General features: G+C 41.7%; 48 protein-coding genes, 3 tRNA genes and 1 pseudogene (1 of these 52 running past the window's edge). 23 read left to right on the top strand and 29 right to left on the bottom strand.

Annotated elements, in window-relative coordinates; all coding sequences use genetic code 11:
• Both C7475_RS30960 and C7475_RS30955 read left to right on the top strand, forming a co-directional pair.
• Window positions 1-137, top strand: the final stretch of a protein-coding gene (locus C7475_RS30960; protein ID WP_110057315.1) for a cellulase family glycosylhydrolase. 922 nt of this gene lie to the left of the window's left edge; the window shows 137 of its 1,059 coding nt (coding positions 923-1,059); the start codon falls outside the window, past its left edge; the stop codon is at window positions 135-137.
• 58 nt (window positions 138-195) lie between these two features.
• On the top strand, window positions 196-4,203 hold the full coding sequence (locus C7475_RS30955; protein ID WP_110057314.1) for a hybrid sensor histidine kinase/response regulator transcription factor: 4,008 nt from the start codon (window positions 196-198) through the stop codon (window positions 4,201-4,203).
• Between the two features lie 159 nt (window positions 4,204-4,362).
• Here the strand turns inward: C7475_RS30955 and C7475_RS30950 are convergent, their stop codons facing one another.
• On the bottom strand, window positions 4,363-6,378 hold the full coding sequence (locus C7475_RS30950; RefSeq protein ID WP_110057313.1) for a M13 family metallopeptidase: 2,016 nt from the start codon (window positions 6,376-6,378) through the stop codon (window positions 4,363-4,365).
• A 189-nt stretch (window positions 6,379-6,567) separates the two neighbouring features.
• Here C7475_RS30950 and C7475_RS30945 point away from each other — a divergent pair, with 189 nt between their 5' ends.
• Window positions 6,568-7,113 carry a hypothetical protein gene (locus tag C7475_RS30945; RefSeq protein WP_146217718.1) on the top strand — a complete coding sequence of 182 codons (546 nt, stop codon included), beginning with the start codon at window positions 6,568-6,570 and terminating at the stop codon, window positions 7,111-7,113.
• 38 nt (window positions 7,114-7,151) lie between these two features.
• On the opposite strand, the gene C7475_RS30940 is transcribed toward C7475_RS30945, so the two are convergent.
• The 4 genes from C7475_RS30940 to C7475_RS30925 all read right to left on the bottom strand — a co-directional run bounded on the left by C7475_RS30940 (window position 7,152) and on the right by C7475_RS30925 (window position 10,034).
• Entirely contained in the window at window positions 7,152-7,814 is a 663-nt protein-coding gene (locus C7475_RS30940) for a response regulator transcription factor (RefSeq protein WP_110057311.1), read from the bottom strand.
• A 10-nt stretch (window positions 7,815-7,824) separates the two neighbouring features.
• Window positions 7,825-8,622, bottom strand: a complete 798-nt coding sequence (locus C7475_RS30935) for a sensor histidine kinase (RefSeq protein WP_158286661.1) — start codon at window positions 8,620-8,622, stop codon at window positions 7,825-7,827.
• Entirely contained in the window at window positions 8,601-9,239 is a 639-nt protein-coding gene (locus C7475_RS30930) for a hypothetical protein (protein WP_233260027.1), read from the bottom strand. Before C7475_RS30930 ends, C7475_RS30935 begins: the two co-directional genes overlap by 22 nt.
• Window positions 9,240-9,308: 69 nt before the next feature.
• Entirely contained in the window at window positions 9,309-10,034 is a 726-nt protein-coding gene (locus C7475_RS30925) for a hypothetical protein (protein WP_110057308.1), read from the bottom strand.
• A gap of 512 nt (window positions 10,035-10,546) precedes the next feature.
• Between C7475_RS30925 and C7475_RS30920 the strand changes: the two genes are divergently transcribed.
• From C7475_RS30920 to C7475_RS30910, 3 genes are all read left to right on the top strand, one after another.
• Window positions 10,547-10,909: a hypothetical protein gene (locus C7475_RS30920; RefSeq protein WP_110057307.1), complete on the top strand. Its 363-nt coding sequence runs from the start codon at window positions 10,547-10,549 to the stop codon at window positions 10,907-10,909.
• 81 nt (window positions 10,910-10,990) lie between these two features.
• On the top strand, window positions 10,991-13,900 hold the full coding sequence (locus C7475_RS30915; RefSeq protein ID WP_110057306.1) for a type 2 lanthipeptide synthetase LanM family protein: 2,910 nt from the start codon (window positions 10,991-10,993) through the stop codon (window positions 13,898-13,900).
• A 413-nt stretch (window positions 13,901-14,313) separates the two neighbouring features.
• On the top strand, window positions 14,314-15,090 hold the full coding sequence (locus tag C7475_RS30910) for a class I SAM-dependent methyltransferase (protein ID WP_110057305.1): 777 nt from the start codon (window positions 14,314-14,316) through the stop codon (window positions 15,088-15,090).
• Between the two features lie 350 nt (window positions 15,091-15,440).
• Here the strand turns inward: C7475_RS30910 and C7475_RS30905 are convergent, their stop codons facing one another.
• The 3 genes from C7475_RS30905 to C7475_RS30895 all read right to left on the bottom strand — a co-directional run bounded on the left by C7475_RS30905 (window position 15,441) and on the right by C7475_RS30895 (window position 18,916).
• Complete coding sequence (locus C7475_RS30905; RefSeq protein ID WP_110057304.1) at window positions 15,441-16,175, bottom strand: hypothetical protein; 735 nt, start codon at window positions 16,173-16,175, stop codon at window positions 15,441-15,443.
• A 261-nt stretch (window positions 16,176-16,436) separates the two neighbouring features.
• Window positions 16,437-17,276, bottom strand: coding sequence for an SGNH/GDSL hydrolase family protein (locus C7475_RS30900; RefSeq protein ID WP_110057303.1), 840 nt, complete (start codon window positions 17,274-17,276; stop codon window positions 16,437-16,439).
• Window positions 17,277-17,326: 50 nt separating this feature from the next.
• Window positions 17,327-18,916, bottom strand: coding sequence for a hypothetical protein (locus C7475_RS30895; RefSeq protein WP_146217717.1), 1,590 nt, complete (start codon window positions 18,914-18,916; stop codon window positions 17,327-17,329).
• Window positions 18,917-19,183: 267 nt separating this feature from the next.
• Between C7475_RS30895 and C7475_RS30890 the strand changes: the two genes are divergently transcribed.
• Window positions 19,184-20,203: an SDR family oxidoreductase gene (locus C7475_RS30890; RefSeq protein WP_199236315.1), complete on the top strand. Its 1,020-nt coding sequence runs from the start codon at window positions 19,184-19,186 to the stop codon at window positions 20,201-20,203.
• Between the two features lie 159 nt (window positions 20,204-20,362).
• Here C7475_RS30890 and C7475_RS30885 read toward each other — a convergent pair whose 3' ends face one another.
• Window positions 20,363-21,838, bottom strand: a complete 1,476-nt coding sequence (locus C7475_RS30885; protein WP_110057301.1) for a PLP-dependent aminotransferase family protein — start codon at window positions 21,836-21,838, stop codon at window positions 20,363-20,365.
• Between the two features lie 240 nt (window positions 21,839-22,078).
• Window positions 22,079-22,163 (bottom strand) — tRNA-Ser (locus tag C7475_RS30875).
• A gap of 146 nt (window positions 22,164-22,309) precedes the next feature.
• Here C7475_RS30875 and C7475_RS30870 point away from each other — a divergent pair.
• Window positions 22,310-24,346 carry a gliding motility-associated C-terminal domain-containing protein gene (locus C7475_RS30870; protein WP_110057299.1) on the top strand — a complete coding sequence of 679 codons (2,037 nt, stop codon included), beginning with the start codon at window positions 22,310-22,312 and terminating at the stop codon, window positions 24,344-24,346.
• Between the two features lie 16 nt (window positions 24,347-24,362).
• On the opposite strand, the gene C7475_RS30865 is transcribed toward C7475_RS30870, so the two are convergent.
• Window positions 24,363-24,788: a MerC domain-containing protein gene (locus C7475_RS30865; protein ID WP_110057298.1), complete on the bottom strand. Its 426-nt coding sequence runs from the start codon at window positions 24,786-24,788 to the stop codon at window positions 24,363-24,365.
• 348 nt (window positions 24,789-25,136) lie between these two features.
• Between C7475_RS30865 and C7475_RS30860 the strand changes: the two genes are divergently transcribed.
• The 4 genes from C7475_RS30860 to C7475_RS30845 all read left to right on the top strand — a co-directional run bounded on the left by C7475_RS30860 (window position 25,137) and on the right by C7475_RS30845 (window position 29,939).
• Complete coding sequence (locus C7475_RS30860; protein ID WP_110057297.1) at window positions 25,137-25,628, top strand: lysozyme; 492 nt, start codon at window positions 25,137-25,139, stop codon at window positions 25,626-25,628.
• 176 nt (window positions 25,629-25,804) lie between these two features.
• On the top strand, window positions 25,805-28,183 hold the full coding sequence (locus C7475_RS30855; RefSeq protein ID WP_110057296.1) for an ABC transporter permease: 2,379 nt from the start codon (window positions 25,805-25,807) through the stop codon (window positions 28,181-28,183).
• A gap of 114 nt (window positions 28,184-28,297) precedes the next feature.
• Window positions 28,298-29,170 (top strand): AraC family transcriptional regulator, encoded by an 873-nt coding sequence (locus C7475_RS30850; protein WP_110057295.1) that lies wholly within the window; start codon window positions 28,298-28,300, stop codon window positions 29,168-29,170.
• Window positions 29,171-29,459: 289 nt separating this feature from the next.
• Entirely contained in the window at window positions 29,460-29,939 is a 480-nt protein-coding gene (locus C7475_RS30845; protein WP_110057294.1) for a hypothetical protein, read from the top strand.
• 40 nt (window positions 29,940-29,979) lie between these two features.
• On the opposite strand, the gene C7475_RS30840 is transcribed toward C7475_RS30845, so the two are convergent.
• From C7475_RS30840 to C7475_RS30830, 3 genes are read right to left on the bottom strand one after another with little or no spacing between them, the layout of a single operon-like run.
• Entirely contained in the window at window positions 29,980-30,546 is a 567-nt protein-coding gene (locus C7475_RS30840) for an adenylyl-sulfate kinase (protein WP_110057293.1), read from the bottom strand.
• A gap of 9 nt (window positions 30,547-30,555) precedes the next feature.
• Complete coding sequence (locus C7475_RS30835; RefSeq protein WP_110057292.1) at window positions 30,556-31,521, bottom strand: hypothetical protein; 966 nt, start codon at window positions 31,519-31,521, stop codon at window positions 30,556-30,558.
• On the bottom strand, window positions 31,521-32,201 hold the full coding sequence (locus tag C7475_RS30830) for an aspartyl/asparaginyl beta-hydroxylase domain-containing protein (protein WP_110057291.1): 681 nt from the start codon (window positions 32,199-32,201) through the stop codon (window positions 31,521-31,523). The genes C7475_RS30835 and C7475_RS30830 overlap by 1 nt, the downstream gene beginning before the upstream one ends.
• Before the next feature lie 151 nt (window positions 32,202-32,352).
• On the opposite strand from C7475_RS30830, the gene C7475_RS30825 reads away from it, so the two are divergent.
• Together C7475_RS30825 and C7475_RS30820 are read left to right on the top strand one after the other, a co-directional pair.
• Window positions 32,353-33,279 (top strand): AraC family transcriptional regulator, encoded by a 927-nt coding sequence (locus tag C7475_RS30825; RefSeq protein ID WP_110057290.1) that lies wholly within the window; start codon window positions 32,353-32,355, stop codon window positions 33,277-33,279.
• Window positions 33,280-33,369: 90 nt separating this feature from the next.
• The gene (locus tag C7475_RS30820) at window positions 33,370-34,581 is read left to right on the top strand and encodes an MFS transporter (RefSeq protein WP_110057289.1); all 1,212 of its coding nucleotides are present in this window, start codon (window positions 33,370-33,372) and stop codon (window positions 34,579-34,581) included.
• Between the two features lie 118 nt (window positions 34,582-34,699).
• On the opposite strand, the gene C7475_RS30815 is transcribed toward C7475_RS30820, so the two are convergent.
• The 11 genes from C7475_RS30815 to C7475_RS30765 all read right to left on the bottom strand — a co-directional run bounded on the left by C7475_RS30815 (window position 34,700) and on the right by C7475_RS30765 (window position 43,216).
• Window positions 34,700-36,265 (bottom strand): glycoside hydrolase family 28 protein, encoded by a 1,566-nt coding sequence (locus C7475_RS30815; RefSeq protein ID WP_110057288.1) that lies wholly within the window; start codon window positions 36,263-36,265, stop codon window positions 34,700-34,702.
• A 124-nt stretch (window positions 36,266-36,389) separates the two neighbouring features.
• A complete protein-coding gene (locus tag C7475_RS30810; protein ID WP_158286660.1) occupies window positions 36,390-36,605 on the bottom strand; it encodes a DUF2158 domain-containing protein in 216 nt (71 codons plus the stop codon).
• A 19-nt stretch (window positions 36,606-36,624) separates the two neighbouring features.
• Window positions 36,625-37,053, bottom strand: a complete 429-nt coding sequence (locus tag C7475_RS30805; RefSeq protein ID WP_110057286.1) for an FxLYD domain-containing protein — start codon at window positions 37,051-37,053, stop codon at window positions 36,625-36,627.
• 231 nt (window positions 37,054-37,284) lie between these two features.
• Window positions 37,285-37,839 (bottom strand): hypothetical protein, encoded by a 555-nt coding sequence (locus C7475_RS30800; RefSeq protein ID WP_110057285.1) that lies wholly within the window; start codon window positions 37,837-37,839, stop codon window positions 37,285-37,287.
• 99 nt (window positions 37,840-37,938) lie between these two features.
• Window positions 37,939-38,556, bottom strand: coding sequence for a hypothetical protein (locus C7475_RS30795; protein WP_110057284.1), 618 nt, complete (start codon window positions 38,554-38,556; stop codon window positions 37,939-37,941).
• The gene (locus C7475_RS30790) at window positions 38,553-39,635 is read right to left on the bottom strand and encodes an AAA family ATPase (protein WP_110057283.1); all 1,083 of its coding nucleotides are present in this window, start codon (window positions 39,633-39,635) and stop codon (window positions 38,553-38,555) included. The genes C7475_RS30795 and C7475_RS30790 overlap by 4 nt, the downstream gene beginning before the upstream one ends.
• A gap of 149 nt (window positions 39,636-39,784) precedes the next feature.
• Window positions 39,785-39,857: transfer RNA gene (locus tag C7475_RS30785), tRNA-Gly, on the bottom strand.
• Window positions 39,858-40,086: 229 nt separating this feature from the next.
• Window positions 40,087-40,593: a hypothetical protein gene (locus C7475_RS30780; RefSeq protein ID WP_110057282.1), complete on the bottom strand. Its 507-nt coding sequence runs from the start codon at window positions 40,591-40,593 to the stop codon at window positions 40,087-40,089.
• 78 nt (window positions 40,594-40,671) lie between these two features.
• The gene (locus C7475_RS30775; protein ID WP_110057281.1) at window positions 40,672-41,094 is read right to left on the bottom strand and encodes a 4-fold beta flower protein; all 423 of its coding nucleotides are present in this window, start codon (window positions 41,092-41,094) and stop codon (window positions 40,672-40,674) included.
• Window positions 41,091-41,870, bottom strand: a complete 780-nt coding sequence (locus tag C7475_RS30770) for a (Fe-S)-binding protein (protein ID WP_110057280.1) — start codon at window positions 41,868-41,870, stop codon at window positions 41,091-41,093. The genes C7475_RS30775 and C7475_RS30770 overlap by 4 nt, the downstream gene beginning before the upstream one ends.
• A gap of 26 nt (window positions 41,871-41,896) precedes the next feature.
• Window positions 41,897-43,216 carry a (Fe-S)-binding protein gene (locus tag C7475_RS30765; protein WP_110057279.1) on the bottom strand — a complete coding sequence of 440 codons (1,320 nt, stop codon included), beginning with the start codon at window positions 43,214-43,216 and terminating at the stop codon, window positions 41,897-41,899.
• A gap of 118 nt (window positions 43,217-43,334) precedes the next feature.
• Here C7475_RS30765 and C7475_RS30760 point away from each other — a divergent pair, with 118 nt between their 5' ends.
• Window positions 43,335-43,832, top strand: a complete 498-nt coding sequence (locus C7475_RS30760) for a phosphoribosyltransferase family protein (protein WP_110057278.1) — start codon at window positions 43,335-43,337, stop codon at window positions 43,830-43,832.
• Between the two features lie 226 nt (window positions 43,833-44,058).
• Here the strand turns inward: C7475_RS30760 and C7475_RS30755 are convergent, their stop codons facing one another.
• Window positions 44,059-45,783, bottom strand: coding sequence for a phospho-sugar mutase (locus C7475_RS30755; RefSeq protein ID WP_110057277.1), 1,725 nt, complete (start codon window positions 45,781-45,783; stop codon window positions 44,059-44,061).
• Window positions 45,784-45,981: 198 nt separating this feature from the next.
• Here C7475_RS30755 and C7475_RS30750 point away from each other — a divergent pair, with 198 nt between their 5' ends.
• Entirely contained in the window at window positions 45,982-46,638 is a 657-nt protein-coding gene (locus C7475_RS30750; RefSeq protein WP_110057276.1) for a protein-L-isoaspartate(D-aspartate) O-methyltransferase, read from the top strand.
• Here C7475_RS30750 and C7475_RS30745 read toward each other — a convergent pair.
• On the bottom strand, window positions 46,633-49,113 hold the full coding sequence (locus C7475_RS30745; protein WP_110057275.1) for a TonB-dependent receptor domain-containing protein: 2,481 nt from the start codon (window positions 49,111-49,113) through the stop codon (window positions 46,633-46,635). The two genes, C7475_RS30750 and C7475_RS30745, sit on opposite strands and share 6 nt — an antisense overlap.
• A gap of 89 nt (window positions 49,114-49,202) precedes the next feature.
• Complete coding sequence (locus tag C7475_RS30740) at window positions 49,203-49,763, bottom strand: DUF445 domain-containing protein (RefSeq protein ID WP_146217716.1); 561 nt, start codon at window positions 49,761-49,763, stop codon at window positions 49,203-49,205.
• Between the two features lie 95 nt (window positions 49,764-49,858).
• On the opposite strand from C7475_RS30740, the gene C7475_RS30735 reads away from it, so the two are divergent.
• The 7 genes from C7475_RS30735 (at window position 49,859) to C7475_RS30705 (ending at window position 56,904) form a co-directional block, all read left to right on the top strand.
• A tRNA-His gene (locus C7475_RS30735) sits at window positions 49,859-49,932 on the top strand.
• Window positions 49,933-50,099: 167 nt separating this feature from the next.
• Window positions 50,100-51,305, top strand: coding sequence for a site-specific integrase (locus C7475_RS30730; RefSeq protein WP_110057273.1), 1,206 nt, complete (start codon window positions 50,100-50,102; stop codon window positions 51,303-51,305).
• A gap of 282 nt (window positions 51,306-51,587) precedes the next feature.
• On the top strand, window positions 51,588-53,945 hold the full coding sequence (locus tag C7475_RS30725) for a DEAD/DEAH box helicase (protein WP_110057272.1): 2,358 nt from the start codon (window positions 51,588-51,590) through the stop codon (window positions 53,943-53,945).
• Window positions 53,946-54,034: 89 nt separating this feature from the next.
• Window positions 54,035-54,613 carry a hypothetical protein gene (locus tag C7475_RS30720; RefSeq protein WP_110057271.1) on the top strand — a complete coding sequence of 193 codons (579 nt, stop codon included), beginning with the start codon at window positions 54,035-54,037 and terminating at the stop codon, window positions 54,611-54,613.
• A gap of 478 nt (window positions 54,614-55,091) precedes the next feature.
• A complete protein-coding gene (locus tag C7475_RS30715) occupies window positions 55,092-55,682 on the top strand; it encodes a class I SAM-dependent methyltransferase (RefSeq protein ID WP_146217715.1) in 591 nt (196 codons plus the stop codon).
• A gap of 21 nt (window positions 55,683-55,703) precedes the next feature.
• Complete coding sequence (locus tag C7475_RS30710) at window positions 55,704-56,327, top strand: hypothetical protein (protein ID WP_110057269.1); 624 nt, start codon at window positions 55,704-55,706, stop codon at window positions 56,325-56,327.
• Entirely contained in the window at window positions 56,311-56,904 is a 594-nt protein-coding gene (locus C7475_RS30705) for a hypothetical protein (RefSeq protein ID WP_110057268.1), read from the top strand. Before C7475_RS30710 ends, C7475_RS30705 begins: the two co-directional genes overlap by 17 nt.
• Before the next feature lie 17 nt (window positions 56,905-56,921).
• Here the strand turns inward: C7475_RS30705 and C7475_RS30700 are convergent.
• Window positions 56,922-57,671, bottom strand: a pseudogene (locus tag C7475_RS30700) (hypothetical protein); the annotation flags it as partial.

Here is a 57,671-nt window from a genome sequence, read left to right as displayed (position 1 = left end):
CTAATACTATTTATGCCTGGGATACGCCGATGCCAGATGGTAAAGAACCGCAGCTATGGTTTCATGACATTTACAGAAAGGACGGAACTCCCTTCAGCAAAGATGAAGAAGCCTTTATAAAAAAGCTGTGTAAATAATATGTGAATGTTATGTTAGGGTTTGTCCGCCGTAATTGAAGGGACACATTATTAGCCGATGAAGCAAATTCTTTTTTATTGCCTGATTTTTCTTTGCTATCGAACCAACGGACAGCAGATACGTTTCCGGAACTATTCGGTAGCTGAAGGCCTGCCATCCAGCACCGTTCGCACTATTGCACAGGACGACCAGGGCTATCTGTGGTTTGGTACAAAAAATGGGATCAGTCGATTTGATGGATATCAGTTCAGAAACTTTCAGTATAAAAAGAATGACTCCACTTCCCTCGGTAACAACTTTTTACATTGCATCACCCGCATAGACAGTACTCACCTGTGGATAGGAACAGAAAGCGGGATCTATATACTTGACCTGGAAAAAGAACAGTTTTCTCATTTCGGTCCGCCGGAAGAGAAAACTGTTTTTGACATCATGCGCGATAAGGATGGCATGATATGGTTTACATCACGACTGAACGGTTTATACCGGTATGACCCGGTGAAAAAAGCGCTTCACAATTTTAAGGCAGGCAATTCACGGCTATCAAGCGACCAGGTAACAAGGGTCGCACAGGATGATGATGGTAATATCTGGATCGGAACATATGGAAATGGTATAGACATTTATAATCCTTCAACAGGATCATTTACCAACATGCGTGCCGGTTCCAATGGGCTGAGTAATGATTTTATCAATACCCTATACAAGGGGCGCGATGGTATTATGTGGGTAGGTACGATGAATGGCGGTCTTTGTAAATGGCAACCGGCACAACGAAGCTTTTATGTCTACCGCAACAATGACAGTCCTTATTCCATCAATGATGATATTATACGGGCAATATGCCAGGTTTCTCCGGATAAAATATATGTGGGTACAGAGAAAGGATTGAATGTGCTGGATGTAGCGACGGATCGGTTTACGGCGTATATGAATAAAGGCAACGATCCGTTTAGCATTAGTGACAATGCTATTTATTCTTTATTTCCCGACAGGGCAGGCACGATGTGGATCGGTACTTTCTTCGGAGGCGCCAGTTATTTTAATGAGAAGGGACCAGTTTTTGAGCTGTATTATCCAACAGGAGAACAACAATCCCTATCCGGCCGTGCTGTGAGCAGTTTCCTGGAAGATGGCCCGGGAAAGCTGTGGATAGGAACAGAAGATGGCGGACTACAATATTTCAATACATCCACACGCACGTTTCAGCAATATCCGTTTTTACCTAATCAACAAAAGCTCTCGTATCATAACATCCACACGTTACTGAGAGATAAGGCCGGCAACATCTGGATCGGGCTCTTTGCGGGTGGTCTGAATGTGCTTGATCCCGGGACTGGCAAGATAGTGTATTACCGCCATCGCACCTCGGATATTCATTCCCTGAATAGCGACAATATTTTCTGTATCTACCAGGATAAAGATGGAGGTATGTGGATCGGCACAGATAAAGGGCTGGATCTCTATGACAGCACACGTCGTAATTTTACAAGAGTATTGCAGGATGGTGTAGACAATACGATCGTCTATGATATTTATGAAGACGACAATAAAACGGTCTGGTTTGCTACCTACAACAACGGCCTGATATTTTATAACAAAAAAACTGAACAGTGGGGTAAAGTGCCGGCAGACGGTATGAGCAAGCTGACCTGTCTGTATGACGATCATCAGGGGAACCTGTGGATAGGTTCAGATGGTGGCGGATTACATCAATATAATTTCCGCACAAAACAGGTTGCATCTTACAATGATAAAGCGGGCATTAATGCAAATGTGGTGTATGGTATCAGACAGGATGATGCGGGACTTATATGGATAACTACGAATAATGGTATTTACAGTATAGATCCCGCAAAGCAGAAAGCGAGGCACTTTACGCCGCAGGATAATCTTCAGAGCCGCCAGTTTAATTACAAGGCTTTCTATAAAATGTCTGACGGTAAGCTCTTTGCCGGTGGTATCAAAGGCTTCAATGCGTTTTATCCCGAAAAGGTATCCACAGCTACAGATAAGATCCGTGTATCTTTTACAAACTTCCAATTGTTCAACAGAAATGTGCCGGTGCAAGAGGATGGCCCATTGTCAAAACAGATCAATTACACCGATAAATTGATCTTACAGCATAACCAGTCGGTGATCAGCTTCGAATTTGCAGCTCTTAATTTCAGCGCGCCAGAGAAGCTGAGTTATGCTTATAAGATGGAAGGATTTGACGCAGACTGGAACTATGTTGGCGATCAGCGCAAGGCAACTTATACTAACTTGTCTTCGGGCACCTACACGTTCCGCGTCAAAGCTACGGAAGAGAAAAGCAACTGGGATGTAACGGAATCCAGGATGCAGGTGATCATAAAACCACCATTCTACAGAACGACAGTAGCGTACATCATTTTCGTATTGCTGGCACTGGCGCTGGCGTATGGCATTTATCGTTATTCATCCGCTTATATCAGGAGAAAGAACCAGATCCGGCTGGAGCGCCTTAAGAATAAGGAAGAGCAGGAATTCTATGCAAGGAAAATAGAATTCTTTACCGTAATGGCGCATGAAATAAGAACGCCATTATCGCTGATCATTGCACCATTGGAGAAGCTGTTGTCTATGGATAAATGGCAGCAGGAAGAAAAGCAGCAGTTGGTAGTGATGGATGAGAATGCAGAAAGGTTGATGGATCTTGTGAACCAGTTACTTGACTTCCGGAGGATAGAGAGCGATGCTTACGAGATCAGGAAAGAAGAGGTAGAAGTGGTATCACTTGTACAGTCCATTTACTCCCGGTTTTCTTCGCTGCCCTACCAGAAGGAGCTTGAGTTCACATTAAGCCTCCGGGTAAGCAGTTTATTATTGCGTGCAGATCCTGAAGTATTGAATAAAATACTAAGCAATCTCCTCATTAACGCATTCAGATATGCAAAGAAGAAGGTGAGTATCACCGTTTATGAAGCGGTAGCTGCTGAAGATGGAGCGTCAATTCTTTGCATCAGTGTGGAAGATGATGGTATTGGTATTCCGGCAGCTGACCTGAAGAATATCTTTAAACAGTTCTTTACAACTGTCAGAAAGAGCCAGGAAGACCGTAATCCGGGAGGTACAGGTATAGGCCTGGCCCTGGCCAGCTCTCTCGCCCATAAGCATGGCGGGAAGTTGCTTGTTGAAAGCAGGGAAGGGGAGAAGGCTATTTTTACACTGGAACTGCCGGTTACCGGGCAACACTCGCCCAAACAGGAGTTTAAACAGGAAGATGATACTATTGGGGATGAAAGGCCGGTGATCCTCGTAGTGGAGGATGACGTAGCTATACAAACCTTCCTGGCAGGAAGCTTTCGCAGTGCCGGCTACAATGTATTGAGGGCTGCCAACGGCAAAGCTGCCATGCAGCTCATCGAAGAGCATTCCATCGACCTGGTGATCTCTGATATCATGATGCCGGAAGTGGACGGGCTTGAATTATGTCTACAGGTGAAAACCAATATCGAGTACAGCCATATTCCGTTTATGCTACTCTCCGCGAGGGGAAATAGCGAGTCAGAGCTCAAAGGCATAGAAGCAGGTGCAGATGCCTATATTATGAAACCGTTTAAATGGAAACACATTGTGGCGGTGGCAAAGAACCTGATCGCTTCCCGTGAAAATTTGCGTAAGAAATTCTCAGAACAACCGAACAGCGATGTCAGTGTGCTGACCACCAACAGCCGGGATAAAGTATTCATGGAAACGGTCGTGCGTATTATTGAGGAACGTATTATTGACCCGCAGCTTTCAGTAGAGGAATTAAGCCGGAATATGTCAATGAGCCGCTCTAATCTTCACAAAAAGCTAAAATCCCTTTCGGGATATGTACCTAACGAACTAATTAAACTTGTAAGGCTGAAACATGCCGCTAAACTCCTTGTGGACGGGGAACATACAGTCGCTGAAGTGGCTTATATGACAGGCTTCAGTTCTCCTTCTTATTTCTCAAAGTGTTTTCTACAGCAGTTTAAAGTTAGCCCTAAAGAGTATGCTGATAGTAAGGCAAAATCAGGTACGCAGCATCTGGATGATCTGATGAAGGGTGATTAGAGGCCCATTCTCCTTCAAATGATCTACAGCCAGCCGTTTTTTTTGAAGATTTGTTCAATACTTCAATCTAAGACAGTCTGTCAATCATCCCATAAGAAAAGCCTTGATCATCTCACAAGGCTTTTAAATTTTCCGCTGCGTATTTAATTCTCTTGTCCCTTACCAGATCTTGATCTGCTTATCTTTTTCCAGATACATCTTCTCTCCGGGTTGTACATTAAAAGCTGAGTAGAAAGCCTGCATGTTCATCAGCGGACCATTTACACGCCATATAGGAGGAGAATGAGGGTCGTTATTGATCCAATAACGCAGGTATTCGTCTTTCATTTTCACCCGCCAGATCCTGGCTATTGAAAAGAAAAATCGCTGATCGGGAGTAAAGCCGCCGATCCTCGTTGTATCCTGGCCTTGTTTGGTCATTTTAAAAGCATCGTATGCTACGGCAACCCCACTGATATCCGCTGTATTTTCTCCTACCGTGAGCGCACCTTTTATATGAATACTATCCAGTACCGTGAACTTACTATACAGGTCAATAACCTGTTGTGTTTTAGCCTTAAATTTCTCATAGTCCTGAGGGGTCCACCAGCTTTTTACATTGCCGTTTTTATCAAACTGCGCGCCTTGGTCATCGAATGTATGCGTCATTTCATGCCCGATCACCATACCAATTCCACCATAGTTAAGTGCGTCATCAGCATTATTGTCAAAGTAAGGAGGTTGCAGAATTCCGGCAGGGAATACGATCTCGTTAGCGTAAGGATTGTTATAAGCAGTAACTGTAGATGGTGTTGTGAACCACTCGGTCTTGTCAACCGGCTTTCCAAGTTTGGCCAGGTTATATTGGAAATTATTCGCGGCTGCTGATACCACATTTTCAAAATATTTATTCCTCACCACGGTTACATTATTGTATTCGCGCCACTTATCGGGGTATCCGATCTTTTTGGTAATAGCAAATAGTTTCTCCTTGGCTTTTTGTTTAGTGCTGTCGCTCATCCAGTCCAGCTGGTCCACCCTATTGGAGAAGGCCTTTTGCAGATTATTTACCATCTCCAGCATCCGTGTTTTGGCAGACTCCGGGAAATAGAGCTTTGTATATAACTGTCCCAATGCCTGGCCAAGATAGGCATCTACTGCGCCTGACATAATTTCGCCGCGCATTTTTTGTACGGCCTGCCCTGTAAGCGCTTTATTATATTCAAAGAGCGAATTTACAAAGGGAGTACTGAGATAATCTGCATAGTTGCTTATATAATTCGCTGTCAGATATATCTTCCAATCCTCTAGAGGGATTGATTTTAAGAGTGTGTTCAATTTATCATAATAACCTGGTTGGGCTATATCCAGTGAATCCATAGTGGCTCCCAGATGTTGAAAGAAAGTCACCCATCCTATATTGGATTGTTGCTTATTGAGATCGGCCAGCGCGACTTTATGGAAATTACCTTTTACGTCCCTCAATTCAACATTGCTTTTATGTGACGTCGCCAATTGCGTTTGGATATTGTAAACAAGTAGCGCATTTTTTTTGGCTAACGCAGCATCGCTTCCTGTCAGCATAAAAAGATCTGCTAGATATTTTTTATAGGCTTGTTGTATAGCAACGGTGGCTGTGTCGGTCTTGAAGTAATAATCCCTGTCAGGCATACCGATACCGGTTTGATAAATATGCCCCATATTCATACTACTGTTCTCCTGATCAGGCAAAATCTGCAGATCAATAAGAGATACGTTTGACAATTTGGTTTCCTCTGCTACGAATGCAAGCATATCAGGAATACTGGAAATGGCGTTGACCCGCTGTAACCCGGATTTGAGTGGCTCAAATCCTCGTTTATTTATGGTGTTGGTATCCATTCCGGCTGCAAAGAAATCACCGATCTTTTGTTCAAGGCTCCCGGGAGAATTATCACTTTTTGATACACTATCAAGGATGCCCTGCAACTTGAGACGTTGTTGATAGTTCATGAATCTGTACGCACCTACGCCTGACTGACTGGGCGGTATTTGTGCGGTATCATACCATTTTAAATTTACAAAATTATAAAAATTGTCACCCGGCCGGATGGTCGAGTCGAGTCCTTCAATAGCAATAAAGGATTTTTCGTTCGTCCGTTGTTGGCATGCAACAACAAAAACCAGGAAAACAGATAGTAAGAGCCAGTGTTTCATATCGATTAGATTGATGGCAAAATGATGTTGGATGATAAATAAAGATATCGTTTCTATCTAATACTTTGTCAAATATAGAGTTGTATTTGCGCTATCCGCGTTTTTTGCTAAATAGGAAAAAAATAATATATTTCTGATAAAGTAGCCTATGCTACTAGGAATATAATGTTTGGCATCATTTAGAAAAACATGAAAACTATAGCATTTTACATTATTATTTGCAGCTTATCAATCTGCGCATGTAAAACAAAGCGTAATGATTATCAAATCACTATGACCGGTAAATGTCTGGAAACAAATTTTTCCCTGATAAATGGAATTAAAATTGATGAATTAGAGGTAAAGAGTTTTTCCCGAGAGAATATCCCTTACGAGTTTTATTTAAAAGAAAGTCTTACTTTGAAGAAAAGTTCTGATAGACCAGGTTTTATTAAGAATCTCATTTTTTTTGATCGGCCTAATGCAAATTATTACTGGGAGAACGACTCAACCTGGGGAATATTTGATATCAGTGTGGTAAATTATAAGTACAGGGGAAGCATATCGAAGAAAAGCAGGTCGGACTACTCATATCAAAAACAATATGATATATATCCTTTGGCATTCAAACCTAATTCATGGTACCTGATCGATTTTATTCGGACAGATCTGGGTGAAAACCATCGTGAGTTCTTGCACGTAGATGATAAGAACAATTTTATCTTTCATAAATTGAAAAACGTTTCTGAGGATTAGAAAATAGCTGTGATTTCATGATGCTATTTATCAAAGTATCATCCAATTTCTTCCGCGCTCACAATCCCTGATTTAATAGCAAAAACAGCAAGGCTCACTGAATTCGTAGTGCCCATCTTTTCTAAAAGATGTTGCCTGTGGCCTTCTACCGTGCGGGTACTTATAAATAGATTCGCAGCAATTTCACTGTTAGTAAATCCTTTACAAATTAAGACGAGCACTTCCTTCTCTCGTGGAGTGAGTACATTCCCATTTAGATAAGGCTTTTGTGGAGATTTCGTCTTTATTCCCCTCAACATTGCTTCCGCAATATTCTCCGTAAAATGAAATCCCTTTGATGCAACTTCTTCGATGGCATATTTCAGGCTCTCCTGATCGATATCTTTATTAAGATAGCTTCGGGCACCCAATTTCATCATATGGAAGATGAAATGATGGGAAGAGTGCATAGACAATGCAATAATCTTCATTTGTGGGTATTGTTGTAATATCAGTTTGCAGCTTTCCATGCCGTCGGTATCAGGCATTTCAATATCCATGAGTATGATATCCGGTTGCTGGACAGCAATCTTATTTAAAAGCTCTTTACAGCTCTCCGCTTCAATGATTATGTGAAATTGAGGATAAGTCTTCAAAATAGTAATAATACCCTGTCTGAAGAGTTTATGGTCGTCCAGGATGGCTATTCTGATAGCTGTCATAGGTATTTATTTATAATGTCTTTAATAGTGGTAGTCTAACCACAATACAAGTGCCATTCCCCGCAGATGAATCTATCCGCATTTCTGCCTTTAACATTTCTTTACGTGCTTCTATACTTTTGAGACCAATGCCGTTCTGCCCGTTTCCTTTCAGCTCCGGATAGTTAAATCCTTGTCCATTGTCACTAACTGATAATTCTATAAATGTTGTTGACTGTGAGAGCTTAATGCTGACGTTTGTAGCACCTGAATGTTTGATCGAATTATTAGACAGTTCCTGCGCTATCCGGTAAAACGCAAGTTCTTCTGAATAATTTAGTCCGGTAACATCATCTGCTTCTAATGAAAATATAATGGGAGAAGCCTGGGCCAAAACGGTAACAAGGTATTGTAAGCCTTCTGCCAGTCCAAATTTAGTCAATACTGACGGATAAAGATTTAGCGAAATATTTTTTACATCCTGGATGGTGTTGCTTAATATCTCCCTTATATTGGCAATAACCGGATTTTTTTCTGGGTCAGCATAATGTAATTGATTGATCAATAACTTTATCGTAGACAGAGAAGAGCCTATTTCATCATGCAGGTCCTGACCTATGCGAACACGTTCTTTTTCCTGTGCAGCTATACTGGAAGATAATAACTCACGCTGATACTCGTGCTGCACTGATTGCAGTTTTATCTGCTGGGCTAACAATCTTTTCTGATATACTATAAAGAAAATGACGATGGAAATAGCCAGCAGGAGGATGACCATAATGCATCCGAAAACCATGTATTTTAACTCTATTTCTTTTGGCTTATCCATAGCGTCAATGTATAAAAAGTATAAAGAATGATAGTCAGTACGGCATGAATATTCCATAGTTCTAAGTTGAACGTTCGGGAGTAAGATGAAAAGATGTACTCACTAAATATAAAGATTATGATATCGCAGGGGAAGTAAATGAATAGGCCGGTAGAAAGCCAGAACATGGGCGCATATTCCAGATTGAAAATATTGAGTTTCTTCATCACGCGATAGAGATATTGTAATACAAATATTAAAATAAGAAAGCCTTCAACGAACCGTTCTTCCCGGCTAAATCCCTGTAACTTTCCGGTGATGATCTGAAAGAACGCATAACCGGCAAAACCAGCGGTAAGGAATGGAATGGTCTGTGCAACCCTGCTACCTTTCAATTCATGGTGGTAAATACTCGCCAGTAAGCCAAATTCAACAGGTATATAGAGTGAGATCAGAAAGAGGTTACGTATCTTGAAATAGATTAACACCCGCGATAGTAAGTCTGTTGAAAAACCAAATAACACCAGTATCCAGAGATTTTGTAACGGAGCTTGCAACTTTTTGAAACGGATGGCTCCTACCAGTACGGCAATGGTTTCAGGAACCATCACCAGGTAGATTATGATGTTGTCAGGCATAACAGACATATAAAATGTTTAAAGCCTTTCCAGTTTAAGGAAAGGCAAATGTTTAAAAATGTGTTACTATCAATAAGGAGGGCTTGGCGCAGATATGTCGTAGTACAGGTTGTCTGAATTGAATGGTGTAAACTTATTTTCCGGGTTCTCTATACCCTGTAATACCAGACCAAATGTGAAAGTCTTATCATTTATATCAGCAATACCAGGTTTGTAAAATTCATGCAAGGCTAAATGAACACACAATGCATTGCTCTTAAGAGGTTCATCAAATACGGCATCTAAAAAGTCCATCATCTCAAAAGTGTATCCCTCCAGATATCCGTAAACGGTACTGAACTTTTCGTTTACAATATAGGTTTTATTATGCAACCAGTTTTTTATCCAGGATGCAGCTAGTGCAGAAGGGATAGTAGAGTGGGGGAATTCCTGGATTTCCGCCAAGGTGCTATAACTATTAGTGGTCGGCGTACCTAGATAATAAGCGGAAGTGGCCCTGCCATTGTTATCCACCCCGAACAGGATAATATTAAACGTAGGAGAAGCCTTATCCCGATTATCTATGCAGAATTTTGCTTTAATAGCAACAACTCCTTCTGATGATACCAGGTATTTAATGGCATCCAGGTTAAAAAGTATCGCGGTGGTCGGTTCACAATTCTTTTTAAAATAATTGGAGAGATCATTTTCTCCATTGTTATCATTTAATGCGCATAACCACATGGATATGAATGCTTGATAATCAACTGTTCCGATAAGGTTTAAAGGTAGGGACTCTTTTAATTCATGAGGCATATTTGTTAATTAAGGGTGAAAAAATAATGATCAGGATAATGGATTGAATCATATTATGGCGGCCAATTTAATGCATACCGGTTGCAGTCTCATTGCAGCCGGCATAGTGGTAAAACGCTTCATTTAACACTTAACAGGCTATTTCCGGTATGTAAAATTAGCTATCGGGAAGAGCTTAGATAAGCGGGGTAATACCTGAAATATTATTCAGGTATTTAAAGGTGTAAAAGCAGGTAAAAATACGTACACGTAAAGCTGATAAAGCGTATGATTTAATTGCTTTCTAAAACGGGTAGATCTACCTGTTTTTGGGAAACAGGTAGATGTGCGCTTAACACTTGTAACCTGCCTTTCTACTTTTGCATTGTACGATTTAACCCGTTTAAATGCCACGATATGAGTTATCAGCAGTTGTATTTAATGGCGCTTCGGGCACCGGCAAGACCTCCGCCAGATGCGTGTAATTCCCTTCCCTTGTTAAAATTTATTATTAAAAATCAAAACTAAACAAAATGTCCATCTCAAATTTAAAAGCCAACAAATGGAGTAAGACTTCTCCTATCTCAGATCTTGACAAGATTCGTATTGAATGCGGTATAGACGAATATTTTAGAAATAAATTCATCGCTGATCCAGCTGGAGTATTACAGGATTATGGTATTGATATACCAGCAGGTTTGAAAATAAATGTTCATCAGGATACAGCTACTGAATACAACATTAATATTCCTCCTTACCGCGGTAATGATTTGTCTTCAGCATCTTTACAATCTGCTTCGGCTGATAACGGTACTACCTGGTGTACTACTTGTACAGTAACGACACCTATCTGTTTCGGATCACTTGCGTCGCTCATTTGTCTGATAAACAAATAACGGATCGCTTTTATTAGCAGACCTGGTATTTTTACCCGGTCTGCCATTTCCATCATTTTATATCATTTTAAAACAAAAGCAATGAGCGCCGTTATTGATAAAAAGAACATTGAAAATGAAATGGTCTATGATGTCAGCATCGCATCTCATATAAACAATGAGCCCGCAATACCCGAATTAACTGAGCCATTGCGTTTGCAGGCCGTACGCGCATTAGAAAAACTAATCAGCGAAAAGAAGATATACATACAGGATAGCGTATTTGATGATCTTGTGGAATGGTATGGTAAAATAATTGCCAGGCTGACAAATAACCTGCTTATTCAGCGCTATTCCAGTTATTTCTTAGCTGTTTATCCGTACTGGAGGCCAGGTGATAGTCGTCCCGGCGACTGCATAACAGGAGGGTCGAGAGATATTTTGGATGAATATATTCATTGGGAAAGTGAGCAGAATTTTCTTTCCGGATGTGGCCCTTATCCCGAATTAAACCGCCTGCTAACGCTTGCTTTGAAAAACTGGACTGCTGTGATTGATGAGTTCTTCAGCAGGATGATTTTACATGCTGACGAAATGAATCGTTTTTTCGGTTCCAGCCTTCTTTCATTAGATAAAGTAAAGTCTGTAGATTTTGGAATATCTGATTCGCATGATCAGGGAAGGACAGCCGCCATTTTGGATTTTGGACCTATAAAACTAGTTTATAAGCCCCGGTCACTGGATGGTGAGTTCGGCTGGAACTATATTTTAAGCTATTTAATAACCAGTGGATTGGAGTACGATTACTTCTTACCAAAAGTCCTGAATTTTGACGGTTATGGGTTTATGGAGTTTGTTGAGCCAGGAACTTGTGATCATCGCCAGGAAGTGGCACTCTGTTACGAAAAGTATGGAGCGATTTTAGCAGTTGCTCATGCCTTCGGAACTTACGATTTACATCATGAAAATATCATTGTACGAAAGGATAGCCCTGTGGTAATTGATGCAGAACCACTGTTCAGATGCTTATTGAGGAATTCAGAAACAGGTGAAAGAAGATTGAAGTTGGATAGGAGCATTTCCCTTGAGAATATTGATTCAAGTGCATCTGTAATGGATATCGGTATGTTGCCGCATGCAATTTTCAGCCAGTTAGATAAAGATGGCAGGAAGTCTATAGACTATATTTCAGGCGCATTATATTCTTCCGGTAGCGAACCTATGAAAGACTATGTTGTGTGCGGCAGGGGATCTGATAATCTTCAGATGCTGGAAAAAACATTTATCGCATCTTCTTTTCCTAATTTGCCAACACTGGATCATGTTCTGCAATTGCCCGGCGATTACTTATCTGAAATTGAAAAAGGTTTTCGAGCGGCCTATCATTTTCTGCTCAAAAAAAAGCAGGATATTATATACAAGGATTTACTTTTGGAACAACTGCGCCATTTGAAGCTGCGCCTGCTGGTGAGGCCTACTGTGCAATATGGCATTGTATTTACGCGGTCGATCAGTATCCAGCTGCTTAAGTCACATGAAAAACGGAAGCAGAAAATAATCGAAGATTTGCAGATACTCGGAAAGCTGAGAATAGATGATATCGGCAACATTGAAATACATGAAGTCGATTCGATCATGAATGGTGATATACCCCGGTTCGAAGTGATCGCAGAAAGTGAGGAGGCCTACGAAACTCCTTTGATGTTTTCTCCTCTCGCGATGGCGAAACGACGTTTGGAAAGCATCAATAACAGAGAGTTGGAGTTGCAGGTAGTCACAATTAAAGAAAAAATTGCAGATCGCACAAAATCACTCTTTGAGTTAAATAGTAGGCCTTTCGAATCTGGCCAGCAAACAGACAAAGCTTTTGAGATCATCCGGGCAATTGTAGCGGCGACCATCTGGAAAGATGAAGCGCCATTATGGACCTACACGTCTTATGCTCCTGGTTATGGATGCACAATGGTACATGCTGACCCGGAAGCTCTTTATGACGGTGGAATGGGAACTGCAGTTGTCATTGCAGAAGCAGGCCGGCTTGCAGGTAATGAAGAGTGGATGAGTATCGCAAAAAAGGTGATTGAACCCTTTAGAAAAGGGAATACGCCTGTTAGTGTAGCAAGAGGCGGTGGATTGGCCAGAGGTTTAGGTGGAGTTATTTACGCAATTGTCAGAATTGGGGATGCTGTCAATGACCCGGAAATCATCCGGCTTGCAATAAATTTAGCGTTGAAGCACTATAAGGCAGTATTTGAAAAAGAGGAGCTGGATGAAGTGTTGCATGGACGTTCTGGTTTCCTTCTTTCGATGATAGCATTGTACAAGAGATGCCCCGGGCCTTTGTTGGAATCAATTATAGAAGATACAGCACAATCGCTGATCAAGAGGTCTGTTGTACATCATCATGGGAATTGCTGGAAGGTGCTTGATGGCAATTCTTTGCCTAATGTAAGTCACGGTACATCCGGAATGGCTATGGCACTCGCCCGTTGGTATGAATTGTCAGGAGATACAAAAGCAAAGAACACATTACTAGGCGCAATGGAATACGACAATTCTTTCTGGAGTGTGGAAGAAAATGGATGGATTGATGCAAGAGTTGACGGGATGAAGGACGAACAAAAAACTACCTGGGCCTGGTGCAATGGCCGAAGCGGCGGTTTACTGGCCAGACTGGCGGTTTCGCAAGCTATAGGCACTCCGTTTTCAGATGTTTATTCACATAATGCTCTGTGTGCAGGGCATACTGATATTTTGAAAGAAGCTGCTCCCGGATTGTGTTGTGGAACAGCGGGTGCATTAGATGCCCTGTTAAAAATTAAGGAATATCATCCCGGTGAAATGTTGAGCGAACATATAAATCAGGCCACCCGTATTATTTCACGGCATTCACCCGAAAGTCATTACTCCAATTTAATGCCGGCGCTATTCACCGGTAGTGCAGGTCTGGCATTTGGACTGATGCGTGCCGCTAATCCTGACCGCGTAAAATCCATGCTTTGGTTTGGTTGATTGACACTCAACATCATTGAATCAAATACTGCCGCATAAACAAAAAGCCTCCTGATATCATCAGAAGGCTTCTGAAAATTTTCCCAGTTGCTTAGAATTTCTCGGCGGGCTGCCGGGAACAAAGTTCAAACCGGTTTGCAGATAATTATCTGTAATTCTGAACTTCGTTAATAAAATAAATTTGAAGGACCGCTTACATAGTATTTTGGGTGTAAGGGTCTACATGGATAGTTATTATCAGAACAAAGGTCAAAATAGCTGTGATATATATTACCAGTGTTATACCAAGTGAAGATCCGTACGGTCATCGTTTTTTATGTACCAAACCTATAAAATACCTTTTTGTCTTTTATTGGAAATTCACTTACCTTTATTTCAAAATACATATCCAATTAACCTTATAAAATTGGCAAATGGAAAAGACACAGATTGAGAAGATGTCCGGGCATTGGCTGTTAGCCAAAATGGGCAAGAGGGTCTTACGTCCCGGAGGAAAGGAACTCACCCTTCGACTACTGGAAAACCTGAATATCACGGAAAGAGATCATGTTGTTGAATTTGCCCCGGGGATGGGATTTGCTGCTGCGTTAACACTCAAGAAAAATCCTAGATCATATATTGGCATAGAGCTGGACGAAGCAGCAGTGCATTCCTTAAGCAAGCGTATCAAGGGTGAAGATGTCTGTTTTATGCATGCCAATGCAGTATCTACTGGGCTTCCTGCTGAGAGTAAAGATAAAGTGTATGGAGAAGCGATGCTGACCATGCATGCCGATCATAGAAAGGTTGAGATTATCCGGGAAGCGGCCAGAATCCTTCGAAAAGGAGGGCTGTATGCCATTCATGAGTTAGGCCTGATCGATAATGCCATTGAACCGACTGCGAAAGCAGATATTCAAAGGGAGCTGGCATTGGTTACTAAAGTGAATGCACGTCCGCTGACGGCTATTGAATGGCAACAGTTATTAGAAGAGAATGGATTTGAGGTGAAGGCTATTTTGAAACATTCGATGCATTTGCTGGAACCTGGACGTATAGTTAGTGATGAAGGGTTGCTGAGAGCGTTGAAGATAGGGTTTAACATCCTGACGCATGCAGAGGCGAGGAAGCGTATACTCGCAATGAGGAGGGTGTTTAACCGATATAGGGATCAGATGAATGCAGTAGTGATGATAGCAGAGAGGGTATAGGGGAAGGCGTCGCATTTTATTTTACAGGAGTAACTAACATTTGCGTAAACCTAGGTATCAAGCCCTTAAAGGGCTCTTTTGGGGTTGAACCGCTGTCGCTTAGATTTCTCGGCGGAGAAGGATTCGACCCCCGGAGCTGTTACGTCAAAATCATTCGATCTAAGACTGCCGCCAACAAAAAACCTCCTGATATCATCAGAAGGCTTCTAAAAATTTTCCGCTGTCGCTTAGATTTTCTCGGCGGGCTACCGGGGACAACTTTCGAACCTTTTTGAGAAAGATTTAAGTGATATTATAAAATATTTTATCAAATGTAGATCTGTCTGAGCAACTCAGACCAAATTCGGCTATTATTCACTTTCAGCAAACATCTGTCCGTAAATGGGATCATTTGAGGATGTTAGTTTATATGGTTGATAATATCTAACAACAATGCCTTCCTCATTGAAAATTCTGATCTCAATTGCGGATGACTTTCCTTCTGGATTATCGTCACGGATATATACATCAACTCCCATCGCGGCTATCTGATAGCTTCCGTCAACTATTCCCGTCCATAGCGCTTCTGCTAGATGGCGAATTACCTCGTTGGAATCAGGGTATTCTTTGCCGAAGTATACTCCAACTGGGCTTAACTCGCTGTTTTTCTTTATGGCACTACCAAATGGATAAAACTCACCGGCATCTTTTAGAAATGCAGTTGCTTGATCTATAATACTTGTTCTTAATCTGTCTATATTTTCCTGAATTGTATTGGTCGTCATATCTTTGGATATTTTAAGGTACTTCTTGATGAAAATTTCCGAACGTATTATCGTGTTATCTATCACAGGCGGTGCAACCCCATATGTAATAATGTCAAAACTTGAATTTTGCAACGGCTTGGAGATTTTTGCATCCTTGTTAATACGGAGTTCGGGCCTAAATCCGTTGCCTTTGCTAATAGTTTCCTGACCTCGCAGCTGTTTTGTAAATCCTTGATTGTCTATTACGGTGATACTGGGCCAGCCCAAACGGAGTATATGGGGCCACGGTCTTTTTCCCCTGAGTAGATAGCACAACGAGGATATCAGAGTTATCTGCATAGCCAATATTTTGGAGACCTCAGATAGCAAAGGTATTTTTACAAGTCCACATATATGCTGGTTATAGGCTCTAAATTACTTATGTGCCTGATTGATTGAATGCCCAAAACAAAAAAAACTTTAGGTCCACAAATATTATTTGAACATGCTTATTACTAAACGGTTTCTACGCAACTGTACCATAGACAATAAGATCGATAACCCGGCAGTGAACCTGAAATCCCGATCGCACGGTATGAGGAGTGGGCTTGATATATGCATCTAACGCGGAGACAAACCAAGTTGCCTGAATGCATCTGCAAGCGCAGATGCTATGATGGAATTCCCTTTATCAGATGGATGTAACCCGTCGTATGTGAGGTTTACCGCATCCGGTGGATAGGGATATTCATCATTTTCAGGATTGAATGGTATGCTCACAGATACCGGGTAAGCATAATTAACATATTTACCGTTTTTGGGATTTTTAAGACGTTTGAACTTTACCATGTTCTCCAGTTTAAGCAGTGGATGATGATACAGGTCGACAACAGGGATCTGTTCATAGCGTCCAATAGTTAAAACCGCATTGGCAAATTCTTCCAATGCCTGCCCGTTTTTTCTCTTATAGGAGCCGAAAGCATTATTTTTAGCGTCTTCGATATAAATGAAATCGTTACGCTGCATCGGTGTGATCAATACGATCTTTGCTTCGGGATTCAGTTGGCGGATCTTGTTGATAATGATCCGGAATGAACCGTAGACTGTTGTATTTCCATTGTCATGCTGGTAGTCATCTATCTTTCCTACCGGTCTGCCCTGCCACCAGTCGTTAGTACCGAGAAAAACAGAATACACATCCGCTTTGATCAGACCAAGACTTTCAATGTTATCGGCAATCCCACCTGATGTCCATCCATTATGCCCCTGATTAATATATCTTAGATTGGGTAATATCTCAGTCACGCGGGTTAGGTAACCCTTTGATACCCTGTTACCCGTTTCATCCGGATGATCGTTGAGATAGGTGATGGAATCGCCGATGGCCACCCAGGTTAATTCTTTCTCCCTGAATGAACACAGTAAGATTACGGCAAGTGATATTGATAGAAACTTTTTCATAGCGTTTTTAAAACTTCAAAATATTTCAGTGCTGACAAAATGCTGGCAAATTATTGTTGATCTGTCAGTGTTAATACGATACGCTGCGCTTTAGGTCTTATGCGGTATAAACTGCCATTGGTGGTTTTCTCTATTGTGCCCTGTGCTGTTGTAAGCCGGTAAGCATGACCATCAAATTCATATAGTGCACTATTACCGGTTATTGATCTGAACGCAGATTCAGCACCCTTAGCTACATAGAGGTCCAGGAACCAGTCATTAGCCGGGTTCTTTTTTGCCGTGATAGTTATTGCTTTTTCATTCATGTCAATTTCGAAAGATCCATTTCCCACTGGCCATGAAGCGCGGGCTGTAGTTTTGTTTACATTTGTAAAGATAGGATTCCCCCCCTTAACAGGAATTTCGTCTCCATTATTGTTCATCATTAAACGAAATCCTTCAGGCTGACCGCGCTTACCCCATTGGAATCCATCTACCAACGGAAGTGTATAAAAGAAGCTCTGATTAATAGTGGTCACATCTTTCAGATATTTATCCGGTACAGTTTCGTTAAATAAATGAATATCCGTAATACGCAGTTCTCCATTTCCCCAAAGTAGATTAGTTCTATAGAAACGGCTGTTGTACCAGACAGTTTTTTTATCACTATCACCCAGATCTTTACTTACCGTAACGGTAGTTGCAGGGGTAACTTTATAGGTCTTTTTAAACCATTCACCTGACTGTGATATGGTTTCTACCCGGACCTTGCCTTGCTCCCGAAGACGGGCGATGATCGGCAGCTGTAATTCCAGTCCTTTTTTCATCGCATTCCAAGTGAAGGAATTTTCCTGTCCCGTCTGGGTGTAATTATAACCGAGCGATGGGTCGTTGGCGAAAGATTGGAAAAACCAGTTAATCCATTCCTCATTTCCGCCGGCATGCGTGTAAACCGGCTCAAGTGTGGTCACGGTACTTCCATCGGCATATTGTCTGATAGGATCACTCCCCAGCATCCTGAAAACTGGTACCGGCAGCTGTTTTTCGGCATGCTGGGCTGGCATGTAAGCGTTTACACGGCTTGGATAGTATGCCTGATTCCAATAACCTCCCCATAGGGTAAAGCCATCGGTCCCAACCTGGTCTTTACAGTTTGCCGATGCAACGATCTTATATTTATCATACATGTAGTTCAGAGAGTGGGCATCAATCACCCACGAGGCGATTGATTTTGGATAGTACCCAAATATTTGTTTAAAGTCAGCGAAATAAACATCGATGATCTTTTGCCTTTCAGCAGGTGTGTAGCCAACGGAAAAACCAATATCGGAATGCCAGTCCCAGGCATATTTCCCCCTCCATCTGATACCTGCTTTTTCTATCAACGGCTGTGGCAGTTCCCACCAGGCCCCGATTTCAAATTCATCCGGCGACAGTGTTTTCAATAATTCCTGGTATCGCTTATCGATGAGGGCGTCGTATTGTAATAAAAAGGTCCCGCCAAGATGATATTGCTTCATCAGTTTAATCTGATTGACAACTGTTTCATAAAGCACATCTTTGGTGATGTTGTTGTCCCGGGGTTCGATATCGCGGATGAAATTAACAATATTGATGATCTTCGGTTCAGCGCTACGCTGTGCATGTACTGTAATACTCATCTGGGAGCTTACAACTGCCAGAAAAAATAAAAATCTGGCACTGTTTAAGTTTAGAAAACGGGTCATTTTAGAATTTTATACCCCGAATATAATAAGTAGATAAATAGGTGTCATCTATTTTATCATATTTGCCATCCCGGATGCGGCTATGTTCGGCCAGGTAAAACAGTTTGTTCAGGTAAGAACGAAAATCTGTTGAGGTATGCAACCTCCGGTTAACATAGGAAGTGTTTGTATCTAAGTATCTTGTTAATCTGCCCGGTGAAGATGGATTGGCAAAGAAACATTACAGAGGAAGAGCGAAGAAAGTTCCGAGATCTTCGGCGCCAGTCAATTTTCTGCTTACCAGATTTGGTCCCCGTTTACTTCCTGGATGATATTATTGTCCTTATTTATTTGAATGTGGACTGTCTCAAATCTGAATATTGGATGGTCATCGTCATCTATTCTATGCCTTATTTTGTAAATAAACAAGATAGTCGCTTCGCATTTATAGTTGAAGTCTGTTTTTATTTCATCAAGTCTTATTTAAATAATTTAATCATGAAAATCTTGGTAATCGGAGGAACTGGCCTAGTAGGCAAAGGTGTAAGTAAAAAATTGGAAAGTATGGGTAATGAGGTAATTATTGGCGCCTCCTCGTCCGGCATTAATATCCTGACGGGGGAAGGACTAACACAAGCCTTGACGGGAACTGAAGTCGTAATCGATCTTTCCAATTCTCAATCTCCGGATGATCAAATCGCCTTGGATTTTTTTCGCACGGGCTCTAAAAATTTAATTGGAGCTGAAAAGCTTGCTCATATCAAGCACCATCTGGTACTTTCTATTGTCGGAACAGATCGGGCACAACATATAGGATATCTGCAAGCAAAAAAGTATCAGGAAGATGCCGTAATCGAATCTGGTATACCCTATACTGTCATTCGTTCGACTCAATTTCATGAGCATGTAAGCACAATTATCGCTGTTCAGGGCGAAGGCCGGAACGTCCATGTTTCAACAATCGATTATCAACCGATAGCATTGCAGGACGTTGTAGATTATGTGGTAATGTTCGCTTTGGAACAGCCCAAAAACAAGATAGTTGAAATAGCAGGGCCTGATTGCGGATTGATGAACAATTTCGTGGAAAACTACTTGAAGGTGAAAGGGGAAGATAAGGTTGTGGTATCTAACCAGGATGACAAATACATGTTCTATAGCATGCCAAAATCAGGATTAGTTCCTTCAGGCGATTTTTATCCGGGTAAGATAAGGTTCGATGACTGGATAAAGAATTCATAATAATTACGTTGAATACCTTTACACAAAGTCTAACCGACTCTGTTATTAAAATATTTCTGTTTATTGTTGAAGGATCCAGGTTTCAATGGGGACGAGGGGCGCTTTTGAGCGCAGTGTTAAATCTTCCGATAGCTTGTCCTAATATAGTGACAGGGATGTTTACCAGGATCCTTTTAGTGCATGTGCGAAAGATTGCATTTCATTTGAATTCAGCGAGGCAAAGCCTAACCTTATTCCATTGACGTCATTCTTATATTTATAGATGCTGCCATCGTTCATAAATACACCACGGGTGGCAAGCCTTTCCGAGAGTTGGGGTATGGAGTACTCAGGATCAAATAAAGTCCAAACTGCCATACCCCCATTAGGAACACTGAACTTGGCAGTATTTCCCAACGAGGAATTTAATAGTTCGCAGAACTCATCCCGTCTCTTTTGGTATAGTTTTACAGATCTTCTTAAATGTCTTTGCATTTCGCCGCTGCTGAAAAGATGGGCAACAGATTCTTCAAATAATACATCACCACGAATATCCAGAGCTTGCTTCAGCTTTGATGCTTGCCATATAAAATCTTCACCACCAATCAAATATCCCAGCCTGATGGTTGGAGCTAATGTTTTAGAAATTGAGCCAATGTAAAGAACAAAGTTCTCGTGTTCAGCACTGGCTAAAGGCAATATTGGAGCATTCCCATAGTGAAAATCATAGTCGTAGTCATCTTCGATTACAGGAAGACGATAACGGCGAATAATATCTAAAAGTTTGACTCGTCTTTCGGCACTGAGCGTGACAGTTGTCGGGTGGTGGTGATGTGGAATGACATAAAGGAGGCTTGGTGTTGATTGCTTGCAAATGTTTTCAATTGCATCGACATCAATGCCGTCATGATCAACCTTAACCTTTATAAGCTTAGCACCGAGTTGTTCAAAAAGCCTGTCTACCAACGGATAGTTAAGGTCGCCGACAATAACTGTACTGCCAGGCTGGAGTATCATACTGGCCGCGACAGATATGGCCAATTGTGCGCCGTGGGTAATCAGAACTTGCTCAGGAGTAATGTCGAGTGCCCTTGTCTTAGACAAGAATAGAGCAAGTTCAGTTCTTAACGAAATACTTCCGTTCGAGCCATCAGCTAATAATTTATTGTGGACATTCGTTCTTCTTGATAAAAATTTGTACCTGTCAACTATCAAATCTAATGGTGCAATCCTGGCATCAGGATAACCATCATTAATCATCAGCTGATAAGGTTTTAGCTGCCTTGTTATTGGTTGCCGAACAGCAATCTGTCGGTAAAAGATCTCTTGATTCTGTGATGATAGTTTCTCTGGGGTGCTCACTTCGAACGACCTGGGGCTCGTTACCGGTAATTGCTGCGCAACGAAGTTGCCTTTCCGTTTTATTACTTCAAGCCAACCCTCGGCCTGTAATTCCTCATAGGCAGCAATTACCGTTGTACGGTTTAATTTTAGCATTGACGCCATATCCCGACTTGCTGGCAATTGATAACCAGGTTTTATTTTCCCATTTTTTATCAGTTCTATTAAACTATTAGAGATCTGTTTGAAAATGGGAATTGCGGACTGTCTCTCAACAGCGATGAGTGTACTAAAAGGTAATGTTTGCACTGCCATATTTAAAGGTATGTACTCTACATTTAAAATCAATTGTTTATCTTAAAGATGAGCTACAGCGCGAATTTTACCTGATAATGGCGTCAAATGAAGGATGGAGCAGCCGCCAACTGCAGGACCGTATACCCCAAACCTGCTACAGTCGAAATCATGCAATCAATAATTACCACAATAAAAAAAGCCTTCTGATCTGATCAGAAGGCTTCTAAAAATTTTCCGCTGTCGCTTAGATTTTCTCGGCGGAGAAAGAGGGATTCGAACCCCCGGACCTGTTACAGTCAACAGTTTTCAAGACTGCCGCAATCGACCGCTCTGCCATTTCTCCGCTGCAAAAGTATAAAACTGATTTAATTTTCAAAAAAAAACTTTTCAATATAACACGATACCCACGTAAAATCCTTTGTGTTGTTGGGTTTGCTCAGAAAAAAAAACTATTTTTAGGGTATTACAGATACCCAGTACGGATTAAACATGCGATCAAAATTCATTTTCCTGTACCCGCTCATCTGCCTGATGTTTGTAAACATTGTTACAATCCAGGCACAAACCACCTGCACTGAGATCGGCCAAAACCCATCCACTGCCTTTCCCGTTTGTGGAACAAAGGTCTTCAGCCAGGAGTCCGTGCCGAAATGTGGTGGACGGGAAGTTATTGGCCCCGCTTGTGAAGGCGGACAAGACTACGGATTTCAGGATGTTAACCCTTACTGGTATAAATTCACCTGTTATAAAGGCGGAACTTTAGGATTTAAGATCACGCCTAAAGTATTGACAGACGATTACGACTGGCAGCTTTTTGATGTTACAGGCCATAAACCTGAAGATGTTTTCACCGACCTCAGTTTATATGTATGCCGTAACTGGTCGGGAGAAGGGGGAGTGACCGGAGCATCAGGAGCTGGTAGAACTTTTAATGTATGCGGAGGGCTTGGACAGGACCTGTGGAGTAAAATGCCAACGTTGATCGAAGGACACGAATATCTGTTGTTGTTAAGCCATTTTACGGACATTGGACAATCAGGATATGATCTCGAGTTCACCGGAGGAACGGCAGACATTACCAGCCCTGGAATACCCGCTATCAAGTCGGCGACTTACCATTGCCTCAACAATACCATCAGTTTAAAGCTCAGCAAAAAAACACTTTGTAAAACATTAACGACACAGGGAACAGAGTTCATGCTCACCAGGGGAACAGGTACTGTAAGAGGAGCTATCGGAGTAAATTGTTCAAATGGTTTTGATAGTGATTCACTGATCTTACAATTGAGCGCACCGCTGGCCCCGGGCGACTATACCCTTGCTGTAAAGAGTGGTAGCGACGGTAACACCCTGCTGGACGTTTGTGGTAACGGGCTCGCAGTAGGTGAAAGTGTTGATTTTCAAATCGGGACGCCTCCCGTGGTAGAATTGGTAAATACAATGCCGGTGGGTTGTGCACCGGACGTTATAAAAGTAGTATTATCAACGGCGGTACGTTGTGGGTCTATCGCCCCGAACGGTAGCGACTTCAGGATCACAGGAACACCTGGAGGAACTATCCGGGCAGCATACGGTAACTGTAATGGGCTGAACCTGACAGATACGGTGTTCATCCAATTAACACAGCCATTGGTGAGGGAAGGGGATTATACCATCACGTTAGTCACTGGTATGGATGGAAACTCGATAATGGGAGAATGCGGACAACTGGCGGGTCCTGGCCAAACCGTTACCTTTCATACAGCCGATACCGTTTCAGCTGATTTTGACTTCGCGCTGAACAGAAATTGTAAAGTAAGTACATTGGACCTGACGCATGATGGCGCCAACAATGTGAACTACTGGCGATGGACTTTCGACAGTACAGATAACCGTTATACGCAGAACGTAACCAAAGTATATGGGGACTTTGGACTAAAACATGTTTCCCTGCTGGTATCAAACGGTACCTGTACAGATTCCGTTGCCAGAGATATCAACCTCGAGCGTACACTGGCAGCACTGTTTACAATAGACCCCGGACCTTACTGTCCGATGGATATTGCTACAGCAAAAAATGAAAGTTGGGGAAATATTATCTCGTATATATGGGATTATGGTGATGGCAGGATAAGCACAGGCCCCGATCCTTTACCGCAGCAATATTATCCTACCCGTAAGGAACAGGACTACAGGGTACGCCTGATAGTGGAAGACAACCTTCATTGCCAGGATACGGCGGATCATATGATCACAGCCGTGATGAGCTGTTATATTGATGTGCCTACTGCGTTCTCTCCCAATCATGATGGGATGAACGATTATCTGTACCCGCTAAGTGCATATAAAGCCATTGACCTGGAATTTTCTGTATATAACCGTGTAGGACAATTGGTATTCCAAACGACCGACTGGACAAAGAAATGGGACGGTACCATAAAAGGTAAGCCGGCCGATATAGGGTCTTACGTTTGGATGCTCAGTTATACAATGAAGGAAACGGGCAAAAAAATATTTCGTAAAGGTACCACCTTACTACTGCGCTAGCAGTAGTAAGGCTGATTTATACGATTGATGAGGTATGCGTTTCACAATCCCTGCAACCTCTCCAGTTAGTGATATGAGCTGTGATCAAGAGCACAGCGCCAACGATCTTAAAACCAATTTCCAGTAGTCCGTGGCCGGCAAAATTGCCCGTTATCATCAATACTAATCCCAACACAAAATAAACCAGGACGGACTTCTGCCTGTGCTGATGCCTGTATCCCCGCCAGATGGCCCAACCACCGGCAATTAAAGAGACAGATACCGTCAATACTTCCAGAAAAACATTTTTCAGCAATTCAACGCCAAACAGGCTAAGAGTGGTAAAAGCCAAAGGTAGCAGCACACAATGAACGGCGCAGGCCAATGAAGCGCCAATGCCAATAGCATCCCACTTTACCTGGTACGGGGGCTTTGTCTCAGTAATTCTCTCAGTTTTCTCCATAGTATCCTCTTTACATTCAAAAATTCCCTCTTCTACGGATATACCCCGCAGGGACGATGGCTATTCCGGGCAACAAAAGTATAACAAATGAAACAATGATGCAAAAAGTATTAAAAATACGCCAGTCTTGATAAGATTAAGGGACTCTCCAGCCAGGCAAAATACCCGGATGTCCCGGAGATGCGTCGTGTATGCGTCGTATATACGTCGTATATACGTCGTGTTTGAGTATGGAAATTAATTTTAATGTAATCAATGCAAATAACCGCTGATCCCGCTTAACATTGATAGATAATATATTTATTATATCTTTAATGCCTAAGAATCTAAACATTTAATCTCTACACTATGGAACTAGGAGAAAAAGGGGAGAAGCTCATTAAACATTTCGAGAAATGCCGTCTGACGGCCTACCAGGACAGTAAAGGCGTCTGGACGATCGGTTGGGGCAATACCGTTTACGAAGACGAAAAGGCTGTTAAAAAGGGAGATGTGATCACCCAGCAACGTGCAGATGCCCTGTTTGCCAACATCAAAAAAGGATTCGTAAGCAACGTGAACAAGCTGGTTGCCGGCGTAGCGCTGAAGCAACAGCAGTTTGACGCCCTCGTATCTTTCGCGTACAATGTCGGCGCCGACATGAACAAGAATGGTATTGCAGAAGGACTGGGAGACAGCACCTTGCTGAAGGTGGTAAAAGCCAACCCTAAAGACCCCGCTATTGTTATCGAATTCCTGAAATGGAACGTATCCGGAGGTAAGGTATTGGATGGTCTTACCCGCCGTCGTAAAGCAGAAGCGTACCTTTACTTTTCAGGAGAGCTGGAGTTTTTTGAATAGCAGCTGGCCGTCCCGGCCATTGCGTTACTGTAGTGCCCCTGTCCGCAATTGAACAACATTTATATTAAAACCGAACAAAAAAGGGAACCCCTGATTATATAAGTTGTTGATAATAAATAAGTTTATATTGTGGTATAGTATTCATTGGTAATGATCAGATCAAAGATCTTTTTCTGATGCTCAGTAACTACATAAAAATTGCCTGGCGAAACCTTGTTCGCAACAAGACTTTTTCCGCTATTAATATATCGGGTCTTGCCCTGGGTATGGCCTGCAGCCTGCTCATCATCCTCTGGTTGCAGGATGAACGTAGTATGGATGGCTTTCATGCAAATGGCGACTATTTATACCAGGTGTATGAAGGTCAGTCGTACGACGGAAAAGCAGATGCAGGCTATACCACACAGGGCTTGCTGGCGGAAGAACTGAAAAAGGTGATCCCTGAAATACAATACGCCAGCGGTCTGGAATATGCTGCCCAACCTGGTATTCCCAATACCTTTGAGGTAGGTACAACTGCTGGTAAAATGGAGGGCTATTATGCCGGGACGGATTATCTCAGCATGTTCAGTTATCCATTATTACTGGGTAATCCGCAGAAAGCGTTAAATAACATAGGCGATATCGCCATCTCCCGTAAGATGGCTACCTTCTTTTTTGGTACCCCGGAGAATGCAATAGGTAAAAGCATACGTTTTGAAAATAAGGAAGACCTGCAGGTGACTGCAGTCTTTGAAGATGTGCCCGCGAATTCCTCACAACATTTTGAATTTCTACGCAGCTGGCCCGCTTTTGTGGCACAAAATAACTGGGTCAACAATTGGGGAAATACCAGCCCGGCTACATTTATTCAGTTAAGAAAAGATGCTGACCACAATAAGGTAGCTGCGAAGATGAAAGATTTCATCTACCGGTATAAAACAAAAATCGCAGGAGAAAATATTGAACTGGGTATACAACCGTTTCCGGAAAAATACCTGCATTCGGTGTTTAAAAATGGTGTGCCTGAAGGAGGGCGTATTGAATATGTACAATTGTTTACTCTTGTAGCGATCTTTATCTTACTGATCGCCTGTATCAATTTCATGAACCTGACTACCGCCCAATCTGCCAAACGTGCGAAGGAAGTAGGACTACGGAAGGTGATAGGTGCAGACCGCTCTTTATTGATCGGCCAGTTTATGGGAGAAGCGATGCTGCTGACAGCCTGTGCTTTCGTGATCGCTGTCTTACTGGCAATACTATTGCTCCCTGCTTTTAATACGTTAACGGGAAAACAATTATCATTACCACTCACACAGCCGCTGTTCTGGTTATCATTGATTGCATTGCTTGTTTTGACAGGGCTTACAGCTGGTAGCTATCCTGCTTTATTCCTTTCTTCACTAAGTCCCGTAAAGGTGCTGAAAGGCGGATTGAAGATCAACGGAGGAAATATCTTCCTGCGGAAAGGCCTGGTAGTGTTCCAGTTCGCACTTTCTATTATACTCATCATCAGTATGATCGTGATATACCGGCAGATGGATTATATACAAACAAAGAACCTGGGATATGACAGAGAAAACCTCGTTTACATTACTATCGAAGGAAACCTGGTCAGCCATTACGCCCACTTTAAGGAAGAAGCATCTAAACTACCGGGTGTTCTCAGTATATCAAAAATGAGAAACACACCTACCATCATAGAACATCACACCGGTAATGTCGGCTGGGCGGGCAAAGATCCCAATGAACCAGCATCCTTTGCAGACGGTATTGTGGGATATGATTTCGTAAAAACAATGAAGCTGCAATTGAAGGAAGGACGCGACTTCTCAACTGCATACGGTACTGATTCCACCGCTTTCCTGCTGAATGAAATGGCTGTGAAAAAGATCGGATTGAAAGATCCCGTTGGACAAATGCTAACCTGGGCAGGTAAACAGGGAGCTGTTATAGGCGTGCTCAAAGATTTTCATTTTAACTCTATACATCAGACCATCGATCCGCTGATCGTCCGGCTGGATGAAGACTGGTCATGGGGAACAATTCTTGTCAGGACCAAAGCTGGTCAGACAAAGACTGCAATTGCAGGCCTGGAAAAGCTGTGCACTGCATTGAATCCCGGATTCCCCTTCACGTATCAGTTCTCCGATCAGGAGTATACAAAGATGTATAAAAGCGAACAGGTCGTGAGCACACTCTCTAATTACTTTGCTTTACTGGCAATATTTATTTCCTGTCTGGGCTTGTTCGGACTGGCTACATTTACAACGGCGCAGCGTACGAAAGAAATTGGCGTACGTAAAGTGCTCGGCGCTTCAGTGCCCAATATAACGGCTATGTTGTCAGGCGATTTCCTTAAACTGATCATTATTGCGATGATACTGGCATTCCCGCTGGCCTGGGTCTTTATGGATAAATGGCTGCAGGGCTTCGCTTATAAGATAGGCATCGAATGGTGGATGTTTGCGCTGGCAGGGATTTCCACCGCTTTAATCGCATTACTGACCGTAAGTTATCAGAGTATCAGGGCCGCATTAATGAACCCCGTTAAGAGCTTGAAAATGGAATAAGTTGATCAGCTATGCATAATCCGGATCATCAGCCGGTAGAAAATTCATTAATTTAGCCTGTCGTCATTGCTGATGGCAGGCTAAATTATTTGCAGATACTCAAGATTTAAATGGATGGCTAAAAAGGTAATTCCGGTTTATGATGTAGGTGCTATATCAGGAGTGAAAGAAGATGATATCCAGATCAGCAGATTTGCGCCATACCTGCGTGTACACGAGAACCTGCGCAATGCGCACAAACATACCTTCTACCATGTCATGCTGTTCACAGAAGGTGCAGGTACGCATACTATTGACTTCAAAACCTTTCCTGTAAAGCCTTACCAGATCTATTTCATGATACCCGGTCAAGTGCACGGTTGGCAGTTTGAAGGTCATGTAGATGGTTATATTCTTAATTTCTCAGCTACTTTTTTGCATTCATTACTCCTGAAACCGGATTACCTGGAGCAGTTTCCTTTCTTCAGCGGAGACGTCGGCGAAGCTGTAATAAATCTACCAGATGAGTTGCATAAGCCTGTGGCAGCGATTTTCGAAGGGTTGATCAGGGAAAGTGAACAGCGGGCCCGCATGTCAGTAGACATGATACAAACATTGATGCTCCAGTTATTCATCCTGGTGGGCCGTCTTAGCTTTGATAAAACATCTTCTCATACCAGTGCATACAACTACGCATTGCTGAAGAATTTCCAGAAACTTATAGAGAAGAACTATAGCACTTTGAAACTGCCGAAAGACTATGCAGAGCGTTTGTTTATTACCCCCAATCATCTGAATGCCCTTTGCAACAGTGTACTGGGCATGTCGGCGGGAGAGGTGATCCGCAACCGTATCATCCTCGAAGCAAAGAGATTACTTACCAACCAGGACTCCACGATCTCTGAAATCGCGTACCAGCTGAATTTTGCAGATAATTCTTATTTCACGAAGTTTTATAAGAAGTATACAGGACAGACACCTGAAGAGTTCAGAAAGAGCCTGCGATAGTTACATTAAATAGTCAGCAGAAAAGCAGCAGCTACGAGTATAACAGTCAATAATACTTCTACCCGTATTTTACGGCCCATCCGCTTTTGCTGAATGGCAGAGGAAAATGTTGTCGTGTTCATCATTTGTGGAATTCTAATTATAGCAACTTACGATTTAAGTCATTTCAATATAGGGAAAAAAAGGGATAATGAGTAGAAAATGAGCATTTTTTAGAGTAAAACTTAGGGTTTTTTAAGATAAGAAAGTCCGTTTTCCCTACTTTTAGAAAGGACAATACTATACCCAAATGAAAAATATAATTCTTGCTTCAGGCATAATTGGCCTGCTGTTTTTCATTTCATCCTGCGCTTGCGTACCGCTCAGAAAATATAATGATAAGCGCGTTTCCAGATATGTTAACAGAAACCTTCAGTCTGTATATGCCCTGGCTGATAGTTTACAGACGGCCGCGAGTGGCAATAAAAAATCCTCCGGTGAAAGTAATTTGAAAGACCGCCAGGTAAAGAAAATAATGAAAATGCTTGGAGATGGGACTACCGTAGATTTCCGTAAAGGTTACTGTCCTCAGAACGACAGCATTGAACCTTGCGACAGTGTGGTCATTTTTCAAAGGATGTCTATCCTTTTAGGGATCAGAGAAGTCATCTATGATTTTTCTGCAAATCAAAAGTCTTACCGTGACGATCTTGGTTATCGCAACTACTATAGTTTCAGGAAGGCCGCGCCAAAGATCTATATCAGAAGAAGGCAGATCCCCATGATGTAAGTGGATCGCCGGAATATCATCATGTATGATCAGCAGGAATTTATTCTGCGGATGATTTTGATGCGCTACCCGAAATCCGAAGGGATGATAGCTGACAAAGGAAACTGACAGTCTTGCTAACGGATTCCTCCACATCTAAACTGCCTGTGTCCAGGACAAGGTCCGGGTACTGCGGTTCTTCAAATGTATCGTTCAGTCCTGTCAGATTATGGATCTTATCCGGATGCGTGTCGGGCAATAGCGCCTTCCGGTAAAGCCCTTTTGGGTCTCTCGCTATAAGCGCCTGTATATCGCATTTCAACCAGATCAACGCCGCGCCGTATTTTGCATTAAGTGCATGCCTGGCTTCTTCGTAGGGATTAATTGCCGCGATGAATACATAGTCATAGTCCGCTGCTATGGAAGCCGCATAAGCCCCCAGCCGGGCGATATTTTCCAACCGGTCAGCTTTACTAAAGCCCAGGTCTTTACACAATGTCTGCCGGTATACGTCGCCGTCTATCAGTTTAATTTTGATTTGCTGTTGATTGCCCCATTCCAGCAGTGCATTCGACAATGTCGTTTTGCCTGCTCCTGATAAACCTGTTAGTTGAATGATATGTCCCATTGAAACCTGTCAGATAGTAGATGTATGCGATGATCTGAATTGCGTGTACGCATTATGGCAATCCTGGAAAAAGAAGCGTTCCCTGTTGTCGAATGACTCCGGCTTAAATACTTCCTGCGAAGCTTTACTGTGATATTTCAGCCGGTCACGTACCTGTTCCTCACTTTTAACCGGCACCCGGGAGAAACTGCTGAATGCTGTTATCATTTCGGGAACGCCATCCGCATAATCGAAAAAGCAATTACAGGCATTTTTAAGCCCGAGGATGCTTTGCAGTTTAATATAGAACTGATGTAGCACCTGTGCCGTATAACGGTTAAAATCGCCTCCAAAATGTTCAGGGCCTGCTGTTTTAAGCAGAGTAGGAGAAACCATACCGGGAACTGCATGAATACCCCTCCGTTTATCGTGTGAAGCGATCACCTCATCCGGCTGACGATAAAGAAAAAAAAACGCCGTATGTGGATACCATTGGCGTAACAGCTCGTAGAAGTGGATATGCCAGCTGTCCAGTTTAACGATATAGTGCTGCTCGTTTCCATTACGTTGCTGCCCCATTAACCTGATAGCCGCTCTGAACCAGTCCTCCCGGGTTTCATGAGGAAGGTCCGGCTGATGTTCCGGTGCTCTTAAAATTTCATCCAGCAGCGGAGCTTCCGCCACGATTATATTTTCTTCAGGTGCTGTGAATGCCTGTGACAGCAGGGTAGAGCCACAACGTGACACGTGAAAAACGAACGCCGAAGGTTCCAGTGCGGGTAGGCCTTTACCCACTTCAGCAACAAAATCCATTACAGACATGCTTTCCAGCGAAGATCGCTGCCGCTGCCTGATCCTGCAAGCCGCGATGGTCTCATCGAAAAAAGGAAGGACCATCCGTTGATCGGCGAGGTCCAGCCACTTCACCATCCATTCCCGGGAAGAAGTATAATTGAGTTTATATGGGATCCAGTTAGCGATCGGGGATGTCTGCATTAGTTTGCTGCTTTTAGACTGGCGATGATATTTCTCGCAGTTTCGGTATCTATTTTTTCCAGTTCTTCGATCATCTTGGCTTTTGTAGCGGCATCGTATTGCTGCAAAGGATCTTTCTCCGAAATATCAAAACCATAGCTCGCGAATAGTTTATCGGTCCATTCATTCCTTATACAATCCATGATCAGATGAATTCTCGCCGTATTACCATGATTGACGATGCTATGTGTAAGGCTGAAGTCCATATACCAGCAATCGCCTGCCTGCAGATGCAGTGTTTCATCTTCAATGGTAAAGTATACCTCCTGATTGGTGATAATAGGGATATGAATTCTGAAACTGTTATCAAGATAACCACATCCCATGTCCCTGTGGGGTTTTATCTCGCTGCCGGGAGCAAGGGATAAAAGACGTACCGCCTCTTTTTCACACTGCCAGGCATCCAGGATCTCCTTTACATAGGGCATCATTTGCAGTGCAGGTGTGTCTCTATATTCAACGTTTTCCTGGGCGCGGATATCAGTGCTCTGTCCCGTGGTGGAACGCAGGGAAATACTGCGCCAGTCGCCGTTAAAATCCTTTGTGTTGAAATGTAGTGGCCAATCCTGTTGCAATACCTGCTCCAGTTCTTTAGTCAGTTGTTGTACGTTGTAGGTATTGGAGAATCTGATGTAATTCATTGGAAATCTTAAGATAAGGCTAAGATAGAGCTTTAATTGATTTAGAGAAACTGTTTTTATTAATAAATTTCAAAATGTGTTTAATGCTACGGTCCTGATTATAGGAGTGAGGGCAACAACACGATTTGCATATTTTCTATAACTTCGTATTATGAGCCAGGAATTGGAGACATTGACCGACTTTTACCGGGACAGATCACATATCAATTTTCCATTGAGCAATAGCGATCTGCAGAGTGGCAAGTCTCACTTTAATGTAAATACCCGGAGATACTGCAATTTCAAAGCGCCTTACAACAGGCGTGACTTTTATAAGATAACACTGATATTAGGAGAAGGTGAACTGTGTTATGGTGGCAATTCTATTGTCATAGACAAGCCGGCCATGTTGTTACCCTGTCCGTCAGTTCCTTATTCCTGGACCAGTTTATCCGATCATCAGGATGGATATTACTGCCTCTTCAACCAGGAATTCTTCAATGAACATACTCAGTTTGACATTTTCAAACGCTCCCCGCTGTTCAAAGCATGGAGCGAGCCTGTTCTGTTCCTGGACGATAAGCAGTTAGCGCTGGTAACAGTGTATTTTGAACAGATGATGGAGATGGCACACAGTAATTATTCATTTAAGTATGAAGTGATCCGTAACCTGCTATGTCTCCTGATGCATTCCCTGTTGATAGAACAGCCAGACGGCAATTACACCAGCGAATTACCGGCCTCTTCGCGTTTACTCAGGATGTTCGATGAACTGTTACATCAGCAATTCCCGCTGGATTCACCCGCGCATCCATTGACAATGAAGACGCCTGCCGACTTTGCCCGGGCCTTGAACGTGCATGTTAATCATTTGAATTCTGTAATCAAAACTACCACTGGCAATACAACTACCGCCATTATTAAAGGCCGGGTGCTGGAAGAAGCGAAAACCCTGCTGCATAATACACAATGGGATGTGTCTCAGGTAGGATACTGCCTCGGGTTCGAGGAACCTGCCCATTTTAATCATTTCTTTAAAAAAGCGGTGGGAATTACCCCTTTACAGTTCCGGCAGACTAAACTGAAAGCTATTCTTTGATTTAGACAAGAATTCCTTTGAATTACAATACCGAAATTTTTATGACCTGATCTACCTTTGTTGCGTCATTCAAAAAAAGGTTCATCAGGTATGTTAAGAAGTGCATCAGAAAGAAGAAAGAAGATAGCGACAACTTTAGCGTTTATCTCCATTCCGTTATCGGGTTTCGTAACGGATATTTATTTACCCTCTTTTCCTACAATGGCTACCAGCCTCGGAGTACCGGAGCATAGTATACAGCTTACACTCACATGTTTTTTCCTCAGTTATGGCGTGTCCCAATTGTTTGTAGGCAGTCTGCTGGACAGCATAGGCAGGTTCAGGCCCGCTATGTATGGTTTGGGAGTGTTGATCATTTCATCTTTATTAATAGGCATCACAAGGAACGTTCAGCTGATCTGTTGTTTAAGGATCATACAAGGTATAGCCGTGGCTTTTGTGGTGGTGTCAAAGCGGGCTTTCTTTGTAGATCTGTACAGTGGCGAGAAGCTGAAACATTATCTTAGCTTTTTTACGATCATCTGGTCCTTAGGTCCGATAGTGGCGCCTTTCCTGGGTGGTTATCTGCAGAAGTTCTTTAACTGGCAGGCCAATTTCTATTTCCTGGCAGGATATGCCTTGCTGATGCTGATCTTTGAACTGATCTTCAGCGGTGAAACGATAGCGGCACGTAAACCGTTCGATCTGGCAAGAATAAAAGGGAACTATGCAATGATGCTTGGCGACCCGAAATTTCTGCTCGGCATTATCACACTAGGTATGAGTTATTCCGTTGTGATGGTATTTAACATCGCAGGTCCGTTTGTCATCGAAAACAGTTTTCACTTCAATGCGGTGACGATCGGATATTGTACATTGATACTGGGTTTCTCCTGGATGATCGGCGGGATTATCAGCAAACGGCTTATAGCGCTCGATTTTAACCGGAAGGCATCTGCAGCCGTGGTTGTTCAGTTTGTGTTGATCAGTATATTGTTCCTGGTAGGATATGGTTATCAGCAGCTGTGGTGCCTGATGTTATTTGCTTTCGTTATTCATATCTGTTCCGGCTTCTTGTACAATCTTTTCTTTACTCAAAGCCTGTTGTATTTTCCGCAGCATGCGGGCATGACAGCGGGACTGTTAGGAGGACTGGTGTATGTGATAACATCGTTGTCAAGCTTTACACTTTCCCGGACCGGCAAGATAGCCACGCAGCAGGATATGGTGCTCCGTTACCTTGTAATATCGGCAATACTCGGGGTTGTGATCTGGTCTTTTGTTCGCGTTAGAAGAAGTGCAGCTAAACTCGCAGCAGTATAAAAAATGGGGCTGACCAAAAAGTAATGGTCAGCCCTAATTTATTCGGGTACCTGATAGAGGCCTGTCATCGTTTAAGCGATTCTCAAAGCCCTCACTTTACTTTTTGGTCAGCCCCATTCTATTTCTTATTCCAGGTATTGCTATCCCAGCCCTCGGGCTTTTGAGGGGTAGTATTCTCAAACCGGATGTTATCTGTAAGATCGCCGGAAAGATTTGCAACGATCTTATTCACCGGATTAATAAAACGTACGTTATTAAAAGTGACGTTTCTGTTATCGGTGAATGTCAGCAGTGAATCCGACGTGTAGATAATAGTATTGGATATCTTCATATCAGTGGCATCCGCACTCTGGATGATTTTGCTGCAATGTGCCTCTACATTTTCAAGACTGAAGTTCTTCATCGGGGACTCAGGGATCCCATCCACTCTTACAAGCGCCCTGGCGCTGTCTACGACGATATCTTTCGCATGTATGTTCCTGTATAATGGAGTTAGTTTGTTAACGGGTAAAGCCGGCAGGCGATCGGCCAGTGCGCCTACATACATCCTTGCGCCCAGCATATCCCATCTGAATGCATCGAGACGCAGCCGCATACGCACACGCTCATAATAGAGGTTTTCACCGCCACCGCCACGGGGACGTCTTGTTTTGAAGCGCAGGCCTACTTCTGTATCATCAAAAACGACGTCATGTACATAGAGGTTCCGGATCATAGCGGCGGTTTCACTGCCTACGGTGATACCTCCGTGGCCCTGTCGTGCCAGGCAAAAGCGGATCACTACATTCTCAGTAGGCTTGCCTATTCTAAGGCCATCTTCGCCACGTCCTGCCTTCAGGGTAAAGCAATCGTCGCCACAGTTAAGCGTGCAGTATTCTATCAGGACATTCCTGCTGGATTCGATATCTATACCATCTCCACTCGGAATACCCACAGAATTGACCGTAATCCCCCTTATAATGACGTTGTCGCAATAAATGGGTACAACATTCCAGAAAGGGGTATTATCGAGCTGTATGCCCTCGATAAACACATTTTTGCAGCTAACGGCAGAAACGAACATAGGAAGGTAAACAGGACCTCCGTTATGTCCGTCATATATCCTTTCCGAAACCGGTTTATTGGCAGCAACCACATTTTCTATCACATCCTGGCGCATCACTTGTTTTCTTACAGGACAGTTAGCAGGAGGGCCGACCAGTTTGCCTTTTCCGGTAACAGCTATATTCTGCTGATTATGCGCATAGATACAGGCGCCGAGCGACATTACCTCCACACCTTCCGTACGGGTAAATACAACCGGAAGATAATCAGCCACCTCTCCGCTGAAGTTCAAAACAGCATTTTCTTCCAGGTGCAGATTGACGTTCGATTTTAATATGATGCGTCCGGTACGCCAGTTGCCGGCAGGGACATTGACGGTACCGCCGCCGTGTTTACTCACAGCATCTATGGCCCGCTGGATCTCCTGGGTCTGTGTATCACCTTTACCTTTGATAGTGATAGTGTATGAAGGAAATACTGGCTTTTTAAATGCAGGCATAGGAAAAGGCGCCTTAACAGCAGCAATGTTCGCCGTAAGTTTTGCTGGTCCTACTTCATCGATCGTCGGTACATGAGTTTTTACCTGCGAAACCGCCTGTAAGGTGATACATGACAGGCAAAGTATCAGTATTCTTTTCATTAACTGGAATTTGCAGGTAAGATAGAAAATTATTATTGTTTATTTGACACTTTAATGAAGAGTGGTTCTTTGAAAAGAAAAGGGGCCTGAAGCAATTTGCCTCAGGCCCCTTCATGAGTAGGAATTAAACTTCGACACCGCCGCCTATAATTGGCAATGCCACTTCCGAAGAAGCCAACTGTAGCGTTGATGACATAAAGTTCGTGACACTGAAATCTGATTTTAATTCGTTGAACCAAATGCATTTTACCCAGTATCCAGGCTCCTGAATCGTCATTTTAGGCCCGCCTGACTTAAGTACAACAATATCGCCTTCCTGAAAGCTGTTCGCTTCTGACATAATTGATAATTTTAGTTGATTATTGAAACGGAGTTGTTGCAATTTCCAATTCATACTTGGCTGCATTATCTACATCCATGCCTTGTACATCAATCACCCTTTTTGCATTTGATGCCAGGTTAGTGGTATTACCCATGCCAGTTCCGACAACTTTACCATCTTTATCGAACCATGTTGCCTTAATTTCAACATAGTCCTCCAGGTTGCTGCCGTTATTTTGTACCTGAACATGAATGGTCCTGTATGTTGACCCGGCAAGGGTCTCTTTCTTTTCTGAATGTTGAAGGATCTCGATCTTCGTCATCGGAGCGGATGCTGTTGCGGCTTCTGATTCTCCGGTAGTTTTATTCCCCGGCTGTGTATCGCATGCTGATAGTGCCGTAATGATCAGGGTGCAGGCTGCAATGCTCATTATTTTCCTGATGGGATAAATGGTAAGTTTGTTCATAACTGCGGTGTATTTGGTTTGCCGCAACAATACGTTAAGTGCTGAAATAATTGGTTAATAGGAAGTTAACGTAGAAATAAAGGAGATATAAGAAAACAATTTTATGGATTAGCCCTGAACCTGCGGCTCCCTGTTTCATGCTCGGTTCAGCATCGGTTAAAATGGATTGAATATAATTTTCAGTACCTGATTTTGGTGTTCATTAAAGATGACATCTGAAGGGATCTATTTCTATCGCCCTTTCCGTTCGAATAAGTAAGATTCAGTACGACCACTACCTGATAGCGTAACGCGAAGCCGTGTTCCAGTCCTTCCATAGACTATCTTCGACGGGAAAGCATAATCAGGTTTTTCAAGGATAAACCCGTTATTACTCAGATAAGAAAGGTGATAAATGATAGGCCATTTGCTGTTATCTACAGGGACCGCATACATTATTTCCCCTTCGAGAAAAAGGTCGAATGTCCGTTTATTTATGCTGTCCTTGCCTGATAGTGTATACCTGCTTCCTGCAAGCCAGTAACGATAAGAATCTTTTCTCACCCATTTTTCCTCTTTCGATAGTGTACCGGAACTATCGATGCTTACCCATGTGCCTTCCAGCCAGTTGAGTTCTTCAAACTCTTCTTTAGTTGCAAACTCTTTCTTCGAAACAGAAGCCTGTTCGCTCTTAGGATCTCGCAGGTTTTCAAGTTGTCCGGAATTATTTGATGGCACAATGTGCTGAGCGCATATAGTATGGAAAATAGAAAACAGTAGGGAAATGAGTAGCGTTCGTTTTTTCATAGGATACTGATAATAAAAATCTTCCCAAGTCAGAAATTGTTAGATGAATGGGAAACTGCGTGTGTTCTTTAGTTTGAAATTAATGCGCTAGCAATTGAGCTATTTTATTTGAGAAGTTAATTTCTTACTGATGCTACCGTTGACTTCTAGTCCTGCAATTGTTTTTATAAAATATTGAACACTGGGACATGAAGGATGTTCGGCAGAGATGCTAAGATCAAGCTCATGTTGTTCTAATAGACGTTTTATCAATTTAATTTTACCTGCCGAGTTGTTTCCAATACCTCTTCCCGTATGATCTACCATTAAGCGATTTATAGTCTGATAAGGGATTCGTTCTGCTTCAGGAAGTGGGAAGAAGAAATCATCGGTTTTGAGCAGTTGTCTCATTGCAGGAGTGCACGCGAGAAACCAGGATTCAATTTGCTGAACCGCTATTACGAGCAAGTCTTGTGGGCGGGATTTAATTCTGTTTTTAGTTCTTGTTATGCAAAGATCCTGATCAAGATCTGTGAGTATCACAATCTTCTCTGCTTCATTTCTTTCCAGTAGCTGGATATAGCTTTCTATATTATGCGGCAAGAGATTGCCAGATCCACCAGCATTAATAACGTTAACTAATTCGATGTTATTCTTTTTCAGAAATTCATTAAATGACATTGATTTAAGCAGAATGAATTCTGTAGCTCCTTCGACAATAAAGCCTACTTTGATCATAATACACCTCCTCCAAAAGCGTTTGTAAGCCAGGCTTCGTCTGTTTTTATATTAACTGCATCATATTCATTCAGCTGCTTGGCGATCGTAGCGCCATTTACTTTATTCACAAGTATGATTTCCCGTGGTTCCAGACATCTCACCAGTGTTCGCGAATGTGTGTTAAGCAAAATATGGTGTCCTTTTTCTTCGCTTTTTTCCCGGAAAAAGTCCACTAATAATTCTATCGCCTGTGGGTGAAGTCCATTTTCCGGTTCTTCAATGCATAAAAATTGAGGACTATCTGTTTGGTACACTACTGCCATTAAGGCGAGTATATTGTTTGTGCCGTCAGAAATTAAATGTTTGGAGAATGGCTTGTCTGATGTTTTTTCATATAAAAAGAATTCAGAGCTGCCATCGAGGTTGGATTTTCTGATCTCAATGTTATTAAATTCTGGGATGAGTATCCGTAACCATTCTACAAATTCGTCTTTTTTTTCACCATCCTCAAAAATCTGTGCAAGAATCTGTGATAAATTTGATGCATCCGTATGTAATCGTGATTGTAGCTGGGAACTCCTGTTTAAGAAATTTTTTCCAACAAATAATCTTGAGAAGTTATCGATAAAAATTTCAAATTCGTTATTATATGAAAGTTGTTTACTTCTGACATTTTCCAGGAAGCTTGCACGTTTTAGTTTATCCCTTATATCAAGAGGGGACAGTCCTTTCTCATCGTCTTTCAGGTCAAATACAGGGTCATGACTAATACCGTATACATCATCAAAGCCAGTGAGCTTTCTTTGTGGTGTTGGTAATAGCTCGAATTTAATCTTGAAATTATCATCAAATTGGTAATGAAAGCTCAATGTACTGCGAAGTGATGCCTGGAAAGAATAGATATTTTTAAATCCCCCAAAGAAGGAAGTCGCTTCAAATGGAAATCTGCAAACATAATTCGTGAACTCCAGTGCTTCAAAAATGTTACTCTTACCACTGGCATTTGGACCGACAATAGCGGCAAAAGAGGGCAAATTTTCCAACTTGAAATCTACTAGAGACTTAAAATTCCTGATATGAAGTTGCTTAATTCTCATTGATAAAAATTCATCTAATGCATCTAAAATAAAAAAAGGCTATAGCAAATCTAGCCCTTTCTTTTTGTAACGTATGTCCCTGTAAGAGGATGTTTTGAAGTTATTATTAATGCAAGTTGTCTGGCGGTTGGCAACTCAAGACTCATCTGAGCGGGAAACGGGACTCGGACCCGCGACCTTTAGTTTGGGAAACTAATGCTCTACCAACTGAGCTATTCCCGCATTATTTGATAACCAATCATTTATAGTGGCGAATGTATTTTTAAATATACGTCTTTATAGAATTCGACCCAAACATGGTCACAAAATATTTCTTTCGAATGAAAGATATTGTGCAGACGATATCCATTAACCGGACTATTTTCATTTAAAATAGAAAAGCCACCTGAAATTAATCAAATGGCTATATAACTATAACTATCAGTCTTATTGGGTATGAATTGAAGTGCTACTACGCCAAAGAAAACTTCTTTGCCAGCCAGCTCTCCTTCAAAGGCAACAGCCATTTCTCTTTCATCTCACCGAGGGTCAGCACTGTATTGTTCACATACAGCGTATTCTCGTCAATAAAGCCCTTTTCCAAAGCATATTGTAATTGTGCCATTGGCAACAACTGTAACTTGTCTTTCACAACGAATGCCAGTGAAAGGCGGTCAAAAAGGTTTACTTCGTACTGACGCTCTATACTCTTCACAATGCGAACGGAACTGTCTGTGCTGCAACCGCTTACCCCAACATTCGATTCATCCGCGATAAGTACGATCACCTGATCAAAGAGCAACTGTCCCCATCCCTTCACCGGAGCACCATGTGCATTCCATTGGGAGGTGAACTGATGCAATTGTTCGTTTATTTCCAGTTTTTCCTTTTCACTGAACGGGCGATTGCTCTGATATATCCAAACCCGGGAAGACGGGTGAAAGTCTGCCGGTAGTAATTGTTTAATTTCCTGTTTCATGGTGCAAAATTACCAAAAAATTGAGTACTGATTACTGACGGCCGTCATTTGAGTGTCATAGTGGTGGTAGAGAGAGCTTTATTTCTCAATTCCCTGTAACAGAAAGGTTTCGAAAGAACTATCTGTCCATGACGAATAAAAGTAGGGCTTGTAAGGCGGATAGCTTTTATGGCCTATATAAGGTTTCCGCTGCTTATAGCTTTTGTAAGGTTCGTATTGGGTATACCCGGTGGAAGCCTTCTTGGTAGCCCCGATCTTGTCGCCTTTATGGTCTCTGATAATGCCTTTTTCATACCAGCCCAGGTGTTTTCCGTTAAATCCGTAAACGTCTGCTTCCGAGAGAAAAGCAACCGGCTCACCACTGTAGAGGTAGATGGTCCGGTCCTCGTCTTTCGTATCTATATAAGCGGTCGCTTTGCCGTCTTTATTGAAAAGGGCGATGTCCTGCGCTTTTACTGAGCTGTAGCAGATGAGCATCATCAGGATCAGGAACGGTCTCATGCTATCTGCTGTGCTATGAGCTCTGCTATATCCAGTACCTGTACGGCGTCTTCCTTACCCTGTTCTTTCACACCATCTGTCAGCATTGTCATACAGAAGGGACAGTTGGAAGCAATGACAGCAGCACCAGTTTCTACGGCTTCTTTGCCACGCTCGAAGTTAACACGGGTAGTACCTTTCTCTTCTTCCTTAAACATCTGCGCGCCGCCTGCGCCGCAACAAAGGCCATTACTACGGCAGCGTTTCATTTCCACAAGCTCTGCGTCCAGTGCTTCCAGCACTTTACGGGGAGCTTCATAGATGTTATTGGCACGTCCCAGGTAGCAGGAATCGTGATAAGTGATCTTGCGTCCTTTGAAAGCACCGGCTTCTTTCATCCTGACTTTTCCTTCATCGATAAGCTGCTGGAGGTAGGTAGTATGGTGGATCACTTCATAGTGCCCGCCAAGTTCAGGATATTCATTACGGAGTGTATTAAAGCAGTGAGGACAGGCGGTAACGATCTTTTTTACCTCATAGCCATTCAGTACGGCTATATTGTTCTGTGCCATCATCTGGAAGATAAATTCGTTGCCGGCCCTGCGTGCAGGATCGCCGGTACAGCTTTCTTCTTTACCAAGTATGGCGAAGCGAACGCCTACTTTATCGAGGATAGTGGCAAATGCTTTGGTGATTTTCTGCGCACGTTGATCAAAACTGCCGGCACATCCCACCCAAAAGAGGATTTCAGGTGTTTCGCCGTTGGCGGCGTATTCGGCCATCGTTTTTATTTGCATGTGTATATCAGTTTAACTTAACGCTATTATCCATTCATTTCTACGGCCCATTTGTCCCTGTCGTCCGGGCTCATTTTCCATGGCGCCATATTGTTTTCAATGTTGCTGAACATCATATTCCATTCCTGCGGTGCGCTGGTTTCTTCCATTACGAGGTGACGGCGCAGCTGCATAATGATGTGCAGCGGATTGATACTCACAGGGCATTCCTGTACGCAGGCGCCGCAGGAGGTACAGGCACGGAGCTCTTCTTCAGTGATATGATCGCGGAGCAGTGTTTTACCATCTTCCGTAAAGGAGCCTGTTTTCGCTATCTGCTCACCGATTGCTTCTGCACGGTCGCGGGTATCCATCATGATCTTACGGGGAGATAGCTTTTTACCGGTGATGTTCGCAGGACAGGCAGCGGTACAGCGGCCGCATTCCGTACAGCTGTAAGCGTCCAGTAGATTTTTCCAGGTAAGGTCCGGTACATCTTTGGCGCCGAATTTAGGAATATCGCCCGCAGGGGCGTCTGCGGCCAGCTCTGGCTGAAGCATCAGCTGTACTTCTTTCTGTACGGCAGGCATATTTTCCATTTTGCCTTTAGGCCGGAGATCGGCATAATAGGCATTCGGAAAGGTCAGTATGATATGCAGGTGTTTAGAGTAGGGGAGGTAGTTCAGGAACGCCAGGATACCCAATATATGTAACCACCAGCAGGTGCGTTCTATGGCGATGAGTGTACCGTCTGATAATCCGCTGAAAAGCGAAACAAACGGACCCGTTACCCAGAATGCGCCCGTATTGATATAATGTTCATGCCCATGTTGTTGCAAGGCCTGATCCGCCGTATTCATGGTCAGGAACAACAGCATCAGCACTATTTCTGTAATAAGGATATAATTGGCGTCAGAACGTGGCCAGCCGTCCAGTTCATGCTGATTAAGCCTTTTCACCTTTACAATGTTCCTGCGTACCAGGAAGATAGCACATCCGGCTAATACAAGCACGGCCAGTACTTCAAAACAGCCGATCAGCACCGGATAAAGCCCTCCCAGTAAAGGGGCGAACAGGCGGTGTTTACCCAGTATACCATCCAGGATTATTTCCAGGATCTCCACATTGATAATAACAAAACCCGCATATACGAAGAAGTGCAGTACGGCAACAAGGGGATTACGGAACATTTTCTTCTGTCCGAATGCAAGCAGTAACAGATTCCGCCAGCGGGCAGCTGGTTCGTCATTCAATTGTACATCCCTGCCAAGCAGGATATTCTGCCTGATCTGCCTGGCCTTCCTGTAAAACAGGTATACAGCAACGCCAAAGGCAATTACAAATAATAGCTCCTGAATTATATGCATACGTCAGATTTGACTTCCTAATTTATAGCAATGTAAGGAAAAATAGATCATCCGCCATCGACTATGATCTGTCGACTATGGACTCTTTTTCCTAATTTTACCCCGCTAAACAACCAACATGGAAACTAAGAATGTGATCCTGACCCAGGATGTGATAGAGAAGAAGATCAAACGTATTGCTTACGAGATCTATGAACATAACAGTGATGAACAGGAAATTATCCTGGCAGGTATCTGGGACAGGGGAATGATACTGGCAGAGCAGATCGCAGGTATTCTGCAGGAGATCTCTCCGTTGCGTATCAAACTCTTACAACTAAACCTGGACAAGCAACGTCCGGAAGCCGTAAAGCTTTCTGAAGAGATGGATTTCAGCGGAAAAGTGATCGTGCTGGTGGATGATGTGGCAAATTCAGGCCGGACCATGTTATATGCATTGAAACCTTTCCTGCAATTCCTGCCCAGGAAAATACAGACGGCCGTACTGGTAGACCGTAAACATAAATCCTTTCCTTTATCGGTAGATTTCGTGGGATATTCCCTCGCTACCACACTACAGGATATGGTAATGGTGGATATGGAAGAGAACCAGATCAGGTCGGCCTATCTCGTCTAAGATATAGTTAAAGCTCGGAAAGCCCCGTAGGAAGAGAGTTCCGGCATCGGGGCAGCAACCTTAAATATGTTCCGGACACGGAACAGCACTCTCGTGTTTTTCCTACGTGTAGGGATCGTGGTGAAGTCAATATCAGGCCACAAACAAAACTGTCGGTAACGGGAATAAAAATCCCGGTACTATACCTGCGTATTCGTACCGGGACTAAGTTTAAAGAAATGAAGTGTTATTTCAACTTCATATCCTTAATGATATCTTGTACACGTTGATCAAGCGCTTTGGTAACTGCATCAAAGTCTTCCGCTTTCTCAAGTGGCTGATTGACGCTGAAGTAGAATTTGATCTTAGGCTCTGTACCTGATGGACGTGCAGAGATCTTGCTACCATCTTCCAGTACAAACTGCAGTACATTAGATCTTGGCAGATCGATCGGCTTTACTTCACCTGTTTTCAGGTTTTTAACCTGCTGCAATTCATAGTCATACAGAGTAGCAACTTTAGAACCATTGATAGTTGTCGGAGGATTCTCACGATAACCACGCATCATCTCGGCAATTTCATCTGCTCCCTTCATACCTTTTTTGGTAATGGAGATCAGGTTCTCTTTATAATAACCGTATTTCACGTAGATGTCTATCAGCTGTTCATACAGTGATCTTCCCTGACTACGTGCATAAGCAGCCATTTCACAGATCAGTGCAACAGAAGCAATGGCGTCCTTATCACGTACGTTATCGCCGATCATGTAACCGTAAGATTCTTCACCACCACAGATGAACTTCTCTTTGCCTTCCTTACGTTTGATCAGGTCAGCGATCCATTTAAAGCCGGTCAGTACATTGTAACAGTTTACATTGTTCTTTGCGGCGAATACATCGATCAGGTCAGAGGTAACTACAGTTTTACAAACGTAGTCTGTATCTCCTGCCAGGCCTTTACGTTTACGGCCTTCAATGATATAGTTGAAGAGCAGTACGGCAGTCTGGTTACCATTCAGTAAAGTCCATTCACCTTTCAGGTCTTTCACAGCAATACCTACACGGTCAGAATCAGGGTCTGTACCCAGCAGGATAGCAGCATCGAGTTCTTTGGCTTTCTTCAGGCCCAGGCTCATTGCTTCTGCTTCTTCCGGGTTAGGATATACTACGGTAGGGAAATTACCATCCGGAGTAGCCTGTTCTTCCACCACATGCACATTGGTAAATCCGTAACGTTTCAGGATCTCGGGAGCGAGTGTAATACCCGTACCGTGGATAGGTGTATAAACTATTTTCAGGTCGTGTTGTTCCTTGATCACTTCTGGCTGAATACTCAGGTTTTTCAGCTCCTGGAGATAAGCTTCATCTACGTCTTTACCAATAGAAGTAATATTTGCTTCTCCGCCGGACCATTTTACTTCATCAATAGAAGAGATCTTCTCTACTTCACGGATGACGTTTTTATCGTGGGGAGGCACCAGCTGGGCGCCATCGTTCCAATAAGCTTTATAGCCGTTATATTCTTTAGGATTGTGGGAAGCTGTCAGCACGATACCACCCTGGCAACCCAGGTGACGGATAGTGAAGGACAGTTCCGGGGTAGGACGGAGGCTTTCGAACAGGTATACTTTAATACCATTGGCAGCCAGTACATTAGCAGCCACTTCGGCAAAGTAACGGCTGTTATTACGGCTGTCATGTGCAATAGCCAGTTTTATCTCACCGGTGAAGGCCTGTTTCAGATAGTTGGCAAAGCCCTGGGTGGACATCCCAACCGTATATTTATTCATACGGTTCGTACCAACGCCCATTATGCCGCGCAGACCGCCGGTGCCAAACTCCAGGCTGCGATAGAATGCATCAGCCAGTTCATCGGGGTTTTCCTGTTGCAATTTTTTGATGGTGGCCACGGTATCCGTGTCAAATTGGCCACCAAGCCACTGTGATACCTTACTTTCAATAATATTATCCATAGAACGATTTGGGTTTGTTTTCTTAGTAAGAAAAAACAAGTCTGTAAATTAAAGCTAAAATCCGGAGAAAATGAAAAGCCCGGGGAAAGAACTCAGCAATTATCAAACCAGTTATTCCTAATAAAAAAACGGTATGTTGATAAATAGAAGTATTCCACATACAATTGAAAATTGGGGGTATTGGTTAATTTTGCGGGTATGAGGCGGTACGAAGATTCTTACAAACAAAAAGGATTACGCAGGCAACTGGTCGATAGTATCCGGCAGAAAGGCATTACTGATGAAAATGTATTAACGGCTATCAACAACATTCCACGGCATTATTTCCTGGATACAGCTTTTGAAGGCATTGCCTACGAAGACAGGGCATTCCCCATCGGGGAGGGACAGACCATTTCCCAGCCTTATACAGTAGCATATCAGTCACAGCTGCTGGAGCTCAAGCCTTTTGAAAAGGTGCTGGAGATCGGCACCGGTAGCGCCTACCAGGCTTGTGTACTGGCAGAGCTGAAGGTGAATGTATTTACGATAGAACGCCAGAAAAGGCTGTTTGACCTGATAAAACAGTTCCCTTTCAAATCAAAGTACCCCACCATCCGTTTCTTTTACGGCGATGGTTATGAAGGACTTCCCACTTATGCACCCTTTGACAAGGTCCTGGTAACTGCAGCTGCGCCCCAAATTCCGGAGAAGCTGTTGCAACAGCTGAAGATCGGCGGAAAAATGGTCATTCCCGTAGGCGGTCAGGAAGTGCAGCGGATGCTGCGCATTACCAAGATCAGCGATACGGAATATGACCAGGAAATGTTTGATAACTTTTCTTTCGTGCCTATGCTGGCTGGCAAGAAATCATAAAGTGCTGTCAGCAGGCTTTTTATCCTTATCTCTTTCCTTATAATCAGATTCGTCTTCAGGCACCTCCTGTTTCTTTTTCTTCTTGAACATTTCCGGGTCCATTTTTCCGAAACGGTAACGTATGTTCAGACGAATGAAACGGGTGGTCCTTTTGCGGACGTAGTCCTGGATAAATGCATCCGTTTCGTAATGGGAGCTGTAATTCTGTGTATTCAGCACATCTGAAATGTTCAGGGCGATGGCCAGAGCATTGTTCTTCAGCATTTCCTTACGGATGCCGAGGTCCATCCCGTTCATAGCCTTAAAAGTACCCTGTGGCTGTACCCTCGGTGAGCGGTAGTATCCATTCACCTGCACGTTGATCTTTCCCGGAAGCCTTACATTCGAGTTAACGGTGATGCCATAAGTAAGATACTCGTTATTGATATTTGCCCCGGTCAGTTTACTATATTCCGCGTTCAGGTTGGTCGTTACATTCCATCCCTGAATAACATGCAGGTTATAGGTGAAATTGGCGCCCCAATCCTTATCGGTGGCCAGGTTCATGGGCTTGGTCGTTGTTACGCCGGTAGTGGTGTCCAGGAGGCTGATACGGTCAATATCATCATTCGCCTGGGAATAATATACACCTGTATTCAGGTAGTCTTTTGTATTAGGGAAATACCTGGAATAATTTGCTTCAAACTTGTGCGTCAGGGACGGATTCAGTTCCGGGTTCCCCACACGGATATTCTGTGGATCAGAGTTGTTGACATACGGTAACAACTGATCAAATCCAGGTCTGTCTATCCTTGTTGAATAGTTCAGGATCAGGCTCTGGTTCTCATTGTGCGGCAGATTATATTTCAGGAACACACTCGGGAATACGTTCAGGAACTTATTATTTACAGAAGTATCCTTTGTGTATGAATAACCTTTCAGATTGGCCTGTTCCACTCTCGCGCCGACCTGGTAACCCAGATTACCGATAGCACTTGAAAAATTCATATATCCGCCATAAATATCCTGCTTATAGAAGTAGGTATTGGAGAGGTCCAGGCTTTTTTCAAATTGCTGGGTAGTAAAGTTGAACAGTTGGGCATCGTAATCATTGTTGTTATCCTGCAATGTTACTTTAGCGCCTGCTTCAAACTTTCCCTTTTTGCCGACTGGAGTGGTGTAGTCGGTCTGGATGTTCCAGAACTGATTCTGGGATACGCCTAAATTCCGCTGCTGTTGTGAAGGACCCTGAGTATTGTCGGCATATTGAGAGAGTGTATTGTAATTACTGTTGTTCCGGCCTTTATTGTTGCTATAACTGATATAAGCAGTCCATTCCTCATTCTGTTTATCCGTCGTATGGCGGAAGTTCAGGCTGGTATTGTTATTCGGATTGCGGTAGCCGCTGTTATTATGGCGCTCACCAGTCTGGAGCGGAGATTTGTGCGCATCCAGGTAATTCAACATGATATCGTCTGTACTGTTACCGCTGTTCACACTCAGTCCTTCAGAGATCGTAATCGTATTATAATCATTCAGGTAATAGTCAAGCCCGATGCGGCCGCCTCTACCTGAATTGCTATTTTTGTTCCGGCTGTCCTGGGTAAAGAAAGCAGTACCTGCTGTATCAGGAATAAGGTTCTGGCGATTGCTGTAGCCATAACCTGTCTGGCTGTTATGCCAGCCGTTGAAATTGGCGAAGAAATTGAATTTCCGGATACGGAGGTTCGTATTAAGATTACCATTGAGCTGTCCGCGGGTGGCTACGCCGGCACTTACCATCACATTATACCCGATCGCTTTATCCTTTTTCAGGATGATATTGATGATACCACCGCCACCATTGGCTTCAAACTTGGCGGAAGGATTGTTGATCACCTCTACGCGATCTATCGTTGAAGCGGGGATCATCTGCAGAGCGGTTTTAGCATCTCCGAAAGGGGAGGGCTTTCCATCTACATAGATCGTCACACTTTTACCGCGAAGGGTAAGGTTATCATCAATATCCACATTTACGCTGGGGATATTCTTAAGTACGTCTGTTCCGGTACCGCCTTCCGCAGTTACTATACTACCTGCGTCAAAGACCTGGCGGTCTATTTGCATGGAAAAAGCCGGTTTCTCGGATTTGATCTCCACAGTGGCCAGCACCTTACCGGCAGGCTGTAGTTTAACGATACCTGCCGACTGTATTGGTTTACCGGGTATGATCTTTATTGCCTTTAACAGTTTTTCATATCCCATAAAGGTGATGCGTAGCACGTAGTTACCAGTAGGAACTGCATTAAACGCAAAATCACCATCCGGTTCAGTGTACATACCTGTTACTACGGATGAATCCTGCGGGTGGAGCAATACCACAGACGCATATTCTACCGGTTTGCCAGTATTGGCGTCCAGCGCTTTACCAGTAAGTTTTGCGGCATTATTGCCGGTTTGGGCCATAGCAGTAGCGCCATAGCATATAAACGCTGACAGGAGTAGACGTTTCAGCATGCATGATAGATATTAATGAGACCTAATGTTGAGACCAGGGACAAAAATATCTATCTCATATGTAAAGTATTGCTATTTGTGATGAATGGTCAGTTACTGTGGTGTAGGGCAATCCATAATTGTAATAACCCTATCAGAAAACCGAAAGCAGCTCCACCCAGTTCCGCTAATCGCAGTTCGCGGCCGATGGAAGTTTTCAGCAATGTTTTTATCTGACCGGCAGAAATTGTCATTATCTTTTGGCTGACAAGCGCCTTGACATCGAGTTCTTTTTGTGCGTTCTGCAGGTATTGATCGATGATCTGCGGGAACATATTATCCAACTCTGTAACCAACACTTTCTTTACTTGCTGGATGGTGCTGTCTCCGATAAACATTTTGAAAACAGGCATCGCTTCCGGTAGTTTCTCCCGGAGGAAAGTATCCATATGTGCTTCTACTACTGGAATGATGCTTTTAATTTTTTCCGGGTCAGCAAGTTTATTCCTGATATCATCAAAAGAGAATAATTGCGTAGCGACAAATTCACCTGCTTGAATGGCTAGTTGCTGCTGACGTCCTGAAAAGGAACGGAGCAGGAACATAATAGTTATTTTGTTGGTCATCCATCCTGTCAGAGCGGCTAAAAACGGTATGAAATATAGTGACATAGCGAGTTGATTAAAAAAAGTATGCAAAGGAAGCAGAAAAAATTTGGAAATTAAAAACACATTTCGTTATCTTTGCATCCCAATCAAAACAAACGGTGGTCGTAGCTCAGTTGGTTAGAGCATCAGATTGTGGTTCTGAGGGTCGAGGGTTCGAAACCCTTCGATCACCCAAAAAGCAGGAAGGCAGCAGAAATGCTGCCTTTTTTTGTGCCCTGAAACCTTTATTGGGTATAAGTTTAGCTGAAATGGTACAAATTGGTATTTATATTAAGTCAAATCCTCAGAAATTAGAAAATACCCTAAAAGTGACCCTATAACTTCAATTTGGGGTACATAATGGGGTACAATAAGAAGCCTCTCAAGGGAGAAATCTCAATAGGTAATCATAGAGGTAGAATAAGAATCAGATGGAGGCATGAAGGGAATAGATATCAATTAAACCTACCTTTTGCCTATTTACCAGAGAATATGCATCATGCCACCCTGAAAGCTGATGAAATCAAGCTGGATATAAGAAAAGGGTGTTTTGATACCACTTTAGTGAAATATAAACCAGAGCCTGTAAAACCAGTTATTCCCACTCCTTCACAGACAGAAATCCCAGAATCTACAGTGATCTACCTGGATCAATTAGTCAGCAAGTTCAATGACTGGACTAAGAATATCAGAAATATCAATATTGACCTGTCTGTTGATTATTTAGGTATCAGCAGGATGCTGGGAAGGTATGTGAATGTTCCATTGGAGGATATAGCTGCTAAAATGATAGGGGAGAAGTGGTCTGTAATAACTTATAACAGAAGGCTGAATTTCCTGAGTAGTTTCTTCTCCTGGTTGCAGGATACAGGGGTAATCACAATAAATCCTCTATTGCATGTTACCAAAAGGAGGGAAAAGAGGAAAAGCAAGAATAAGAGAAGGGAGCCACTAACTGAAGAGGAGATCAATGATTTTCTGGAAGCCATCAGAAAAGATACCTATTGTCACAAGTTCTCTCCCTATAGGCATTCCCTTTACTATCCTTTTTTAAAATTCATCTTCCTGACTGGTGTCAGAAATGCAGAAGCCATAGGGCTAAAGGTTAAGCATATAGATTTTGAGGCAAGGCATATAGAGATTTCAGACACTTTAGCCAGAACAACCAAAGGTACTCACCATGCTGCCAGGATAAGCAAGGGAACCAAGACAGGTAATATAAGATACCTCCCTTTAACAGAGGAACTTTTAGCACTACTAAGCCCTCTTTTACATGACAGCGAACCTGATAGTTTAGTATTCCTATCCCCAAAAAAGCTATCAATCGATGATAGAATGCTAAAAAAGAGGGTTATTAAACCAGTTATGCTTGCTCTTGGTATTGCAGACAGGGATTTATATGCTGCAAGGCATTCTTTTGGTACAAGGGCTATACAGCAGGGAATGGTTTTAACTGATGTGGCTTATCTGATGGGGCATTCTACAGTAGATACAACTATCAGGAATTATGTAAGTGTTACAAGACCTGCTGTAGTTCTGCCTACCATCAATAAACAGGGCAATTAGTACTTATTGCTCATTTTCAATCACTTAATTAATGAAATGAATAGTATTAGTCTGATTTTCAGTGCTATAATACTATTGGCTATAAGTTGGATACTGGGAAGTATAACAGCAGATAAGGTTTTGCCTTATCATAGAGTAGACTTAAGAGATAATCCAATGGTTATAATGCTTATAGGTACTATGGTACTGGCTGTGTTATGCTTATTTTGTAAGTTGTAATATATAAATAGTTTTTTATGTATATTAGGTGCAAGAATATAACATCCTTGTACCTAATATACTATGTCAGAAAATCATTCCAGTATTCCTTTAGCCCATGTAAGTATGGGGTTTAGTTTGAAATCCACTCCTATTGATTATTTTCATCTTTCTCCCTCTATTATAAATATTCCTGATGAACATGACCATATTAAAAATGGTGATGAACTTGATTTAAATCTGGGAGCAGATGAATACCTTACCATTGATCACTTAAATATTGATCACAGTAAAAAGGAAACAATTGTCTTCAATCTTCCTGTAGGTAAAGGAAAGACTAGTGTATGTTATGATCTAGTAAGGAAATATCATGCTGAAGGATATTATGTGATTATATGCAGTCCTTTTGTCAAACTTGTGGAGAAGGATAAAGAGGAATTAGCTAAATACTTTGAACCTCATGAAATATTTACTTATCTAGATATTGAAAAAACAACAAAGGAGCATAGATTCTCTTTGAATTGGGGGGTTAAAGCTAGAATTCTCATTATGACAACAAATATGTTGTTACAGAATCCAGGGGAAGATTTCTATGAACAAGCCTTTACAAAAAGGGATTATCTGAAACAGCTAAGAGAGGTAATTACATCAAGTGGTAAAAAAGTAGTTTTCTTTTTTGATGAAATACATGATGCTGTAAAGAATTTTGATAGAGAATTTTTGCCCAACTTAATCAAGTGGATCGACCTTACTCATAAATGCTTTGTTTCAAGTGCAACATTCACACCTGCTTCTGTTCCTGTATTAAGACATATTTCTGTTCTAACTGAAATGTCTATTAAGGTCTTTTATTCAAAAAGACTGAAGGCCACTACTCAGGCAAATTTACATCTACATATAAGTACAGAGGGCTACAGTGGTAAATTTCCATATACATTAAAGAAGATAAACTCTCTCATATCAGCATATAGAGGTAGAAAGATAAATATACTCAGTGGATATGAATCAATAGTAGAAGCATTTACTAAAACCAAAGCCCCCATTCCCTTATTTAAGCCTGTAAGGGATTTAAATGCAAATATCTGTACAGGCAGTACCAAATCAGTGTTCGATGAGAATACACACAATATTGGAACTAATTTTACAACAGGTGTAAATATTACAAGTGCCAATGGTGTGTTGATTATCATTATTCCCCCTATTACTAGATCAGATGCAAGTTATGGAGTATTTACAGATGGAATACCATCAATTGTACAGTCAGTTGCCAGATTAAGAAATGGAGGTGATGTCCATATTTTCATGTATGCACCAAATACTGTTATTGACATTGAAGGACACAAACTAAATATTGAAGAGAAATTGTATACTGGGAAAGGAAATGTAAATCACCTAACCCTTAATGATGGATATTTGAAGTTTGTTGAAAGTTATAATAAGAAGTATTCCAAAGTGGAAAGAGAACTTTTTGTTCTATCAGCATTGAAGGAATCAGAAACACTTAAGTATCAGCCACCAACCTTGCAAGAGGATTTGGTAAAGAAGAGCCAGTCTGTATTAGTTAATAAATATGAGAGTTTTGGAAAGGGGTTGTCCCCTTATATCTTATGGGCAGCTATTAATAATCAGTTCTGTAATGCTACATTAACTTCTATGGAACTGATTACAAAAGATTATCAAAGTATCCAACTAACTTCAAGTAATCTTTTTGATGAGTTACTTGAACTTTTACCTACAGAAAAGAGACTTATTCTAAGAGGACTTCCATTCAGAGCAGCTTGTGAGAATATCATCGAATATATACAAAGGGATATTAAGACAATCACAAATGAGGATGATTCTACTGAAGAGATAACTTTATTGAATAAATTCTATCTGGATGGAATAGCCATAAACATCGATAAATTATTAAGGAAATCATTTTTTAACCAAGCATTAGTCAGTATTCTATGTTATCTAAAGGTTGGAATAAAAAGCCTCACTAAAGAACAATACATTCATACTTGTATTGCAAATGCAATTGCCTTTAATAATGATGAAATCACTCCAATAATTGATGGTTATAGACAGCTAAATACAGTAAGGAATGAATTTTTAAAGTTTGTAGATAAAGTATCATTCTTAAACAAAGCTGGAGAAAAACTAATTCATACAGAAGCATACAGAGTATTGGATGATATATTCACAGCTGACTGCATTTTGGCAATTAGGTTAATTAAAGCTAATGATCTCTTATATGTGGGGACTTATAGCCTCCTCCAAAATATTGAAAATACAACTGTTGTCGATGATGATATCAAAAAAAGGGTTTGGACAGAGTTTAGAAAGTTGTTTACTAATATAGGGGATGATAGAAGGAGTTTTGATAAGGAAAAGAAATACTACTTAGTTTTACAGCCTATCCAAGCCAATTTTTTAGTTCCCAATGTTCAACTTCTTTAACAATTACTATCAAAAATTCTATACTTAAAACCCAATCAAGTTCACTTGTCTCTTTGCTTAAAGACTAATAATCACAGAAAAAATGCTTTATGACAATTATGGAAAATGATTTTTACTCTACTTTTAGCAATAACCCCATGCTAATTTGGTCTATATGTTCCTTCTTCTTGGGAAATGTTTTTGGAATTTTTATAGATGAATTAAAACAACTGTATAGAGAAAGAGGTCAAATAAAGATTATCGCAAAAAAAATAGACCTATACTATAGCAATTACAATAGAGAGGGAAGACAGGTTTCACCAATGCAAGGTTTTCCAATGCTTAAAAGTGCAAAAATTCATTTATCTATTTTAAATGATTCTAGAAGGGCAAGATCTGTTAGAAACATTAAAGCAGAGGGTAAGATAAGAAATGGGCCTCATTTCCAGATTGATTTTAGTCAGGGGAAAGTCCCTCCAAGTTTTGTTATCAGTCAGAGTGAAACAAAGCTAATTACCATAGAGGGGGAATTTGCAGCTCTAACAGACTTTCAACCATTCTCTCCTGAAGATATTAGGATTGAATTAGAATATGGCCTTGATAGTGGGAATACAAAATTCTCTGAGTTTGGGCCAATTGAAAAAGCAATATATGAACTTCCTCGACCTCCTATTGTAGCAGTATTCTAAAGAAGCCTTCTACAATTAGGGGAGAGGACAAAATTTACTGTGGCTTTATTATTATATAAACAGTAAATTCTGTCCTCCCTGTTCTTAGGGTTAGTCTAAATAAAGGAATTGAATGCCTTTCAACAGTGGGGTGGATTATAGATGACTAAAGTCTAAGATGTACTAAGTATAAGATTTTAGCTACTTGCAGCAAGACTATTAATATATATAGATATATAAGAAGAGCTTATAGCTTGTCCTTTTTATAGTTCTTGAAAGAGCTAAAAGTTGCTGGGGTAAAGTACATTAACTTCTAAGCACTTACAGAAAGGTTGTACCCAAAAATTGTGATTTTCCTAGTTTTTTAGACATTTGGGCCCATATTTGTTATTTGTTTTGTTAATTAATATGTATATTATTTGGAAATCTGAATATATTTTTTAGATTTGGCACAAATTTCAGCCACAGCATATCAATAATTCCTAAACATTCTTGTTAAGTGAAATTCACAATAAACAGGCGCTCTGTAGTTATTTTAGCTAATTCTCACAATCCATCACTAATTTCTGACTATTTTCTTCTTAAAGCTGGCATGATAAACGATGTAGAAGAACTGGATAGGAATAATTGTGTATTTACACCTTCTTATAGCAGAGCTGTATTAAAGGATGGTACATCTATTAGAGTGGAAAGTTCTAGAATGAGTCTTGTTGCTGAAAAGGATAAGTTGTACGACTTAGCTATAAAGTATTGCCAGGCTCTTCCATACATTAAACTATCAGGAATAGGTATCAATTTTGATATTGAAATAAATGATTACGAATTTGATCATCTTATTTCCAATAAAAACATTACAGTTTTTAAGGATAGTTTAATAAAAACAATAGAATTGTCATTTTCTGTGAACACTTTAACAAATTGTAATGTTAAATTAATTAAAGGTGACAATTCTTCAGGTTCAATTGTTTTGAATTATCATGCTGATTTTGACGATTTGCCTTTTGCTGAAATGTCATTTGATTTTATAGTGGCAGCTGATAGCTTTGAAAATCTCTCCATTGAATTTATAAAGGAGGTGTTTCGTCAATAGTGAGATATTAAACTTTTTTATATGATAATGGATGCTAAATTACAATGCCCTACCCAAGCAGGCTATACAGGCTTACTGGAAGATTTTCACAATTGTATTGATCCTATAATAGGGGTGCCAGTTACTAATTTTCTGGCAGCTACTTCTTCTCATCTATTCAACTTTTCCTACATCCCCTCATCTGCAGAATACCTTCGAAACTCCTTGCAAGGGAAATTATTTTTTAATGTAATTGAGAAATTTGAGTTAGATCTAGCAAAAAAAAGCCATTTGGTAGCAGGTCATGTAGAACATATAAGAAGCTATTTTAACCAGGCAGTATCTTCAATATCAACATTAATCCCAACTAATGTAATAGTTAATCTTACAGACAACAATAGCATTTATTTTAGATTTTATAATGTGCCCTTAATTGAAACACATCTGGAGGTTTTCTACATAAAAGATTCTGAAGATGATTTTGTTGAAGCTGTATTAACTTCATATCAAAATGAGGAGATAATTTTGAAACAGTTTGGATTATTCAATGATGTTTTTTCCTCTTTAAGAAATACTTTGAAGGGCTTAAATACAAATGCATTTAAAATTCAAATTTCAGTCGAAAAATTAAAAGAATCAGAAAAAGATTATGCCTTATCCATCTAGATTAGTCCCTAGATCCTCAGATAAATATATTCCACATCCTGATAAAGAAGAACTACTTTGTAGATGGGTTAAACCTGAAACAGAATTAAGAGATGCAGAAGGAAAGTTGGCAGCAGATGCTGTAGATTATAAACAAATCTTTGAGTATTCTGTAAACAAAATTCCAATTTCTGAAATAGAGGATATCAACATTGAATTCATCTGTGCTGATAAACAAAAATTTAATTCAGAATGGAAAGAAGGAGAAGATGGTCATACCCCTCTAGATGAGGATTTCAGATACAATAATGATAGAAAGCATTTCCTTTTCAAAATTAAAGATATCCTTTATTCTGGCACATACCCCTATCCAGCCAATGCAGAACATAATTACAAGTTTATTGTATCAGTCAAGCATGTACCATTAATTTCAAATATTTGTCATTTTCAATTGAGTGTTGATTTCACAAATATGGATGATTCCCCTGTAGGACAAATGCCAGGGGTAAATTCTAAAAAGTTAATATTGGCTGAAATCAGACAGCAGTTAATAAGAGTTGCAAAATTTGCAATTCAAGAATTTGAACAAAAGAAGTGAATATATTTATATTCAATTTAATTCTTGATTAATGGCATGATATATTTTTCTCCCATACACTGAAAACATATACCACCTTGTACATGCCTATATTCTGGTATATACCCTGTACCATTACATTTACTACAAGTTTCATATTCCAGTTCTACCTGTTCATCTTCACTATAAACAGGTACCCTATTGCTCTGATGAAATTCAGTATGACAGTGATTACAAAGAGTAATTAGATCATCATTATTGTAATCCCAAGGTAATCTGTTTAGGATGTATCTCATATGGTGTACCTCCAGGTGATAAGCCTTGTCAGCAGGAATTAACCTTGAATTTTCCTTACTTGTCAATGGAAGAATTCTATTATCTATTTGACTAACATTCCATAGGTGATATTTCTGTGGTGAATTGAAGTTCTTTATATAAAATGTTGCAGCCTTATTGCATTTAGTACATATTTGATTATCCCTATCAATTATTTCATTTCTCTTTGATTCCCATTCTTCAGTAGTTAAATATTGGCTATAGGTGACATGTTCTCCTTGATGGTCTAGAAACAATTCTTTTAAAGTCATAGCTATGAAGTTATATAATGGAAATATACATAAAAATGTGTACATGTGATTTATATGAATATACAGGGCATTTTTTCCCACCAGAAATTTTTGCAACATAGAATAATGTGTATTCCGGAGATGCTGACCAGCGGAACGGTATCTTGACCACCGACAAAACTTAATTCCTGCCGAAGGCAGGCCTTCCATACTTTTTGTGGA

The organism is Chitinophaga sp. S165 (assembly GCF_003182155.1).
Lineage (GTDB): Bacteria > Bacteroidota > Bacteroidia > Chitinophagales > Chitinophagaceae > Chitinophaga.
The sequence above is the reverse complement of the archived record's forward strand: the minus strand, read 5'-3'. Positions and strand labels throughout refer to the sequence as shown.

Coding starts and splice junctions, on each gene's coding strand:
- C7475_RS30955 (WP_110057314.1), top strand. CDS start 196: ATGAAGCAAATTCTTTTTTATTGCCTGATTTTTCTTTGCTATCGAACC.
- C7475_RS30950 (WP_110057313.1), bottom strand. CDS start 6,378: ATGAAACACTGGCTCTTACTATCTGTTTTCCTGGTTTTTGTTGTTGCA.
- C7475_RS30945 (WP_146217718.1), top strand. CDS start 6,568: ATGAAAACTATAGCATTTTACATTATTATTTGCAGCTTATCAATCTGC.
- C7475_RS30940 (WP_110057311.1), bottom strand. CDS start 7,814: ATGACAGCTATCAGAATAGCCATCCTGGACGACCATAAACTCTTCAGA.
- C7475_RS30935 (WP_158286661.1), bottom strand. CDS start 8,622: ATGGATAAGCCAAAAGAAATAGAGTTAAAATACATGGTTTTCGGATGC.
- C7475_RS30930 (WP_233260027.1), bottom strand. CDS start 9,239: ATGCCTGACAACATCATAATCTACCTGGTGATGGTTCCTGAAACCATT.
- C7475_RS30925 (WP_110057308.1), bottom strand. CDS start 10,034: ATGCCTCATGAATTAAAAGAGTCCCTACCTTTAAACCTTATCGGAACA.
- C7475_RS30920 (WP_110057307.1), top strand. CDS start 10,547: ATGTCCATCTCAAATTTAAAAGCCAACAAATGGAGTAAGACTTCTCCT.
- C7475_RS30915 (WP_110057306.1), top strand. CDS start 10,991: ATGAGCGCCGTTATTGATAAAAAGAACATTGAAAATGAAATGGTCTAT.
- C7475_RS30910 (WP_110057305.1), top strand. CDS start 14,314: ATGGAAAAGACACAGATTGAGAAGATGTCCGGGCATTGGCTGTTAGCC.
- C7475_RS30905 (WP_110057304.1), bottom strand. CDS start 16,175: ATGCAGATAACTCTGATATCCTCGTTGTGCTATCTACTCAGGGGAAAA.
- C7475_RS30900 (WP_110057303.1), bottom strand. CDS start 17,276: ATGAAAAAGTTTCTATCAATATCACTTGCCGTAATCTTACTGTGTTCA.
- C7475_RS30895 (WP_146217717.1), bottom strand. CDS start 18,916: ATGAGTATTACAGTACATGCACAGCGTAGCGCTGAACCGAAGATCATC.
- C7475_RS30890 (WP_199236315.1), top strand. CDS start 19,184: ATGGATTGGCAAAGAAACATTACAGAGGAAGAGCGAAGAAAGTTCCGA.
- C7475_RS30885 (WP_110057301.1), bottom strand. CDS start 21,838: ATGGCAGTGCAAACATTACCTTTTAGTACACTCATCGCTGTTGAGAGA.
- C7475_RS30870 (WP_110057299.1), top strand. CDS start 22,310: ATGCGATCAAAATTCATTTTCCTGTACCCGCTCATCTGCCTGATGTTT.
- C7475_RS30865 (WP_110057298.1), bottom strand. CDS start 24,788: ATGGAGAAAACTGAGAGAATTACTGAGACAAAGCCCCCGTACCAGGTA.
- C7475_RS30860 (WP_110057297.1), top strand. CDS start 25,137: ATGGAACTAGGAGAAAAAGGGGAGAAGCTCATTAAACATTTCGAGAAA.
- C7475_RS30855 (WP_110057296.1), top strand. CDS start 25,805: ATGCTCAGTAACTACATAAAAATTGCCTGGCGAAACCTTGTTCGCAAC.
- C7475_RS30850 (WP_110057295.1), top strand. CDS start 28,298: ATGGCTAAAAAGGTAATTCCGGTTTATGATGTAGGTGCTATATCAGGA.
- C7475_RS30845 (WP_110057294.1), top strand. CDS start 29,460: ATGAAAAATATAATTCTTGCTTCAGGCATAATTGGCCTGCTGTTTTTC.
- C7475_RS30840 (WP_110057293.1), bottom strand. CDS start 30,546: ATGGGACATATCATTCAACTAACAGGTTTATCAGGAGCAGGCAAAACG.
- C7475_RS30835 (WP_110057292.1), bottom strand. CDS start 31,521: ATGCAGACATCCCCGATCGCTAACTGGATCCCATATAAACTCAATTAT.
- C7475_RS30830 (WP_110057291.1), bottom strand. CDS start 32,201: ATGAATTACATCAGATTCTCCAATACCTACAACGTACAACAACTGACT.
- C7475_RS30825 (WP_110057290.1), top strand. CDS start 32,353: ATGAGCCAGGAATTGGAGACATTGACCGACTTTTACCGGGACAGATCA.
- C7475_RS30820 (WP_110057289.1), top strand. CDS start 33,370: ATGTTAAGAAGTGCATCAGAAAGAAGAAAGAAGATAGCGACAACTTTA.
- C7475_RS30815 (WP_110057288.1), bottom strand. CDS start 36,265: ATGAAAAGAATACTGATACTTTGCCTGTCATGTATCACCTTACAGGCG.
- C7475_RS30810 (WP_158286660.1), bottom strand. CDS start 36,605: ATGTCAGAAGCGAACAGCTTTCAGGAAGGCGATATTGTTGTACTTAAG.
- C7475_RS30805 (WP_110057286.1), bottom strand. CDS start 37,053: ATGAACAAACTTACCATTTATCCCATCAGGAAAATAATGAGCATTGCA.
- C7475_RS30800 (WP_110057285.1), bottom strand. CDS start 37,839: ATGAAAAAACGAACGCTACTCATTTCCCTACTGTTTTCTATTTTCCAT.
- C7475_RS30795 (WP_110057284.1), bottom strand. CDS start 38,556: ATGATCAAAGTAGGCTTTATTGTCGAAGGAGCTACAGAATTCATTCTG.
- C7475_RS30790 (WP_110057283.1), bottom strand. CDS start 39,635: ATGAGAATTAAGCAACTTCATATCAGGAATTTTAAGTCTCTAGTAGAT.
- C7475_RS30780 (WP_110057282.1), bottom strand. CDS start 40,593: ATGAAACAGGAAATTAAACAATTACTACCGGCAGACTTTCACCCGTCT.
- C7475_RS30775 (WP_110057281.1), bottom strand. CDS start 41,094: ATGAGACCGTTCCTGATCCTGATGATGCTCATCTGCTACAGCTCAGTA.
- C7475_RS30770 (WP_110057280.1), bottom strand. CDS start 41,870: ATGCAAATAAAAACGATGGCCGAATACGCCGCCAACGGCGAAACACCT.
- C7475_RS30765 (WP_110057279.1), bottom strand. CDS start 43,216: ATGCATATAATTCAGGAGCTATTATTTGTAATTGCCTTTGGCGTTGCT.
- C7475_RS30760 (WP_110057278.1), top strand. CDS start 43,335: ATGGAAACTAAGAATGTGATCCTGACCCAGGATGTGATAGAGAAGAAG.
- C7475_RS30755 (WP_110057277.1), bottom strand. CDS start 45,783: ATGGATAATATTATTGAAAGTAAGGTATCACAGTGGCTTGGTGGCCAA.
- C7475_RS30750 (WP_110057276.1), top strand. CDS start 45,982: ATGAGGCGGTACGAAGATTCTTACAAACAAAAAGGATTACGCAGGCAA.
- C7475_RS30745 (WP_110057275.1), bottom strand. CDS start 49,113: ATGCTGAAACGTCTACTCCTGTCAGCGTTTATATGCTATGGCGCTACT.
- C7475_RS30740 (WP_146217716.1), bottom strand. CDS start 49,763: ATGTCACTATATTTCATACCGTTTTTAGCCGCTCTGACAGGATGGATG.
- C7475_RS30730 (WP_110057273.1), top strand. CDS start 50,100: ATGGGGTACAATAAGAAGCCTCTCAAGGGAGAAATCTCAATAGGTAAT.
- C7475_RS30725 (WP_110057272.1), top strand. CDS start 51,588: ATGTCAGAAAATCATTCCAGTATTCCTTTAGCCCATGTAAGTATGGGG.
- C7475_RS30720 (WP_110057271.1), top strand. CDS start 54,035: ATGACAATTATGGAAAATGATTTTTACTCTACTTTTAGCAATAACCCC.
- C7475_RS30710 (WP_110057269.1), top strand. CDS start 55,704: ATGATAATGGATGCTAAATTACAATGCCCTACCCAAGCAGGCTATACA.
- C7475_RS30705 (WP_110057268.1), top strand. CDS start 56,311: ATGCCTTATCCATCTAGATTAGTCCCTAGATCCTCAGATAAATATATT.